This window comes from Spirosoma luteum DSM 19990, from assembly GCF_000374065.1.
Lineage (GTDB): Bacteria > Bacteroidota > Bacteroidia > Cytophagales > Spirosomataceae > Spirosoma > Spirosoma luteum.
The window spans coordinates 56,764-114,434 of sequence record NZ_KB893253.1; the positions used below are offsets into that span (position 1 = coordinate 56,764).

A 57,671-nucleotide genomic window follows, 5' to 3' on the forward strand; every position below is an offset into this window, starting at 1 on the left:
GTTTTCCCAGTCAGATTATACTGACGCAAAAAGCTTTTCATAGGCGGGGGCAACTGCATACCCCAGGTCGGGAAGCCCACAAACACAATATCATACCTTTGGATGCTATCGATTTTTGTTTTTAGTGGGGGCAGGAAACCAGTCTCGTTTTCACGCGCTACCTGTTGAACTGTCGTCTGGTAGTTGGCCGGATAGGGAGCTACTAAGTCAAGGGCCACTAATGTCCCACCCAACTTCTTGTGGATGATTTCCGCTAAAGCCCTGGTATTATTGGTTCGGGACAAATACACGATTAACACCTTGCCCGGCATGGATGTGCCGGGCGGAAGCCTAGACGTAGTTGTTGTATTAATTTCCTGCTGTTGGGTGGACGAACAAGCCCAGCTCAAGAGGAAAAATGCCCACCGCAGGTTCATCATAAAGGCAGTTAGTTTCATTCCGTTGCGTACAACTTACTCCAGTGAAGCGGTATCCGTTTATTTCTTAGGGGGTGCTTCCACATTAGAAAATGCAAGCACCATTTGCGGCAGACGCTCCCCCTTAACTTCGATTCTAGCTAATTGAGTATCGAATTGTTTGAGTTCATCAGCCGTGAACCGGACATCAGCGGCCCCAATATTTTCGACCATGTGCTCCATCTGAGTGGTACCCGGGATCGGCACAATCCATGGTTTCTGGGCCAGCAGCCAGGCCAGCGATACCTGCGCGGGTGTCGCTTTCTTCTGAGAAGCCCAGCTTTTTACCACGTCCAGGAGCGCCAGATTGTGAGGTAGATTCTCGGGGGAGAACCGGGACTCCATTCCGCGAATGTCGCCGGGAGCGAACCGGGTAGTAGCGTCGATAGCGCCGGTCAAAAAACCCACGCCCAGCGGACTCCAGGGTACGAAACCGATACCAAGCTCCTGACAGAGCGGAAGGATAACGGCCTCCGGTCCACGCCAAATAAGCGAGTATTCGTTCTGAATAGCCGTAACTGGATGAATGGCATGGGCGCGCCGTACGGTTTGTGGTCCGGGTTCGGACAATCCGTAGTGCAAAACCTTTCCTTGGTTGATCAGGTCTTTGATGGCCCCGGCAACGTCTTCAATTGGAACGGCCGGATCGACCCGGTGTTGGTACAATAAATCAATCCGGTCGGTGCGAAGACGTTTTAACATACCTTCTACGACCTCCCTGATGTGCTCGGGACGACTGTTCAAACCGGGAAGACGCTGACCGGTCTTTTGGTCGATGTTCCAGCCGAACTTGGTTTCAATAACCACTTTATTCCGAATCCCTACCAGCGCTTCACCCAGAATACGTTCCACCTCGAACGGGCCGTATGCCTCGGCGGCATCGAATAGGGTAATACCCCGGTCGAACGCCGTTCGGATAATGTTGTGCATTTGGGTGCGGGAGGGGATCGTCGTTTGATAGGTACGACTCATATTCTGCACCCCAAGCCCAATACTGGAAACGTCCAGCGTACCTAGTTTGCGACGGCCCGGTTTGGCGTGTGGTGCAATCGACGCAGACTGGCTCGATGAAACGGTGGCCGAAAGTGCTTTTGCATCTGGGGCAAACAAAGCCCCCCCTGCCAATGCCAAACCGGTTTTAAGGATGTCGCGACGGGTTGAATCCGTATTCGCATTGGGATTATTTATAGGCTGCATGATTGATCGTGGCTAAACTTTTCGGGTGCTTAATGACAGGGAGATAGAAAACGAGATACCTCGTTAATGCTTGATCACATGCATATCCCGTACACTACTAAATGTCAGGGCCAGCATTTTCCAGGAACGTCCTTGTTTTTTGTAGACCTCGGTAACGGTAAACTCTGTCTTGGCCTCTGTGCCCCGAACCATGGCCACCAGTGTAATCCGACTCCAGATAATGGCCGTGTTGTCAAACAGTTCTACTGCCACATCGTGTACATCCGCTTGCTTGTACCAAATGCTTCCGGTTTTAATGATATTGAGCTCTTCATCCTTTTTCCAGGTGCCACTCATATGTACAAATTTTGACTTCTCATCGAAGAGCTGAGCTAGTTTGTCCACATTCTTATCAGCCATCCACTGCCATTTCTGTTTCGATAGGTCAATGATTTCCTGCTCGGCTTTCGTGGGGGCAGCCAGACTGGTGCTTGCAGTTGATGTTTGCGCGAACGATGCCTGTATACCTATCAGCAGGAAACACAAACCGAGAATTGATACTTTCATGTAGTAGTTGATTGTTAGGTGTTAAAAAGATAGCTGCCCCGATCGTTGTTTACGACGATTCCTGGTGGTGCGAACGACATGAACCTTGCTAGTTTTTAACGGGCCTCATCAGCTTGGAGAACGAGAGTTGCCCCATCGTCCATTTGCCGTTTTGGTTGATATAGACCTCCGTCACCATAAATGGGTTGACCACTTCATTGCCGCCCACTACAGCCACCAGATCAAGGTCGCTCAACAGTATGGCCGTATTGCCGATCATGTTGACAGTGGTTAAATGGACCGTCGCTTTCTTGTACCAGATGTTTCCGCTCTTGATGACGTCCAGTTCCTGGCTCTTACCCCAACTGCCACCCATGTGAACAAACATCGATTTGTCATCGAATAAAGCCGTTAACTTATCGACATTCTTGTCAGACATCCACTGCCATTTATCTTTCGAGAGCGCAATGATTTCCTGCTCTGTACTGGTGTTCGCACTCGCTTTAGGCGCCTGAGCGACGGACACTTGCCCGCTTACCAGCAGGAAGCATAGGCCGATAATGGATGCTTTCAACGCGGCATTTACGCGTCCATAAGTTCTGGGTACGTTCATAGTCGATTGGGGTTTATGAATGACATTGCCTGTTTATTTGGTGGGGCCGTATTCCTCGTCGGTCACCCGTTTGAACCAGATGGTTTTTCCTTTCTGGGTTGGCGAGGTGGCCAGGTAGCCAAAGCCACTGGTGGGGGTTGCGCCATGCCAATGTTCAATTCCGGGCGGACATTTAATGACCTCTCCCTTGCGTACAGTTTGTTTTGGCTTACCCCGTTCCTGGTAATACCCAACGCCCTCGGTGACCATCAGAACCTGGCCGCCCGGATGGGAATGCCAGTCGAGCCGGGCACCGGGGGCAAAAATGGCCTGTGCAATGCTGAACGTGAAGGTGCTGTCGGGGCCGCTTACTTCGCTTAGCCAGACATCGCCCACGTGGGTTTTAGTGGTTGCTAGTTGCCCTTTGGGAAAGATGGGGTCGTTTTGGGCCATGGTCCGGGTTGAGCAGGCAACTACGGCTAAACCCATGATCAGTTTATTGATACGCATCAGTTTCATTGTTTCTTGTGTTTATGAGTTCAGTTTGCGTTCGCCCAGCCATTTAACCATGGCCGGGTCACGGTGATCAAAGAACAGACTAGCCTTCGTATCCAGCCCTTTGATCGCGGCCATATCCTCGACACTTAGCTCAAAATCGAGGCTGTTGAAATTCTCTGCCATGCGTTCCTTGCGAACCGATTTAGGAATGGCCACCACGCTCCGCTGGGTCAGCCAGCGCAGCACAACCTGAGCGATGGATTTGTTGTATTTCGCACCAATGGAACCCAGCAACTCATTTTGGAACAGGTCGTTTTTACCCTCCGCAAAGGGTCCCCATGATTCAATCTGCACCTTGTTGTCGATCATGAACTGTTGGGTGTCGATCTGCTGGTGAAACGGGTGGGTTTCCACCTGGTTGACCGCTGGCACGATTTCATTATGAACGATCAGGTCGATCAGCCGGTCGGGCTGGAAATTACTTACGCCAATGGCCCGAACGCGTCCTGCTTTGTATAGCTCCTGCATGGCCCGCCATTCGCCATACACATCGCCCATCGGCTGATGAATCAGGTACAGGTCCAGGTAATCGAGTTGCAGCTTTTTTACGGATTCCTCAAAGGCTTTCATCGTTCCTTCGTAGCCCTCGGATTGAATCCAGAGCTTAGTGGTGATAAACAGCTCGTCCCTGGGTACGCCACTTTTCTTAATGGCCTGTCCTATGGCTTCTTCATTTCCGTAGGAAGCGGCTGTGTCGATTAACCGATAACCCGTGCCGATAGCATCCAGTACGCTGCGTTCACATTCGGCTGGATCGGGAACCTGAAATACCCCAAATCCCAGGATGGGCATTGCTACCCCGTTATTCAAAATGACTTGTTGCATAGTATTCTACGTTGACAGGACAAAGGTCCCCTCATTTCTTCGCCCGAATGGTATACAGATTACAGGGATTACTACCATTATCACTGATTCAGATTTACCCATCAGGTTGCGTGGCAAGAATAGGCTATTTTTGAAATAGATAACCGACCGTGCTATGGATACCCTGCGACGATTTGAGACAATCAGTGAGTACAATGCCTTCAATAACAATGAGACCCTACACCCGTTGGTCAGCGTCGTCGACCTCTCAAAGGCCGATCCCAGGCAGGGTTCCCGGATGTATTTTGGCTTCTACACCATCTTTTTAAAAGATGTCATATGTGGTGATCTGGTGTATGGTCGGCATACGTATGATTACCAGGAAGGAACGCTGGTTTTTATGGCACCGGGCCAGATAGCCGGTATGAATAGCAATGGAGAAACCTATCAGCCTAAAGGGTACGCGCTGGTCTTCCATCCTGATCTGATTCACGGCACACCTCTGGGAAGGCATATTCAGGAATATAGCTTCTTTGGCTACCAATTCTTTGAAGCGCTGCATTTATCGAATCGGGAACGGCAAATTGTACTGGATTGCTTTTCTAAAATTGAGTATGAATTAGACCGTGCCATTGATAAGCATAGTAAAAAGCTGATTGTCGCGACGATTGAGCTGTTTCTGGGGTATTGCACCCGGTTTTATGATCGGCAATTCATCACCCGGGAAACGGCCCACAAAGGCACACTGGAACGCTTTGAGACCTTATTAAAGGACTATTTCCTGAGCGACAAACCACAAACAATCGGCTTACCATCCGTCACTTACTGCGCGGGTGAGTTGAACTTGTCGGCCAATTATTTTGGCGACCTGATCAAGAAAGAAACGGGCAAAACAGCGCAGGAATACATTCAGGCGAAGGTGATTGATCTGGCCAAAGAACGCATATTTGACCAAAGCAAATCGGTCAGTCAAATCGCTTATGATTTAGGGTTTAAATACCCTCAGCACTTTATCCGCCTGTTTAAGCAACGGGTCGGCCAATCACCCAATGAGTACCGGATGTTCCATTATAATTAATCGTCTTCCGGCTAGTTTAATACCTACTGTCTAATCAACTGGCCTTACTGAATTCCTTCATCTAAATGGACGTTGAACAAGGAAAGCGGACGTAACGAAAAACGGTCTGGTTGAGCAAAGCGATTGCTTAACCAGACCGTTTTTCGTTTGAGGGTTGCTAGCTTTCCGGCACCCTTACCGCCTATCAATTCGATACAGTCTTCCCCCGTCCGTAATGGCATACAAGGCTCCGTCCGTCCCCTGGGTTATATCCCGAAAACGCTGGCCCTCACTCGCCAGCAATCGTTCCTCACCAACTACCCGATTATTTTCAATCACCAGCCGGACAATGTGCATCCCACTCAGCGCGCCAATAAACAGATTATTCTGCCACTCCGGGATGCGATTACCGCTGTAGAAGGTCATGCCACTGGGCGACACCACCGGGTCCCAGTAATAAACGGGTTGCTCCATACCAGCCCGTTGCTGAATGCCTTCCCCCAGGCGTTGTCCACTATATTCAAGCCCATACGTAATGACCGGCCAGCCATAGTTGGCTCCGGGTTGAATGTGGTTAATCTCGTCACCTCCTCTGGGACCATGTTCGCTTTGCCAGAGATCTCCTGTTACCGGATGGAGGGCGAGTCCCTGTGGGTTTCGATGCCCATAGGTATACACCTCGGGACGGGCGCCCGCCTGCGATGCCAGGGGGTTACCAGCCGTGGGCACTCCTTCTTTGGTGATGCGGACTATTTTCCCTAGCCCGGAATTCAGTCCTTGTGCCTGAGTACGGGTAACGTTATCGGCGCGTTCTCCTGTGCTGACGAGCAGGTTGCCAGCCTGATCAATGACAACCCGACCTCCGTAATGCGCCGTGCCTCGATAAGCTGGCAAGGCGCGGTAGATCACTGCCACGCCCTCGAACCGGGTTTCATCGGGTGACAATTGCCCTTTGGCTACTGCGGTCAGATTGCCATCGGTAGTTGGTTCTGAAAACACCCAGTACACGGTTCGATTCGTCGAAAAAGCCGGATCGACCCGCACGCCCAGGAGCCCGCCCTGACCAGCTGGATTGACCGTCGGAATACCAGTAATCGGCTCCCCCAGTCGCCCCGTTGTGGTGGCTATTCTCATAGTACCTGCTTTTTCCGTAATCAATAGTCGGCCGTCTGGCAAGCTGGTAATGCCCCACGGGCTTCTCAGGGCGGTGGTCAGGACATTGCTTTGGTAACTAGTGGTTGATTGGACACCAGCCACCCGGGTTTGTCCGGCAAAAGCTGAGCTATAGGTTGCATTGGGCGGGTTCGTTTCAACCGGTGAACTACTCGTTGTTGTTCCGGAAGTAGGTGGCGTTGTTCCAGTGGGCGTGGCGGGTGAGTCGCTATTCGATTTGCAGGAAGCTGCCGCCAGGAAGCTACTGGTGGCAATGATCAGCAGTTGAGTTTTCATAGTCGTTGTGTTGAGGAGTAATGTCATTAATGGAGAAAGCCGGATTGGCTGATCCGGCTTTCTCTAGTCTTTATTCCACCTAATTAACCTTGATGGAAGTGGCCGCTTTCTCCATCACATCCAGTCTGGCTTTCCGTTCGTCGGGACCAGCCACTGCCGAGCCGTCTTGTCGAATTTCGAAGACCTCATTCTTTTTAGAATCGTACACTGGCCAGTGGGGCAGTCCCTTGCCATTGGGATTGCCTGTCTTGGCGAAGTTGGCCCAGTAGGTATTCATCAGGCTGGCGACTTCTTTATCCTTTGGTGCCACCGTAACGCCATTCCGATCTCTCAAATTGTCAAATACGTACCCAATTTCGGATGCGTGTGCTGCGCCAAAGCGCATTCGGGCTTGCAAGGCAGTAGGGACATAGGAAAACAGATACAGGTAGGCAGGCGAGCCTTTGGCGACAAAAGACCTCGCTGAAAAGCGAGCCGGTTCGGCCCAAACTTTATCGGTGTTGACCAGGGAAAGCATCCTAGCGAAATCAGTGGTACCGTCTGCATCGTAGGCTTTGATCATTTCATCCTTTAGGGGGGTGAATTGAGCTAGCAGCTCTTCCTTCGATCGGGCATTGACAAAGCCGGCGGGTACTTCAGCGCTGTTCGACCCGATAAGAAGCGGAACCTTCGCCTGCCTGCCCGCTTTAAAGGCACTCTCGGCTGTTTCCACCACGAGCTTACCATCGAGAATGGGCCCTGGATACGTTGGGGGTCCACCCGGACCAGCCGTCTCCTGGCCGCCATCCACAATCTCAGCAGCACTCAGTGCCCGGAGCTTGGCTAGTGCCGCTGCATCCGTCCCTTTAATACCATAGCGCTTAGCGAAGTTTACGCCGATGGTCTCAGCCGATACCGGGTAATGCACATCCGCATTTTCTTTATTGATTGGTCGGCCGGTCAGCACACCGTCACGGGCACCACCTGATTCGCTGATTGCCTTCTGGAAGAGGCCTTTAGCTGCTGGTATTGACAATAGGGACAGCACCGAAACGCCACCGGCAGACTCCCCGAATATGGTTACGTTTTTGGGGTCTCCACCAAAGGCAGCAATATTTTTCTGAACCCATTGGAGGGCAGCAATCTGGTCCATGTAGGCATAGTTGCCCTTAGGCTCTTGGGAATGCTCCGTACTCAGCGCAGGGAATGCGAAGAAGCCAAGTCGGCCTAACCGGTAGTTGAAGGTGACCAGTATGACGCCCTGTTTGGCAAACTGAGTCCCATTGTAGTCCGGCTGAGAACCACTGCCAAATACAAAGGCTCCTCCGTAAATCCACACCATAACCGGAAGCTTTGTTTTGGCAGTGGCATTGGCGGGTTTCCACAAATTGAGAAACAGGCAATCTTCGGAGGAGGTGGTCGACATTGCTGGAGCACCCGGCGAAAATCCTCGCTGCGGAGGATCGGCTCCAAACTGACTGGCATCACGCTCTCCGGGCCACGCAGCAACCGGTTGGGGCGGCCGCCAGCGGTTGGCTCCGATCGGAGCGGCTGCATACGGAATGCCTTTGAAGCTAGAAACATCTCCTTCGGTCACACCCCGCACGACGCCCGATGCGGTCTGAACCGTAGGACCGGTTGGTTGTGCCGGTAAGACATGGGTAATCAGCAGGGCAAATCCCAAAATTATTTTTTTCACGGTGCTGGCGTTTAGGTATTAGTAGCTTGCAGCTGATTGGGCTACCTGACAAAGGTCACGTATACACAAGAAGTGACGGGTATACAGATTACGGATGTTACTACCATTATTACTGATTTAGCGCTATGTAGAACAGTCCGTTCGCGCATCAGCCCAACGACCAAATCGTTTGACCGACTGTATGGGTACTCATTCTGGTTGATTGCCGGTAGTTCTCGGTCGTTTGGCTAAACGATTTCTCTCATCCGGAAATGGTGTATCATCTGGCCGGAGATGAGTTTTTTCCGGGCTTTTTCCAGAACTGGTTTATGTTAGGGTGAGGGCGGTAAGTCTTACTACACCGATTCAGTTTATTGAACCGCTTTGCTACATCAATCTAAACGAGAACCGGTTCAACATTCGTCAACGGTAGATTAAACCTATATTTATGAACGTCTGCCCTGGTCAAACCAGTAATAATGGTAGTAATATCCGTAATCTGTATACCAGCCGGTACGAATAGAATAGAGACATTTGTTCGGATACACATTGTGTTAAAATAGCTGACAGTGACTCGCTAAGCTCTACTTTAAAAGCGGTACTGGCTATCAGTCCAACGAAGGGAAAGGGCATGAAAGAAATTAACCGGATACTCGCCATTTATGACCAGATTAACCATGCTCAGCGCAAGGTTGCCCTGGCAACGGTCGTGTATGTAGAAGGTTCAGCCTACCGCCGTCCTGGTGCCCGGATGCTGGTCAGTGACGACGGGCGCTGGGAAGGGGCCATCAGTGGCGGTTGTCTGGAAGGCGATGCACTGCGCAAAGCCCGCCAGGTCATGCGGGAGGGTACACCCATGGTTGTGCGTTACGATACCATGGACGACGATGCCAACAGTCTGGGCGTGGGATTGGGGTGCAACGGTATCATCGACGTATTAATTGAACCCATCGACCCGGCCTCGCTGATGAATCCGGTGGCCTTATTACAGGCGTTTGTCAGGCAACGCGACCGGCGGGTTATCGCCACGGTTTTTTGTAGTATGTCGGTAACGGACCTGACTATAGGCGATCGATTTGTCCGTACCGAACGAGTATCAGCCGGTATTCCCGATTGGCTGGAGCCTGATATGAAGCTAGTGATGGCCTCGGGAAAGTCGCAGACGTTGACCTATTCGGTAAGCGGTGGCCGGGTAGACGTGCTCATTGAACGAATTGACCCTGGTATCGAGCTGGTAATTTTCGGGGCTGGCTACGATACGATTCCGCTTACCCGGCTGGCCACCGAAATCGGCTGGTCCGTTACGGTGACCGAAGATTGCATTGCCCATCTGGCACCTAAACGCTTTCCCGAAGCAACTTGTCTGCTCTACGCGAATGCGGATGACGTAACCGATACCCTTTCATTCACGGATCGGACGGCGGCCGTGCTGATGTCACACAACTACAGCTACGATCTGGCCGTATTAACCAAACTGCTGTCGACGGATGTACCCTATATTGGTATGCTCGGCCCTAGGAAACGCTACGACAAAATGCAGATCCACTGGGATCGGTCCGGTCAACGTTTCGACCCGTCCGCCCTGAAGCGCGTGCATTCACCCATTGGCCTGGATCTGGGGGCTGAAACACCCGATGAGATCGCCCTTTCCATACTAGGTGAAATAAAAGCCTTTTTTAGCCAGCGGTCGGCTGGTTTTCTGACTGATAGAGTTGGACCGATTCATGAACGGGTTTCCGTTGATCAACAACAGGTTGTCGTCTGATCTAGCTGGCTAACCGACCAATACAAGTTCAGTGTAAACCCTTTATTCCTTACTACTGTGGCAAAATACAGTTTAAAAATCAATGGCAAAATCAGGCAGCTGGATGTTGATCCAGCCACGCCGATGCTTTGGGTGTTACGGGATCATCTGGACATGCCCGGTACCAAGTACGGCTGTGGCATCGCCCAGTGCGGAGCCTGCAAGGTGCATCTCAACGGCGTTGCCGTGCCTTCCTGCCAGCTACCCGTTTCGGCTGTTGGTAATCAGGCCGTTACCACGATTGAAGGGCTATCGGCGAAAGGCGATCATCCCGTTCAGAAAGCGTGGCTGGAACACGATGTCGCGCAGTGTGGCTACTGCCAGGCTGGGCAAATTATGACGGCGGCAGCCTTATTGAAGGAGAATTCCAAGCCGACCGACGCCGACATCGATGCGGCCATGAGCGGCAACATCTGCCGGTGTGGCACCTATCTGCGTATCAAAGAGGCTATTAAATCAGCCGCTAAGGAAGTAAGTACCTCGTCCTCGTCTACTCGTAAATAACCCCTGACTATGAATACGACTAAAACGACCTATGACCGGCGTTCCTTCCTGAAGAGCTCGCTACTGGCCGGAGGGGGCATGATGCTCAGTGTGAGCTGGCTATCGAGCGCTAAAGCCGCCGACAAACTACAGGCACTGAACCTGCCCGAGCAGTGGGTTCAACTGAACGGCTATATACAGATTACACCTGACAACGTGATCAAACTCATTTGCCCCAACCCGGAGTTTGGGCAAAACGTGATGACGTCGCTGCCGATGATGGTGGCCGAAGAACTGGATGCCGATTGGAAGAATGTAGTTGTTGAAATGGGACCCCACGACAACGCCAGATTAGGCCCCCAGTTTACCGGAGGCAGTAATTCGGTGCGCATGTACTGGAAACCCCTCCGCGAAGCCGGGGCAGCCGCCCGGCAGATGCTCTGCGAAGCAGCCGCCCAAACGTGGAGTGTACCCGTCGGTGAAGTGACGACCAAAGCGGGTGTTTTACATCATGCGAGCGGGAAATCAGCGAAATATGGTGAAATGGCCAGTAAAGCCGCTACTCTGGTCGTGCCCAAAGGCATGAAGTTAAAAGCCCCGAAAGACTTCACCATTGTCCGTCATTCCAAGAAGAATGTTGAAGGGCACAAAATAGTTACCGGCAAACCCCTCTTTGGGTTGGACTACCGGGCTGATGGGATGTTGATCGCCATGATTCAGCATCCGCCAGGCTTCGGCATGAAACTCAAATCCTTCGATGCCTCGCAAATGATCAAAATGCCGGGCATTAAGGATGTGTTCACCCTAAAACTGTATCCGGATGGCTTCGAGCAGGGCGGTTTCGATACCCGTACGTTCAACGAGCTGCTGGTGGTCGTGGGCAAAACCACCTGGGAGGTGATGAATGCCCGCAAGAAGCTAAAAGTCCAATGGGAGCCCATGGGCGACGTCAAAGATACCATGACGGGGCGGAGTGGAAAACGGGAGGTCACGGTTCCGGGTGAACTGGAAACTACCAGTGCCCAACTTGACAAGATGCAGGAGTACGCCAGCAAAGCAGCTCAGCAATTACGGAAAGATGGCGACCCGGAAACGGCATTCAAAAATGCGGCCCAGGTCATCGAACGCACCTACAATGCGCCTTTCCTGGCCCACAACTGCATGGAGCCGATGAATTTCTTCGCTCATGTGACCGACGAGAAAGCGGTGGTAGCCGGGCCTTTGCAGGCACCGGGTTGGGCCGAACCCACGCTGTCAAAACTATTGAACCTGCCTGCCGACAAGATCGAGATTCAGATGACGCGCATGGGAGGAGGCTTTGGTCGTCGGGCGTACAGTCAATATATGTATGAAGCGGCACTGATCTCTAAAAAAGTAAAGGCACCCGTCAAACTCATGTACACCCGCGAAGATGACATGACCTATGGCATCTATCGCCCCATGTATACGGCTACGTATCGGGCAGCTCTGGATGCGAATAAGAACCTGATTGGGTTCCATGTGAAAGGGGGCGGCATACCGGAACATGCTATTCATGCGAACCGTTTCCCGGCCGGTGCTGTCGATAACTACCTGGCCGAAAGCTGGGAGATTCCATCCAATATTACCATCGGGGCTTTCCGGGCACCTCGCTCCAACTTTAACGCAGCCGCCGAGCAATCCTTTCTGGATGAAGTAGCCGAAGCCATGGGCAAAGACCCTATTGAGTTCAGGCTCGACCTCTTAAAAAAGGCGAAGGCGTCTCCCGTGGGCAAAAACAACGAGTATGACGCCGACCGCTACGCAAGTGTGCTCACGCTGGTACGCGATAAGTCGGGCTGGAACAAGCCCGGTAACGAGAAATACCACCGGGGTGTAGCGGCTTATTTCTGCCACAACTCGTACGCGGCCCACGTGGTCGATATAGTCACCCGGGATGGCGAACCGTATGTAGAACGCGTATTCAGTGCCATGGACTGCGGGATCGTAGTGAACCCCGATGCGGCCCGAAACATGGTGCAGGGCGCGGTGGTCGACGGAATTGGTAATGCGTTCTATGGTGCCCTGACCCATAAAAACGGAGCTGCCGAGCAAAGCAATTTTCACAATTACCGGATGATTCGACATAACGAAGCCCCGAAGAAAATTGAGGTTCACTTTGTGGAAAACGACCTGGACCCAACTGGTTTAGGTGAACCGCCCTTTCCGCCGGTGTTTGGCGCAGTGGCCAACGCTTTGTACAAAAACAAGGGGAAGCGTTATTACAATCAGCCCTTCAAGCCCGAGTTGGACAAGCGGATTTAAGATGAATTGATGTTGAAAACACAGAGCCGGAACCAAGTTGATTTGTTCCGGCTCTGTGTTTTCCAGCCAGTAATATCCACAGGGGTTGACTCGTAGTAAATGCCGATACGCAGACTCGTCCAGCCCTTTCTGACTACTTAGCCGCTGGTGGTGGAGTGGGGTGCTCCATAACCGACTCGGTATTTATTACCGTATCTGGCCTTGTCACACTGGTCGACGTATCGGTTGGTGATTTATCGGTTGATCTGTCGGTCGAGTTGCAGGCAAGTAGACAACTAACTAATAAAGTGAGCGTAAGTAATTTCAAAAAAAGCTTGGTTTCCATAGAATGTCGGGTTTAGGATGTAGACGTATATGTCAATTAGGTTCAACTGAAAACCGAATCGTATGGTTTGAAAGTATGCTTTTGCAACTAACTGTCTATTAGCCAGTCAACTTATTGTCTAGCCCACTTTCTATTAGATTGTAGCGTAGAAGTTATTTCTGTTCTAGTCCATCACCTACCTTCTTGCCAATTTCGCTATTGACCCCGATTTGGCCCAACCTAAAATGTTTTGTTCGAAATCAACTGGAGGTTTAAATGAACTAAAGTATGTTAAAACATAAATCTGGATACTTTATTTATTTTGTAACCCGGGTCAACTCCTATCGGTCGTATACACACCGAGTTGTTAAGTAATCTGCTAATTAACCATTAGTCAAGCGTTAATAAGTCTTGAGCGTGAATGCCGACTCTCTTCCCTTTGCCCAACATTGACGCTATTTATGACTACCCGTTGCATAGAGTTAGGCCTTACCTTTGTTCCATGATACTGTTGCAGCTTCTGTTGGCGCTTTATGTGGTGATGCTTTCGGCATTACCCTGTGAAGCCCTATGCCGGGATGAATCAGCACCACTTCGTGCTTACCCGTCGACGCCAGCTTCACAGGATTGCTCAGCGGAAGAAGGGTGTTCGCCCTTCTGCCAATGTGCGAGCTGCCCCGGCTTTGCCGTACCGGCCCCCTTCGAGCTGACAGAAGAGACTCTCACCACTAATTCTCTTGCAACAAAACAACTGCCCCTTTACGTGGCCCCCCACCGGCTGGACGTACTGGGCCGTATCTGGCAACCGCCCCGGTTAGCCTAACCTCTCATACACGTTGCTTTGGCATTGCCCCTGAACGGGCAAGCAAGGCTTGTTGTGTTTCTTTTATGCTAACTGATCCCCTTTATGAAGTATTTCTTAGGGCCATTGCTGGGCGCATGGCTCTCGCTTACAATGGCTTATGGGCAAACGCCCTTTGAGGCCATCCTCACTGATGCCAAAACCAACAAGCCCCTGATGGGGGCGAGTGTCGCCCTGGCGGGCACAACCCTGGGCGCTGTTTCAGACTCGACCGGCCAGGTCACACTGACCCCCGTACCGGATGGTCAGCAAGTTATTCTGTACTCGTTCGTGGGCTATGCACCCCGGCGGGACACCCTGGTGTTTCCTCTGGCTAGTGCCCAACCCTTACGAGTGACCCTGGAGGCCGAAGGCGAAGAACTGGACGAAGTCTTTGTCACCTCCACGCGCAGCACCCGCAGTATTGCCGATGAGCCTACCCGCATTGAAGTCATTGCCGCTGAAGAGTTGGAAGAAAAAACCAACATGAATGCGTCCAATATCTCGATGGTGCTCCGGGAAACGCCCGGCATTCAGGTGCAACAGACCTCAGCAACCTCGGCCAATCAGACGTTTCGCATTCAGGGACTCGATGGACGCTATACCCAATTGCTGCAAAACGGCTTACCCCTCTACAGTGGCTTTGCCTCCGGCCTGAGTATCCTGCAAATTCCGCCTTTGGACCTTAAACAGGTCGAAATCATTAAGGGTAGTCAATCCACCCTCTACGGTGGAGGAGCTATTGCGGGCATTGTCAATCTGGTGACTAAGGAACCGGGTAAGGAGCGGGAAAATCTGTTGCTGCTCAACGGCACATCCGGGGGCGGATTAGACCTCAATGGCTTCTTTAGCGGTCGGGGGGATAAACTGGGCTATACGCTTTACCTGGCCCGTAACACCCAGCGAAGCTATGATCCTAACGGGGATAACTTTTCCGATATTCCCCAATCCCGCCGGGTAACGGTGAACCCCCGGGTGTTTTGGTATATCTCCGAACGGACAACGGCTGATGTAAGGCTGAGCGCCAGCCGGGAGGACCGGACCGGCGGGGATCTGGCGGTGATTCGCGACAACGCCCAGGGCTATACCGAACGAAATCAATCGGATCGCTTTACCGCTCAACTGAACGTTCGACACCGAATCGGCAAACAAACCACCGTGTATCTTAAGAACAGTCTGACCTGGTTTGACAGGACGTTGACCACGCCCGGCTACCGCTTTAGCGGGCGACAGCGGGCTTCCTTCAGTGAGCTGGGACTTAACCGTTTTGGGGCTAAATTGGAATGGGTAGGGGGTCTGAACCTCTGGACGGATACCTTCCGCGAACTAGGTAATCAGCCCCCTCAGATGGTGCGTGACTATACCCTGAATACGGTAGGTGCTTTTGTGCAAAACGTCTATAAACCGGTTCCCCGCTGGACGCTGGAAACGGGTTTGCGGCTGGATCATCAGCCGACCTACGGCACCTTTCTCTTGCCCAGGCTTTCCCTACTGGCCCAACTCAGCGACAAACTAACGTCGCGGCTGGGGGGCGGCCTGGGTTACAAAGCACCCACGGTGTTTAGTGAGGATGCCGAACAGCGGCTCTACCAGGGGATACTACCCATTGATCCTCGCACCACGAAGGCCGAAACCTCCCAGGGCGTCAACTGGGATTTCAATTACCGCACCCAAATCCTCGAAGGGCTACAGCTCACGCTGAACCAGTTGTTTTTCTATACCCGGATTCAGCAGCCGCTGGTTTTAAACGCAGAAGCAACCAACCAATTCGCCTATAAAAATGCGAATGGACACCTGGACACGCGGGGCTTTGAAACGAATGTAACGCTGAAGTTTTCGGACTTCCGGCTGTACAATTTCTATACCTTCACCGATACCAAACGCCACTACGAGAACCTGAATCGGCCCCTACCGCTGACGGCTAAACACCGGGGTGGATTCGTGGTTATGTATGAAAGAGAAGAGAAATGGCGCGTTGGCTATGAAGCCTATTACACGGGGCGACAGGCATTAGAAGCGGGTACCCCTACCCGTCCTTACTGGACGATGGGCATCATGGCCGAACGGCGGTGGGAACACTTGAGTGTCTTTATCAACTTCGAGAATTTTACCGATGTGCGCCTGTCACGCTTTCAGTCGTTGGTAACCGGGTCGCGGTTACAACCTCAATTTGTGCGGGAGATTTGGGCACCCACCGACGGGAGAATCATCAACGGGGGTATAAAACTCCGGTTTTAAGTGGCTTATTATTGGGTAGGCCCGGTCATCGTTCGTTGATTCCGCGGCCTCTTTACGAAACATACCTCCATGAACACTATGCTGTATGGAAGCCTGACACTGAGCCTGCTACACGCCCTGATCCCCAGTCATTGGTTGCCCTTTGTAACCATTGGGCAAACGGAGGGGTGGAGTTACAGGCAACTTCTGACCGTTACGGCTATTGCGGGACTGGCCCATACGATCAGTACAACGCTGCTGGGCGTATTGGTTAGTCTGGCGGGTTTGCAATTGGCCCAGAATTACCATACGCTCTCCGAGCGGGCCATACCCCTTTTGTTGCTTGCCCTTGGTCTATGGTACCTGATGCAGCACCTGCGTGATAATCACCACGCCCACGCCCATATCGACGTGGGTACGGCCGTGCCAGGGTCAGACCGTAAAGCCCGTTCCTTCGGTGGGTTACTACTGTCGCTGGGGGTGGCCATGTTTCTCTCCCCCTGTCTGGAAATAGAAGCGTATTTTCTGAGCGCGGGTGCCAGGGGCTGGGGTGCGGTCCTGTTGGTGGCCCTGGTCTACAATGTAATCACGCTGTCGGGCATGTTGCTGATGGTGACGCTCGCACGACAGGGATTAAGCCGGATAAACCCGCACTGGTTCGAACACCACGAAAACCTGATTACCGGCCTGACACTCGTTGGGCTGGCCGTATTTAATTTTTTCTTCTAATTCTGATAAAACAAAATGGCAGACGATCAAAACGGTCCGGCGCACCGGCACGATGAAGCCGGTCACACTCATGATGATGTGGAGCTGATCGAAGCAGGGACAACACCGGTAGCCGACGCTACGGCTGCTGGGGTGGCTCCCCAAAAAGGCCCGTACCAAACGTGGCGTACCTATGCGCCTGCTGCAATCAGCCTGGTTCTGTTGTTAGCTGGTATCGCATTGGACTATTTTAAGGTGATTTGGTTCAGAGATCCCATTCGGGCAATCTGGTATGTAGTGGCCTACTTACCCGTTGGCTGGCCGGTACTGCGCCGGGCGTGGACCAGTATTTTAAAGGGCAACGTGTTCACCGAATTTTTCCTGATGGGCGTGGCCACCCTTGGTGCGTTTGCCATTCGGGAGTACCCCGAAGGCGTGGCCGTTATGCTTTTTTACACCATCGGCGAGTTGTTTCAGGATGCCGCCGTGCTCAGGGCACGTCGCAGTATCAAAGCTCTGCTCGATGTGCGTCCCGATGAAGTAACCGTGCTGAAGAATGGCCAGGCCCAAACCGTTAAAGCGGCCACCGTTGGGATTGGTGATGTGATTCAGATCAAGCCGGGCGAAAAAGTGGGTCTGGATGGAACGATGCGTTCCGATGGAGGTACGTTCGATACGGCTGCCCTGACGGGCGAAAGTGTCCCCCGCTCTATTACCAAGGGCGAAGCAGTACTGGCGGGCATGATCAACCGGCAATCGCTGGTGGAAATGGACGTAACGACCCCCTATCAGGATTCCAAGCTATCACGTATCCTCAAACTGGTGCAGCAGGCCACGGGCCGTAAAGCCCAGACCCAGGAGTTTATTGCCCGGTTTGCCAAGATATACACCCCGATCATTTGTTTGCTGGCCGTCCTGATTACGGTCGTGCCTTACTTTTTGGTGGTTGACTATCAATTTGCCGACTGGCTGTACCGGGGTTTAGTGTTTCTGGTGATCGGCTGCCCGTGCGCCCTGGTGATTTCCATTCCGCTGGGTTATTTCGGTGGTATCGGGGCTGGATCGCGGCAGGGCATTTTAGTTAAAGGCTCGGTATTTCTCGACTTGATGACCCAGCTCAAAATGGTTGTAGTGGATAAAACGGGAACGATGACCAAAGGTGTGTTCACTGTGCAGGAGGTGAAACCGGTGAGCATCGAAGCCGCAGCCTTAGCCCGGCTGACGGCCGCCCTGGAAAGTAAGTCCACCCACCCAGTGGCTACGGCAATCATAGACTATGCCCAGTCGCTCCGGCGTACCGGTGGAGTCGCCGGGGTCCACGGCGGGGGGGAAGACTACGAGTCGGTTCCGGTCGAAAACGTGGAGGAAATTGCCGGGCATGGGCTGAAAGGGACCGTTGAAGGAAAGGAAATGCTGGCGGGTAATGCCAAACTGCTCCGCAAATACAACGTACCTTTTGACGAAAGCCTGACCCAAATCCCCTATACCATCGTCATGACGGCTATTAACGGACAGTTTGCCGGTTATTTCATTATTGCCGACGAGGTAAAGCCTGACGCGGCTGACGCTGTTGGTCGGCTCCAGAAGGAAGGTATTCGTACGGTCATGCTGTCGGGCGACAAGTCGGCGGTAGTCGAGATTGTGGCCAAACAGGTCGGCATTGATGAGTACTACGGTGATTTATTGCCTGAAGACAAAGTGGCTCATGTTGAACGACTGAAAGCGGAACTGGCGGGCAACCCAAAGGCAAAGCTGGCCTTTGTCGGTGACGGGGTTAACGACGCCCCGGTAGTTGCGCTGGCCGATGTGGGTATGGCGATGGGGGGCCTGGGCTCCGACGCGACTATCGAAACCGCCGACGTGATCATTCAGAATGATGAACCCACTAAAATAGCAACTGCCGTGAAAATTGGTCGGGCCACGCGCCGAATCGTCTGGCAGAATATCACTCTCTCGTTGGTGGTCAAAGCGATCGTGCTGGTGCTCGGCGCGGGTGGTATAGCCACCATGTGGGAAGCGGTTTTTGCCGATGTCGGTGTGGCCATGCTGGCTATTCTGAACGCGGTGCGGGTGCAGAATCTCAGGTTCGACTAAGCATGAATTCATCACGGCATCGTAAACGACCAGTATACAAATGTTGGAAAACATTCTGTACTGGTCGTTTACGATGCTCTACTTTGTGTTTAGACTGACTGGATTCTGACTAAAGTTTTCAGTAGCATACATCTTGAATTTGCTCAGTAAAGAGGGGCAGTTTTTCTGAGCAATTTTTACTGGGGTCGATCTTGATATAGGTCATTCATTTATAGTAAATTGCCGGGTCCAACAAATAGAATTAAATGGCCTTTTATTGGACGAAAAATGCCGGGGAAGTAGGAGGGAAACGTACAGTAAAAACATGTAGGTTTCGTTAAAAAACGCTACGTAATACCTATCAGAAGCTTACCAGTGAGGTTCCGGGCTATTACTCTGCTGATGAGTAATGTACTGATGAAAACACTTCATTTATCCGGCACAGGTTTGATTCTTTTGCTCGTATGATTGACATGCAGAACACCAAATGGGTATTACGTTGGCTGCGTTAATACCGTACATTTACCCTAACTTTAACTTCCCCTATGCGCTACGCATTATTATTGACGCTGCAACTTTGTTACCTGTTGGCAAGTGGCCAGCCATCTGATTCCGGTCAGCAAATCGCGAAGGGTCATCTACCCGTTCTCATGACCGATGCAGGTGGAAGGCTACATATGGTATTCGGTCAGGATTCCACTATTTACTATTCAACTGCTAAAGATTCCAGGACTAAATTGGGTTTACCGATGGCCGTGGCTACGCTGCCAAACTTAGTAGCAGGGGCCAAACGGGGACCTCAACTGGCTGTTTCCGATCAATTCATTGTGATTACGGCGGTAAACCGAATGGGCGATTTGTTTGCCTACTCTCTCGACCGAAGCACGGGTAAGTGGTCCTCGGCAGAACGCATGAATGATGTCCCTGCCACTGCTAAAGAAGGGTTTCATGCGGTTTCGGGGGCGGGCCAGGGAGTCTTTCATACCGCCTGGCTTGACTTGCGTAATGATAAACGGAATAAGATAATGGGAGCAACATCGCGGGACGGTGGGCGTAGCTGGTCGGCCAACCAGGTTATCTATCAATCCCCCGATGGTACGGTTTGTGAATGCTGTAAAGTATCCATCAAGGCAAAAGACAACGACGTATATGTACAATTCAGAAACTGGCTTGGCGGTTCTCGTGATCTTTACCTTGTTCATTCATCAGATGGCGGTTCGACATATGCAACAGCCCAGAAATTAGGAACCGGGACGTGGAAATTAAACGCCTGTCCAATGGATGGGGGTTCAGTAGTGCTTTCATCGACTGGGCAGCCCTTAACCACCTGGCGACGCGAGAACACACTGTATACGTGCGTTCCCGGTCAGGCGGAAAAAGCCGTAGCTACAGGTCGCAATGTAACCGCAGCCGATGGCGTTAGCGGAGCGGTGTTGGCCTGGGATGAGGGGGGCACGGTCTGGATGAAGCCTGATGGTGAGTCACCAGTTGCTCTGGGAAAGGGGCAGATGCCCAGCCTTGCCATAGGGGGACAAACCGTCGTGTGCGTTTGGGAAGCCGATGGGCAGGTTATGATGAGGGCTATCTCCCTAACAAGTAAATAGTACGTGTTCGTGTAAAACCTCCGCCAGCATACAACCGGCGGAGGTTTTAATCTCGTCCCTATCTGGTTAAACAGCTACACTATGTGCGCCTTTGGCCATCTTGCGGCAGGCCTCGGCGCACCGGCGACAGGCTTCAGCGCAGGCTTTGCAGTGTTCATGTTCGTGCTGGCCGCATTCCTCAGCGCAGGCTTCGCAAAGGTGGGCGCAGAGTTGACACACATCGGCCGCATGCGGACTGTTACTGGCCATGAAGGATACCGCCAGATAGCAGATTTTGGCGCAGTCGCGGTCGAGGCGGATACAGTTGACCATCATCTTCACATCCTGCTCACTGAGGCAGGCTTCGGCGCAGGCATCGCAGCTTACGGCGCAATCCTGACAGGCATCAATACAATCCTGGTACTGTTGAGGGGCTAAGGTCGTTGCCATATAATAAAGAAACGTTTTGTTGATACCAAGACAACTACCAAAAAGCAAAGCAGTTTAGCAGATTCAAGCCAGTTAGTTTCAAACTAACCTGTTTCTATAAATTTTGTAAATGCTTTGCCGAATCCTGTAACAGAAATGCCCGGCAAAGGCGGTAAGTTTGCAGGACTAAAATCCGTTTGAATGAAAACTCCGCTCCATACTCGTCTGATTTGCTGCTGGCTGGCCCTCCTGGTCCTGCTTGGCAGCACAGGCTTTGGTATGGTTGACCACTGGTGTCACATGCGGGGACACACTAAATCGCTGTCCCTGGCCCAAGCGGGGTGTGCTTCATCCTGCCCGTCTGATAAAGGATCAGATCCGATTTCGGGAGAGCATTCCCTCAAAAAAATGCCCTGCTGTAAGGTTACTCTTTCGTACCAGCATCTTGATGTAAGCCGCTTCATTACAGATCAGCATTCGATTGCGACTCCGCAACCAGCTGATTTTATACCCAATCCTGAGTTTTACTCATTACTGGCGGCTATCACGCCAGCCGACCGGCTACCCGTAGCTCCGTCTATTGCCGACGACCCACTTTCCCGACCTGGTCGCTACCGGCTTACTTCCCTCTGTACCTGGCTCATTTGAGCCTGTTTGGCTAATTGGTTACTCGCTGACGGATGGTATTTGCCTATTCTGGTCAGCGGGCATCTGCTGTCTAAACCAACGCTTCCCATTTTCATTTTTCTACCTGAGCTCTTTGCCTTGCTGGAGTTGTACTGAGTTGTAATCCTAATCAGTGTAAACGTTATTTTACCATGAAAAAGTTAGTTATCCGGGCCGTTTCGCCCCTGGTTTTCCTGTCCATATTGTCAGGGTGTATGCACAACATGGACCATGGCAATAGTATGCAGCCTGAGCTTGCCATAAATTATCCGGCAGCCTACGTGGTTAATGCGGAAGGCAACAGCCTGTCGGTGATTGATCTGGCGACACAGCAGGTTAAAGAAACCGTTTCGTTCGGAGCCGCATCGGTGGCTCATTCTGGGGGGCATTCAGGCTCAACGATGACTGATATGGTCATGTGGCCGCATCACATCTATCGCTCACCCGATGGTACCAGACTCAGCATTGGCGTACCCGGCATGGATCTGAGCGCGGGTCACTCGGGAGGCATGGCCGGAATGACCGGGCGAATACTGGTCGTAAACGCAAAAACAGGGGCAACCCTAACCAGCCAGCAAACGCCGGTGATGAACCATAACGCCGTATTCTCACCCGATGGCACCGAACTCTGGACATCCCAGATGGACATGGCCGGTAAGGTACTCGTGTATGATGCTGGTTCTATGGCCCTTAAAAATACGATTACTGTAGGGATGGAACCGGCCGAGGTAACCATGTCGGATAATGGTGGTCGGCCGCTGCCGCAATATGCGTTCGTAGCCAACGGCGCGAGCAATACTGTATCGGTCATTAAAGTAGCTGACAAAACGGTTGTGAAAACGATTCCGGTGGGCGACGATCCGGTGGGCGCCTGGCCTGGTGCGGATGGAAAGATGTATGTGGATAATGAGAAAGGACAGAGTATCAGTGTCATTGATGTGGCTACGTTAGCCGTCGTTGAAACCGTTAAACTTGGCTTCACACCGGGCTACGCGGCCTATCAGCCAACGCGTAACGAACTATGGGTAAGTCAGGCTGGTACCGGTAATAAAGTAGTCATCTTTGAACGGATGAATGGCAGCTGGATGAAGATGGGCGAGGTGGTAACAGGCCTTGATGCCCATGCCATTGCGTTCACCAAAGATGGCAATACGGCCTACGTTACCAACCAGGGAGCAGCCACTGTATCGGTTATTGATGTTGTTACCCGGACTAAAAAGAAAGATATCGCGGTGGGCAAGAAACCAAATGGACTCACCCTGACTAATTAGCCGTCGATGAATCGCACCTGGCACCTTCGTATTCGTAAAACGCACCGGTATCTGGGGTTGTTTATCGGTATCCAGTTTCTACTTTGGACGCTGGGTGGATTATACTTTAGCTGGTCCAGCCTTGACGATATTCACGGCGATCACCTAAGGCGTCGGGCGGCTTATGTCCCTATCAAAAAGGTGCTGGTGTCGCCCACGGTTCCAATGCAGGAGCTTGGGCAACAAGCCGGTGTTGATTCGATAGCTGGGGTTTACCTGATTGACGTGCTGGGGAAGCCGGTTTATCAAATAGCTTATCAACACATTGGTGCGGATGGACACGCCATGCAGCATACCCGACTAGCCGATGCCCAGACGGGGAAACTGCGGCCTGAGNTAACCAAAGCAGAAGCCGTGTTACTGGCCCGGCAGCATTTTACCGGCTCATCGGCCGTTGATCAGGTGGAATACCTGACCACTACAAACGGGCACCATGAGTACAGGGGAAAGCCTCTGCCTGCCTACGCCGTGACGTTTGAGCAGCCTGCGCATGCTACCATTTATGTGGCGTCCCATGTAGGGACCGTACAATCTGTGCGCACCGACCCCTGGCGTGTTTTTGACTTCCTGTGGATGCTCCACACGATGGACTATGAAGGCCGCGACGATATGAACAACAGTCTGCTCCGGACCTTTTCGGTGTTGGGGCTCCTGACTATTTCGTCGGGTTTTGCCCTGTACTTTGTTTCGTCGCCCTGGTTCCGGCGTAAACCAAAGCGGGTATCAATCGTATCCACTATGTAGTAGAGGTTCTGTAATTGACAGTAAGTAGAGTAGCGATTATTTCTGAATCTACTCAATTAAACGCAGGTTACCACTATGCTTGCCATTACCAAAAGTGGCCAGCCATAATTCTGACCACGAAGTCGACGGTACGAGGCTAAAAATTTAGGTAACACAAACGCTCTTAAAAGCAAAGCCTTTTAGAAACGTTTTTATTTAATTAATCACAAAAAACTGACATCATGAACCATCCTGATCAACACGAATCGCACAAGCCGGTATATACCAATTTTATGCTCATGCTGGCCGGTTCCGCATTATCAATGTACATCACGATGTACTTTAATACGTACGAATTAAGTCACGTATATTTCAGCTGGACACGCCTGTATATGACGCTGATAGGTGTTTCTGGTATGGCTATCGTAATGTTCATATTTATGCGCCACATGTACACGGATAAGGCGAAAAATGCCATGATTATAGCCGGAAGTCTTCTCGTAATGGCATTGGGTACCACCCTGGTAAGGAGTCAAATACCAATAGACGATGTCAAATGGATGAAGGCTATGATTCCGCATCATTCCATTGCTATTTTGACCAGTAGCCGGGCTGATATACAAGACCCTGAGGTGAGAAAATTAGCCGATGATATTATTAAAGCACAGGAGAGAGAAATTGGGGAGATGAAAGCGATGATAAACCGACTGGAAAATAACTAATACGGGCTGTACCCGTAATCACAGCAGTATTACCTGCATACGTTGTAAAGCAAACGGAAATATGCTTCGCTGATGCCCGAAAAATGACCTCTATGAACTTACGCTCAAAAGGAGAATTTAAGCGTAAGTTCATTTCTTTCGCTGAGTTAAAAAATACACAGAACGGTAGGGGAAAAATGCCAGCGTCTGGTAGTCAACCACATCGGAATTATCGGAATAAAAATTAATCGCGGGCTAGAAATTACAGGCTGATCAAGCTCAAAAAAAGATAGCTAAGAAAATCGTCAATGTGCTTGTGAAAGCCAACCCTTGTACCTATACATTAGCCATAAAATACTAATTATCAGACTATTAATCCGGCGTATTATGAGTAGCAGGAAGCATTCTTTTACCGTAGTGTGTATTTGTTAAAAGGCAATATCGATACGATTTTTTTGATTAAACTGTGTTTAAAACATTCAACAATCAATTCATGAAATTTACACCAATGAACAGATTCTTTTTCGTGTTTCTATTTATGGGTCTGCCATTTATGGCGCTGGCTCAACACGAAAACCACAGGGTTAAAACAGATACCGCTAAAGTCAAGCCAAAAAGTCCACGACTTACGGCAATGGCTATGGTGGGTACTAATCATGTGCATATCGATTATGGTTCACCAAGTGTAAGAGGGCGTACTATCTGGAATGGCTTAGTCACCTATAATCAGGTGTGGGCTACGGGAGCACATAAAGCCACCTGGATAGAATTTGGCCAGGACATAATTATTCAAGGCGAGGTTATTCCAAAAGGCAAGTATGGCTTCTTTACAATTCCTGCTGATAAAGAATGGACCTTAATTATCAGTAAAGATTGGGATATGCACCTAGCCGACGATTATAACGAACAAAATGATGTAGTCAGACTAAAAACTGTACCCAACAAGAATGCAACGTTATCGGAGTCATTGACCTATCAGGTTAAGGAAACCGGTAACAACAAAGGCAGGGTAAGTATGAGCTGGGAAAACCTGACTGTCTCTTTTGATTTCAAAAATAAATAGACACAATAACTAAATTTAATTTCCCCGAATTCGTATGATTCCTGGCTTAATGGATCTGATTTCAGGGAGTTTAATTTTACTTTTTGGCTTTTAGGTAGTCTGTATTGTAGTTACCTTAAGTACATAAACTTTAATGTAAGTTTTACCAATTTAATTTAATAAATCTATGAAAACCATTCGTTTCACACTGGCCGTACTGGCATTCACTACGCTATCGGTTCTCTCCTACGCCCAAACGCTAACTCCGGCCCTGACGGCCTATTACGGCGTAAAAGATGCCTTGGTAGCCACTAATGCTGCCAAGGCTAAAACGCAGGCTGCGGCCTTGGTTGCCTTGCTGAATAAGATGGATAATGCTAAACTGCCAGCTGCTGATAAAAAGGCACTGGCCACGGCTAAAACCAGCGCCACTGCCATCAGCAAATCTGTCAATGTAACCGCGCAGCGCAAACAATTCGAAGCTTTGTCGACCAGTATGATTACGCTGGCAAAAGCTACAAAACCCGCCAAAGCCTATGTGCAGTACTGCCCAATGGTCAACGCAACATGGCTCAGCGACAGTAAGGACGTTAAGAATCCCTATTACGGCGATAAAATGCTCACCTGCGGCACTGTAAAGGAAACCATTTAAGTGTCACCCTTCCCCAACTAACTCGCAAGAGTTGGTTGGGGCGCTATGCGTTAACGATGGCTCTACAGGAACTCTTTATCAAGAACATGGTATGCGACCGTTGCATCTGGGTTGTCCGCCGTGAATTGGAGCAGTCAGGCTATCGGGTGGCACAAATCGAACTGGGCCGGGCTGTTCTTGATAGTCCATCGGTGGACCTGGCACAAATTGAATCTACGCTCGAACGGCATGGTTTTTCGCTACTCACCGATAAGACCGCTCAGGTGGTCAATCAGGTAAAAACGCTCATTATAGACCTGATACAGAGCGGACGGATTGCCGACCTGCACATCACCCTATCGCATTATTTATCGGAGCAGATTGGACTGGATTACGCCCATCTGAGCCATTTGTTTTCGAGCACCGAAAGCCTGACCATCGAGAAGTTCTGGATCATGCAGCGGGTTGAGCGGGCCAAAGAGTTGTTAACTTACAAAGAACTGGCCATCAGCGTAATTGCTATGCAGTTAGGCTACAGTAGTGTGGCTTATCTGACCAATCAATTTAAGCAAGTAACAGGCCTGACACCAGCTGCTTACCGGAATCAGAACCTGACTGATCGGAACCCGTTAGACTGGATATAAAACGGCAAAAATATTGACAGTCCGGGCGGGAATTACGTAATGAAACCGGACCGTTTTCAGGCGACATTTGTTCTACTACCAGATAAAGAACAAACGCTATGGAAACAATCAAACTGAAGACCAATATCAAGTGTGGAGGTTGCATATCGGCGGTTACGCCTTATTTGAACCAGTCAGTAGGCGAAGGCAACTGGCAGGTCGATACGCAGAATCCCGATAAAGTGCTGACGGTAAAAACGGAAGGCGTGAGTGCCGATGCCGTTCAAAAAGCCGTTCAGCAGGCGGGCTACAAAGCCGAAATACTGTCGTAACACGCACGTACTTCGCCGTTGAAAAGCCGCCTGACACAGGCGGCTTTTTTTGTGGGTCGCTCCGTCAATAACCAATGCCGTAAACCAGGGTAACTATGATTGAGGGCCTGATAAAAATTTCGCTTCGCAACCGTTTCATCGTGCTGCTACTAGCCGCCGGGCTGTTCGGCTGGGGGGTGTATTCGGTGAAAACCAGTAAAATCGACGCCATTCCCGACCTCTCGGAGAATCAGGTCATTGTCTTTACCGAATGGATGGGTCGCGCTCCACAACTCATCGAAGACCAGATTACCTACCCGCTCGTCACCAATCTGCAGGGACTACCCCAAGTCAAGTACGTGCGCGGCACCTCCATGTTTGGGATGAGTTTCGTCTATATAATTTTCGACGATAACACCGATGTCTATTGGGCGCGGGAGCGGGTGCTGGAGCGGCTCAACTACGCGGCCCGGCTATTACCCGACGGGGCCGTACCGACCCTAGGTCCTGACGGTACCGGCGTAGGCCACATTCTCTGGTACACGCTCAACGCGCCCGGCATGGACCTCGGCGAGCAGCGGGCGGTGCAGGACTGGTACGTCAAATTTGGCCTGCAAACTGTACCGGGCGTGGCCGAAATCGCGTCGTTTGGCGGCTTCCAGAAGCAGTATCAGGTAACGGTAGATCCGAACAAACTGACATATTACGGATTATCGGTACCACAGGTAATCGGGGCTGTCCGGGCCAACAACAACGAAGCGGGCGGGCGTAAGTTCGAGTTGAGCGGCATCGGCTACATCATTAAAACGTCGGGCTACCTTCAGTCGGTTGAAGAGATTCAGAACATACCGCTTAAAACGGTGGGCAGCGTCCCCGTACGGGTAGCCGATGTGGCCACCGTTCAGATGACGGGCGAAACGCGGCTCGGCATCTTTGACCTCAATGGGCAGGGCGAAGCCGTGGGTGGCATCGTGGTGATGCGCTACGGCGAAAACGCCGATGAGGTAATCACCAACGTTAAGACCAAAATGTCGGAGGTGGCCAAAGGTTTACCCAAAGGGGTCAGTTTCAATATTGTCTATGACCGCAGCGGACTGATTCAGGAGTCGGTGAACTCCATTACGCACACACTCATCGAAGAAATGGTGGTGGTCTCCCTGGTGGTGTTTCTGTTTTTACTGCACTGGCGGTCAGCCATTAGCATCATCATTCAGATTCCCATTACCATTGCCACAAGTTTCATTCTACTAAACGCTTTCGACATTTCCTCGAACATCATGTCACTGACGGGTATTGCGCTGGCTATCGGGGTCATTGTGGATAACGGCATCATCATGGCCGAAAACGCCTACCGGAACCTGGCTATCCGGCAGGCCGAACTAACGGCGGAACGGGATAAAAACGAATCGGCCAACGAAATACGAAACGGCGGGAATGCATCCGGCAATGGGAATGGGAAAGCAGAAAAAGCTGTCGGATTACCCCGATCACAATCCACCCCACAAAACTACGATTGATTATGGAAAAGAAACGCAAAGGCTGGTTTGGGCGCGGCCCGAAAAAATATGCGAAGCGTCGCCCGGTTGAAGTGCCCGAAGAGGAGCGCATCGCCATCATAGAACGGTCAAGCATTCAGGTGTCGCGGGGCGTGTTCTACTCCACGATTATTATCATTACGTCGTTTCTGCCGGTGTTTCTGCTCAGCGGGCAGGAAGGCAAACTATTTCATCCGCTGGCCTGGACCAAGACGTTCATTCTGCTGGTCGATGCGCTTCTGGTCATCACGCTGGCCCCGGTCATGTTGTCCATTTTTATGAAAGGCCGCTTCAAAGATGATAGTGCTAACCCCATCAACCGCTTTCTTGAGCGGGTATACGAGCCGGTTATCCGCGGGGTGATGCGCTGGCGCAAAACGACCATTGGTATCAATCTGCTGGCCCTCGCCATTAGCGTACCGATGCTGCTGAGCCTGGGGTCGGAGTTTATGCCCCCGCTGGACGAGCAAAGCATTTTATTCATGCCCGTCACGCTGCCCGATATTTCCAATGCCGAAGTAAAGCGCATTTTGCAGGTGCAGGACAAAATCATCAAGTCGGTGCCGGAAGTGCAGCAGGTGCTGGGTAAAGCGGGCCGGGCTTCGACGGCGACCGACAATTCCCCCATCAGTATGATCGAGACGATAATCCAACTCAAGCCCAAATCGGAGTGGCGCGAAGGGCTGACCAAGCGCGACCTCATCAACGAACTCGATGCCAAACTCCAGATTCCGGGGGTGGTCAACGGCTGGACGCAGCCCATCATCAACCGCATCAACATGCTGTCTACTGGCATCCGCACCGACGTGGGCATCAAGGTTCACGGTCAATCGCTGGACAGTATTTATGCCGTTTCGGAGCAGGTAAAGGCCGCTTTGCAGGGAACACCGGGCGTAAACGACCTCTACGTCGAACCCGTTACGGGCGGCAAATACCTGACCGTCGACGTGAACCGCGAAGCCCTAGGCCGCTACGGCCTGAGCGTGGACGACGTGAACGGGGTGGTCGAATCGGCCATTGGCGGGGCTTCCATCGGGCAAACCATCGAAGGTCGTCGGCGTTTCGCCATCAACGTACGGCTAGCGCAGGATTACCGAAATAGTGTGGAGCGCATCCGGCGGATTCCCATTGCTACGGCCGCTTTAGGGACCATCCCGCTGTCGGCGGTGGCCACAATCAAATTTGAGAATGGACCACCCATGATTAGTTCCGATAATGCGCTGCTGCGGGGGGCTGTTATGTTCAACGTCCGCGACCGTGACCTGGGCACTACCGTGCAGGAAGCCATCGCCAAAGTAAACCAGAACCTGAAACTGCCCAACGGCTACTATCTGGAGTGGAGCGGGCAGTATGAGAATCTGATTCGGGGCCAACGGACCCTGCTCATTATTGCGCCGGTGGTTTTGGTCGTTATTTTTCTGTCGCTCTACTTAGCCTTTGGCTCGGCCCGGGAAGCGTTTCTGAGCCTGATTACCATTCCGTTCGCCCTCATCGGCGGGGCGTACATGGTATATTTCTACGGGGTGAACCTGTCGGTAGCGGTGGCCGTGGGCTTTATCGCGCTCTTCGGCATCGCCGTGGAAACGGGCGTGGTGATGGTTATCTACCTCAATGATGCCATGAAGCAACTCGTGGCCCGGCAGGGCAATTCGCGCGACACTATCAGCCGCGACGACCTGCGCGAAGCGGTGATTAACGGGGCGGCTAAACGGCTCCGGCCCAAAATAATGACCGTGTCGGTAGCTCTGTTCGGGCTGGTGCCGGTGCTGTGGGCATCTGGCGTGGGCAGCGATGTGATGCTGCCGATTGTACTGCCTATGATTGGGGGCGTGTTGACCTCCTCCACGCACATTTTGCTGGTAACACCACTGATTTTCTTACTGACGAAAGAATATGAACTCAAGAAATTTGGTAAACTCGACGTACTGGCAGGCTCGCATTAATTGGCTGGTCGTACCGACATTGCTGCTGGCCACGGGCCGGTTAGCCGCCCAAACCGAAGCAACGCCCGTACTGTCGCTAGACAGCATTCTGGTTCGTATTGACCAGGACAATCTCATGCTCAAACCTTATGGAAGCCGGGCTGCAGCGGCTCGTGCCTACGCCGAGGGGGCGCGTAGCTGGATGGCCCCAATGGTGGGTTTGGGCACATTTATGATGCCCTATCCGGGGCAGAGGGTGGAGATGCAGGATCGGGGCAGTATTATGGTTGCCGCCGAACAAAGTATTCCCAACAGGGCTAAACAACGGGCGACGCAGAGGTATCAGCAGTCCAAAGCGGCCATTGAAGAAGCCGAGCGGGGAGTTACCCTTAATCAGCTTCGGGGCGATGCCCGACAGCTGTATTACGACTGGCTCGTGCTGGAAAAACAGCGGGCTATCCTGCGCGAAGACCAGCGGATTCTGACCCTTGCCAAAAAACTCGCCGACATTCGCTATCCGTACCAGCAGGGCAGCCTGGGAAGCGTCTATAAAGCCGAAGGTCGCCTACAGGAATTGGATAATATGCTGACGATGAACGCGGCCACGATGACTCTTAAACAAATTGGCCTGAACACGCTGATGAACCGGCCAAAAATGGAACCGTTTCGCATCGATACCACCGCCCGACCAGCGGCCCCCGGACTGACGCTGCCCACCACCGACGAACTAGGTGAAGTCCGCTCCGACATCCGGCGCATTGACCGGCAAATCGGGAGTATGCAGGCAGGTATCGACGCCCAGCGGGCGCAGGTAAAACCCGATTTCCAGGTCAGTTTTAACCATATGTCGCCCCTGAGTGGCATGATGCCGCAGATGTTTACGGCGATGGGCATGATTTCAATTCCGATAGTTCCCTGGGCTGCACGGGGCTACAAAGCCGAAATTAAGGGGATGCAATACGACATCGAGGCCATGCGGGCCGAACGCGTCGGAGTGCTCAACGACGCGCAGGGTATGGTGGCCCGGATGCTGACCGACATTCGGAGTCTGAAAACCCAGCTGAGCAACTACGAGACCCGGATTATCCCCACCCTGCGCCGAAATTATGATACGCAGCTTATTTCCTACGAACAGAACAAGGGTGACTTACCCGTTGTGATTGATGCCTGGGAAACCCTGAACATGACGCAGATGGATTACCTGACCCGATTGCAGGATTACTACCGAATGATTGTGAGCTATGAAAAAGAACTGGAGAAATAAACCCGAATTACAACGCTTCGGCTGGGCCTTTGGTCTGCCGTTGCTGCTGATGGCTGGTTGCCAGTCGGGTACCGGAAATAAGGAAAGTCAGGCCCCGGCCAACCCCATCACCAGCGACCGTCCGGCACATAATCACGCCAAAGAAGCCGCCGATTACACCTGTCCCATGCACCCGCAAATTGTCCAGGAAAAACCGGGTTCATGTCCGATTTGCGGTATGGATTTGGTCAGGAAGAATCCCGGACCAGGGGGGGATACCCTCTCCGTCAATGCCGACCTTAAGGCGTTGTTAAATCCTACCAACCAGGTCGTTGTGGCCAACATCGCTACCGTCAAACCCGAACGGCGCAGTGAACCGGTTGCCGTAACCGCCAATGGCATCGTTACCTACGACACCCGCCGACTGTATACCATTCCGGCCCGCTTTGGCGGACGTATCGAGAAACTGTACGTGCGCTATAATTTTCAGCCGATTCGCAAGGGGCAAAAGCTACTCGAACTCTACAGTCCCGACATCGTAACGGCCCAGCGCGAGTTAGTTTACCTACTTGAATCCGACGCCACCAACACCCACCTGATTGGTCTGGCCAAGCAAAAACTCCGGCTGCTGGGCGTATCGGATGGGCAGGTTTCTACCCTCGTCAAGACCCACAAGCCAAGTTATTCACTAGCCGTATTTAGTCCCTACGATGGCTACGTGGTGGAGACAACAACGCCGGCACCGGCCGCATCGGCCCAACCTGGCGTGGGTACGCCGGCGGGTGGTGGCATGAGCGGGGGCAGCATGGGGAGTGGACAGACCACGGCCGGCACCGACGAAATCACGTTTGGGCAACCCGCACCCGCGTCGGGTGGTACAGTGGGCGCATCATCCCTGCTACTGCGCCAGGGACAGTACGTACAAACCGGGCAAACGCTGTTTCGAGTGGTCAATGCCAGCCGGTTGTGGGCCGAGTTTCGGCTCTACGCCCGCGATGCCGTCGGTATCAACGTGGGCGACCCGCTGACCATCCGCTTCGATCAGACCGGCCAGTCATCACAACCGGCGCGGGTGAGTTTAGTTGTCCCATTCCTGGAAAACGGTACGCCGTTCATCACTATCCGGGCCAATCTGCCGGGAGGAGGCAACGTGCGGGTGGGTCAACTGGCCCACGCCAGGATTCCGAAATCCGCCACCGATGCGCTCTGGTTACCGATGGAAGCAGTGCTGGATTTAGGCAATGGCCAGGTCGCTTTTTTGCAAACGGACAAGGGCGTTTTTCAGCCTGTGCGGGTGCAGACCGGCCCGCAGGCAGGTGACCAGGTTGCCATCCTGAGTGGCCTGACTGCGGGCCAAGCCGTAGCCCAAAATGCTCAGTTTTTAATCGACAGTGAGAGTTTTGTCAACGTAGCTACTAAATAATGACTCGTATCATCAACCTGTTTTTCGGACTGCTGCTGACGCTTGCCGCCTGTACAGGCGGGAGCGACAGTGGGAAAACCGACGACTCAACCGCCGTAGCCAGCCGGGCTGCCGAAGAACACCAGCATCCCGCCGGTACACAGTACACCTGCCCTATGCACCCTCAGGTTGTGCGGGATGCACCCGGTTCGTGCCCTATCTGCAACATGGATTTGGTGCCGATAAATAAAACGGGCGCATCGAACACCTCGCTCGTGCTGAGCGAAAGCCAGATGCAGTTGGCCAACGTGAGCGTACAGCCGGTGTCGCAGAAAAACATCAGCAACGTTACCGTGCTGAACGCCCGCTTAGCCGCCGATCAGGAGCAAACCGAAGTTATCAGTAGCCGGGTAGCAGGCCGCATCGAACGGCTGTTCGTCAAAGAAACGGGTCAGGCCGTCCGTAAAGGGCAGGTGCTGTACGAAATTTACAGCGAACCGCTACTCATCGACCAGCAGGAATACCTGATTGCGGTAGCGCAGGAACAGGCGTTTCCGGTAGAGAATAGATACGTCCAGTTTCGGAAGGCAGCAGAGCAGAAACTCCGGCTTTATGGCATGACTCCGGACCAGATTACTCAGTTGGCCCGCACCAAAACCGTGCAGCCACGCATCCCGTTCGTGGCCCCGTCGGGCGGTACGGTCACGGAAATTGCCGCGAGCGAAGGGCAGTACGTAACCGAAGGGGCGTTACTATACCGGCTTGTCAACCTCGGCCAGCTCTGGGTCGAAGCTGAGTTATACCCCGGCGAAGCGGGCTTTGTCAAGGTAGGCGACCGGGTACCGGTAGAAGTAACAGGCAGTGAAAACGGGCAAAACCTGACCGCACGAGTGGTCTTCATCAACCCCGAATACCGGGAAGGGAGTCAGGTGCTGACGATGCGGGCGGTGCTGCCTAATCCGGGCGGACGGTTACAGCCGGGGCAGCAGGCGCGGGTAATCATCCGGCACGAGGGTGGATCGGCGGCCCGGGCCAGCCAGAAAGTGCCTTCGCTGACGCTGCCCACCCAGGCGGTTGTCCGGGCGGGCGAGGGATCGGTGGTGTTTGTGCAGACTGCGACCAACACCTTCCAGCCGCGCCGGGTGCAGACGGGTACCGAGACGGATGAGCGCGTAGCCATAACTAGCGGACTAACCGGCGACGAAGCGGTGGTTATGTCAGGAGCGTATCTGCTGTACAGTGAGATGATCCTAAAAAAGGGCGTCAACCCGTTCACGAAGCAAGCGGACACCGAAGGCGTAAAGACCACGCCCACCATCGAATCCAATCCAGTGCCGGTAGTCCCTACGGCTGAACCAATCGCTAAAAAATCAGCGGCTTCTACCGGTACCAATACGACACCGGATGGTTTCAAAAAACAACTGACAGGCGTGTACGATGCGTCGCTTCCACTGACCGAAGCCTTCATCAGTACGGATGTCAAACAGGCCAAAACAGCCGCAGTCAGGGTCGAAAAAGCTCTGTCGGGTGTGGACATGACCTTGCTTTCCGGTAAGTCGCACAATGACTGGATGAACCAGCTAAACGCGATGAATACCGCCCTGAAAACGATTCGTTCATCGGATGCCATCGAAACGCAACGGCTGGCTTACGGCCGCTTCGGGGACGCGCTGTACACCAGCCTGAAAGCGTTTGGGATCAACAATAAACCGGTATACCGGCAGTTTTGCCCGATGGCTCAAAGCGGCAAGGGGGCCTATTGGCTCAGCGATAAAAAGCCCATCCGTAACCCCTACTTCGGTGAGCAAATGTTAACCTGCGGAGAGACTAAGGAAGTACTCCAGTAATTGATACCTGAGGGATGGACGTAGTCCGGCTACCTTAAATGGGATCGATCAGGCTTCGGTTTGAAAAATAAGTTTTAATCTGCTTATCAATGAACACCTCAACTTCTCAACCAGTAAGGAAAATTTTTAATAGTTAAATTATTGATTATCAATTTATTGAATCAAAACACCCCTTCCTTTAATGGTAAACGATCGAATAAATAAGCTAAAGGCAGGCTTGTGGAGCGTCCGTAATCAGGGTAAGATATGGCTGAAATGGTTTGCTACTCAACTAGCCACTTCGTGCGGTTACGTATTTTTGACTAAAGAACAAACGAGACGGTACCTTGAACCTTACCTGAAGGCTATGTATCCGGCGGATTGTGTACAAATTCCCGACGTGTACACCGTGAATGATCCAACCCGACTGGCCTTTTCACAGACTGCTATCAAATGTGCTCCCTCGCACGTATGGCAGTTTAATGCAAACCACAAACGAACGAAATTACTGCGATGTGGCCTGTTATTGACCGAGAAGAAAATTCTGAATACAGATTACTGGACAGAGGATACGCTGCTGGACAGTTTTAGACTGAAAAAACGAATTAAGCAAGAAAGTAACGTCCTGTTGGCACCTTGGGGTCATTATTTTGATGGGAACTTTTTTGTGGGGTACTATGACTTTATGTTTTTAGTGGCGGCTAAACTATGCCGGATGAAGGAGGCCATTGGCGATACCGAATTCAGTCAGGCGGTTGTATCTTACCCATTGGTGGGCACGGATTATGAACGTGAATTTCTGGGTCTGATGGGCTTTAGCTCTGACCGGGTGGTTGATAGCCGACAGGTTTGTGTCCTGAGTGAGGTATGTTATCTGGGCAACCATGATAACTGGACCCATCAGAATCCATCGGATATTTTAGTATTAAAAAAACACCTGGAACCCTTGATTCAAAAGCCCCGTACCGCCCACAATCGGATTTATATCAGCCGGGCCTGTCGTCGACGGGTTCTAAACGAAGAAGCTCTAATTGCTCTGTTGGTTACTTACGATTTTGTTATCGTGGATGACCGGCCACGGTCGCTGTCCGAGCAGTACGAAATTTATCACAATGCCTCGTTCATACTGGGCCCTCACGGGGCCTCGTTTACCAATCTGCTCTGGTGTGAGCCGGGGACCCATCTCCTCGAGTTATTTGCGGGAGCCTACGCGCCCACCCACTTTCTATATTTGTGCCAGGTACTCGGCCTTCAGTACTCGGCCTATAGTAAAGATGGTATTGGCCCTGTCGATTATACCGCAATCAGTCAGGATATAACCGTATCTATCGTAGCGGTTGAAAAATTCCTAAGTACCCTTTTCGGTAGTGTCTAGCCCAGCCCTTGACTGCTCAAGTACTACTTTCACCCAGTAAGTAGGGGTATTGATAAGTGCTGTCAGCCAGCAAGACTAAAGTTCAGGGCTAGCCTAAGTAACTACCCAAACACCGATACAGCCCTTCCTCCTATGTTATTACGTTTTTTCATTCAGCCCCGTTTCCAAAAGTCATAAGTTAGCAGGGTAGGGCATTTCGAAACCCAGATTACGGTATACTTTTAAGGTGAATGCTTCATCACTAGGGTTACCAGGCCTTCGATTTACCAGTAGCAAATTGGTAATTTTTGACAGGGTTGCTACGGCATTCATGATAAAAGGTGGTAAGTCTTGTTCACTCAGCCTTTATACTACGCTTTAATAACTGCGCGTTTAGAGCCACAATCACAGTGCTCGCACTCATCAGTACCGCGCCAATGGCCGGGCTAAGTACAAAGTGCGGATACAGTACACCGGCTGCCAGCGGAATGGCAATGACATTATAGCCCGTGGCCCAGAGCAGGTTCTGAATCATTTTCCGGTAGGTGGCCCTGCCAAACTCCACTAGATTCGTAATGTCGGTCGGTTTACTGTTGACTAAGATAATATCGGCGGTTTCGGCAGCTACATCAGTGCCGGAGCCAACGGCAATGCCCACGTTGGCCTGCGCAAGCGCTGGAGCATCGTTCACTCCGTCGCCAGTCATGGCTACAAACTGGCCGCTAGCCTGTAACTCCTTTATGATACTTACTTTCTGGTCGGGCAGCACTTCCGAAAACACCCCATCCAGGCCCAATTCCTTCGCTACTGAATCGGCCACCAGTTTATTGTCGCCGGTGGCCATGTATACCTTGATACCCGATTCCTGCAATCGCCGGACGGCTTCTTTCGAATCGTCCCGGATGCGGTCGGCTAAGGCTAAATAACCGGCTAGATGGTCATCAATCAGGACAAATACGACCGTTTCGGCTCCGTTGCCAAAGGCATCTTTTGGTTGTTCGATGTTTTTCTCTTTCAAGTAGCCGGGACTAACTACCAGCCAGGACTTGCCATCGGCCGTAGCTGACACACCCCTGCCGGTGATAGACTGGAAATCTGTGATGGCAGGCAGTTTCAGTTCCCGCTTTTTGGCTTCCCGTACAATGCCCTGCGCGATTGGATGCTGCGACTGCTGCTCCAGAGCCGCCACCGTTCCCAGCAGCGTTTTTTCATCCATATCCGGTGCCAGTAACTTTACCCGCGTTACGCCAAATTCACCCTCGGTGAGGGTCCCGGTTTTATCAAAAACCATGGCCGTAATCTTGCGGGACTCTTCAAAGGCGGTGCGGTTCCGAATCAACAGCCCTTTCTGGGCCGAAATAGCCGTTGAAATAGCAACGACCAGTGGAATGGCCACACCCAGCGCGTGGGGGCAGGTAGTAACCATTACCGTTACCATACGTTCGACAGCAAAGGCCGTTTCTTTACCCGCCAATAACCAGACAATCAGCGTAGTAAGGCCAACTGACAGGGACAGCAGCGTGAGCCAGCCAGCCGCGCGGTCGGCCAGGTTCTGGGTTTTCGATTTGGCGGTTTGGGCCTCTTCCACCATCTTCACTACTTTGTTTAGGTAGCTGTCTTCGCCCCGGTGCGTAACCCGGATTTTAAGTGACCCCTCCCCGTTGACGGCCCCGGCAATGACGCTGTCGCCCTGCCCTTTCTGCGCCGGTACGCTCTCGCCGGTCAGCATACTTTCGTTAACGGCACTGCTGCCCTCAACTACCTCCCCATCAGTCGGAATGCGTTCGCCGGGGCGTACCAGCACCGTGTCACCTTTGCTCAGCGTATCCACCTGAACATCCGTAATGGTCTCCCCAGCGACCTTGTGGGCTTCGGAGGGCAGCATCTGCACAATCAGTTCGAGAGAGCGCGAAGCCCCCGCTACCGACTTCATCTCGATATAATGGCCCAGTAGCATGATGTCGATCAGGGTGGCCAGTTCCCAGAAGAAATCTATACCCCGCAGCCAGCCTGCCGATACCACCACGCTGTACACATAAGCAGTGGTGATGGCGATGGCGACGAGAGTCATCATGCCCGGCCTGGATTGGCCCAGTTGCCGGTTGCGTAACTCCCCAATCATACCCGTCAGAAAAGGCCACCCGCCATACACATAAATGATGCTGGCCAGCCCAATGACGATCCACCCGCGCCCGGCGAAATCGAGCTGGTAGCCCATCAGATTCTGGAACATCATAGACAACGCGATGACTGGCACCGACAGCCCGATACACACCCAGAACCGGCGCAGGAAATCGGCAATCATGGCGCCGTGATCGTGCCCTCCGTGTCCCATCTTGCTATGGTTCGTCTTGCTATGATCCATAGTGGCATGATCCATTTTTCCATGATCCATCCCGGTGCCTCCTTCGTGTTGTTCAGCCGTGGTCGGGCTGCTGTGTCCGTCATGGCCGATGTGCTGCTGGGCCTGTTTCCCGGCGGGTGGCTCAACCTGCTGCTGGGGCGGGGTTTTGGGCGCGTTTTTCCCATTTGGCTGCGCTGGGTCGGTATTGACTGATTCGTCCGGGTGCTGATGTTTCATTGTAATGGGGAAGTGAAAACGGATTGATTTTCTAATGAGAAGCCCGTTAATAGGTGCCATTCAGTATAACAAGAAATTATATCAAAAAGAGAAACCACTATGAATCTTGCAACGCACCGGTTGAATTCTGTAACTGTTTGCATGGGATTACCCACCGTATTTATGCGTTATTTATAGGTCCACCACTAACACTATCTCAGATTTTCTCACTGGGGTGATAAAATATGGGCACAACAGGTTAACAGAGTGGAAGAAACAATTATGACAACAACAACAACCGAAGGAACAACCCTGAAGGTTCGGGGCATGGTGTGCGATCGGTGCATCGATGTTGTGCGGGCGGAGTTAAACCGCTTAGGTTTGGAGGTGGCGGCTGTTTCTTTAGGACAGGTTACGATTAACGGCTCACTGAATGAGGACGATTTGAACCGGATTGACCAGGCATTAGATAGCCAGGGATTCGGTTTACTTCAGGACCAGAAACCAACCACGCATCAACGCGCCAAAGCCTTCCTAGATGCTCATTTTAAGCAGGCTGATTTAAGTGAGTCAAAAATCGGAACGCCGAACCGCCGATTGTCGGCTCAGCTTCAGCGGGCCCTGGGCCTTGATTATGATACCATCAGTAGCCAGTTTGCCAAAACGGAGGGCATGACGGTCGAGAAATACGTCATCAATCAGCGTATTGACAAAGTGAAAGAATGGTTGGCGTATTCCGACAACACCCTTACCGACATTGCCTACCGGACTGGTTACAGCAGTGTACAACATCTGTCGAACCAGTTTCGCCAGGTAACGGGTCTCACTCCCTCTTACTTTCGGCAGGTTAGGGACCGCAAGCTGGTCGTTCAACATCAGGTGGATTCGCAAAAGCCATCCTAACTGAAATCTCACAAGCCGCCGGGGTAATTTCATAACCTATCCAACTGCCGGTTTGCCGACCTTTGCATTATAAATTCCGAAAGACATGATACCCAGCGATATAGAACACCCAGCCCCTTCAGAAAAGAAGATAAAACCGGGCGGTAAGTTACTCCACCAGACCTTCCCCGTGCTGGAAATGACCTGCGCGTCCTGCGCCGTCAGTGTCGAGTCGATGCTGGGTAACACGCCGGGGGTACAGAAAGCAACGGTCAACTACGCCAACCAGTCGACAACGGTGGACTATGACCCAACGCTCATTTCGCCCGCAGGTATGCAGCAGGTTTTACAAGGAATTGGCTACGATTTGGTCGTGGATGTGGAAGACCCCGGTCAGGTGCAGCAGGAAGCCCGGCAGCGCTTCTACGAAGCCTTAAAGACCCGCACCATCTGGGCGATTATACTCTCGCTGCCGGTGGTGCTGGTTGGGATGTTCTTCATGCAGATTCCGTACGCCAATTACCTGATGATGATCTTATCGGCGCCGGTGGTATTCTGGCTGGGCCGCTCTTATTTTGTGAATGCGTCGAAGCAAGCCCGGCACGGCAAAGCCAATATGGATACGCTGGTGGCCCTTTCTACCGGCATTGCCTTTTTGTTCAGCGCGTTTACTACGGTATACCCACAATTCTGGACGAGCCGGGGACTGGAACCGCACGTTTACTTTGAAGCCGCAGCAGTGGTGGTTGCCTTTATTTCACTTGGTAAACTGCTGGAAGAACGGGCCAAATCGAACACCTCGTCAGCCATGCAAAAACTAATTGGCTTACAACCCAAAACGGTACATATTATTGAAAACGGCACAGAATCCGAACTGCCGATTGCTCAGGTACAGGTAGGGCAGGTAATTGTGGTGCGACCCGGCGAAAAAATCCCGGTGGACGGACAGGTTGAATCCGGCGAGTCTTACGTGGACGAAAGCATGATTTCGGGCGAACCGGTGCCGGTAATGAAGAAGCCGGGCGAGACCGTATTCGCCGGAACCATTAACCAAAAGGGGGCTTTCCGCTTCACGGCGCAGAAAGTGGGATCTCACACGCTTTTGGCCCAGATTATCCGGCTGGTGCAGGAAGCACAGGGCAGTAAGGCTCCGGTACAGAAACTGGTGGATAAAATTGCCGGGATTTTCGTGCCGGTGGTTATAGGCATAGCCCTGCTGACGTTTGCCGTCTGGATGCTGGTTGGGGGTGAAAATGCGTTTACCCACGCGTTGCTAACCTCGGTTACGGTATTGGTTATTGCCTGCCCCTGCGCACTGGGGCTGGCCACGCCCACGGCCATTATGGTGGGAATTGGCAAAGGAGCCGAAAACAACATCCTCATCAAAGATGCCGAAAGCCTCGAATTAGGCTACAAGGTGAATGCGGTGGTGCTGGATAAAACCGGTACAATTACCGAAGGCAAACCCACCGTTACGGACCTTAGCTGGCTGGCAGCGGATGCCGACGTACCCGCCTTAAAGCCCGTGCTGTATGCCCTGGAAGCCCAATCGGAGCATCCACTGGCCGATGCGGTCGTGGAGCGGTTGAAAGCCGACGGTGTGGAGGGTACCACGCTGACCGGATTCGAGAGCCTGACGGGCCGGGGGGTAGCGGGTCGTTTTGGCGATAAAACGTACCGGATTGGCAACGACCGGCTGCTTACCGAGCACGGCATTTCGGTGCCAACCGATGGGCAGGCAAAGGCCACTCGCTGGCGTGAAGAAGCCAAAACGGTGGTGTATTTCTCTGACGAGACGAAGGTGCTGGCCATCCTGGCTATTGCCGACCCGGTGAAGCAAACCTCCCGCGAAGCGATAAACACCCTGCAACAGCGCGGCATTGCGGTGTATATGATGACCGGCGATAATCCGCAAACCGCCCGGGCCGTAGCTAATGCCGTAGGATTAACCGACTACCGGGCCGAAGCCCTGCCCGCCGACAAAGCCGATTTTGTGAAGCAGTTACAGGCGCAGGGTAAGGTTGTAGCCATGATTGGCGATGGCATCAATGACTCGCAGGCCCTGGCGCAGGCCGATGTAAGTATTGCGATGGGCCGGGGTTCGGACATTGCCATGGACGTGGCTAAAATGACGCTCATTACTTCCGATTTAACCAGCGTTCCCAAGGCGTTACAACTCTCGAAACGGACAGTGCAAACCATCCGGCAAAACCTGTTCTGGGCCTTTATTTATAACCTCATCGGCATACCCATTGCCGCCGGACTGTTGTACCCAATCAATGGTTTTTTGCTCAGTCCAATGATTGCCGGAGCGGCTATGGCCCTGAGCTCGGTATCGGTCGTAAGTAACAGTTTACGGTTGAAAGCCGCCCGGCTATAATCCGTTTATCGACTACTTTTAGGTCTGTAAACCCATTCTACTTGTACGCACTGCCCGGCGGTGGTGTGCTAAATGGTCTGTCAGTAAATCTGGCAATTTTACGAAAACGAACATGTCTCTCTGAAATTATTATTTGAGAGTCAGCTCAGCATTTGACTCTATACATCTGATGCAAAAAAAGACACAAGTACAACCACTTCTAAAATTTAATGAGACGGCAATACTGCCTACGCTAACCTTATCGCTACTATTAAGTTTACTGGCCATGCCGGCCTTTGTCCAGCCTGCTGACAGTGCAACTACACATACTTATACCCTGATGTTACGCTGACCCCATTTCAGGATGTTGGCTGAGTTGATTCTTCAAAACGGTTAGTTCAGTAAAAGCTACTTGCATGGCTTTCAGATACAACCGGCTTTTCAAGGCAAAATGATTGGTATGTTGGTTTGGGCGCAGACGCTCTAACTTAACATAAGCGCAGATGATGGCAAATAAATGGTTACTTTATCTAAACCTAACCAACAGATAAGGGACTGCCAAAGCGGGTGGGTAAAGATGTCTCCACTTCCCAGGTTCGTCAACCTCTTCAGCTCTAGCTTAGCGAATCAGGACTGATTCGTACCTGACCAAATCTTTGATGAACTCCCCCGTACCTTTAACCACGGCGCGAAGGGGGTCGTCGGCAACTTGAACCGGCAATTGGGTTTTAACTGCCAAGCGCTCACCCAACCCATGTAACAGCGCTCCGCCACCCGTCAGATGGATACCATTCGTGTAAATATCGGCCGATAATTCGGGGGGCGCCATTTCCAGCACTTTCAGGGTAGCTTCCTCAATCTTGGCAATCGATCGGTCGAGGCAGTAGGCGATTTCCCCGTACGTTACTTTAATTTCTTTGGGGATACCCGTCATCAGATCACGACCCCGAATCTCATAATCCGCCGGAGGACGAACCAGCTCAGGTAAAGCCGAACCGATGTGCATTTTTATTTCCTCTCCCGACCGCTCGCCAATCAGCAGATTGTGTTCCCGACGCATATAATCGACGATGTCACGGGTAAAGACATCCCCCGCAATGCGGATGGATTGTTCACAGACGATGCCCGACAGGGCAATCACCGCAATTTCGGTAGTGCCCCCACCAATGTCAATGATCATCGTGCCATTGGGCTGAGTGATGTCAATGCCGATACCCACGGCGGCAGCCAGGGGTTCATAGACCATATAGACCTCTTTGGCCCCGGCGTGTTCACAGGAATCCTTGACCGCTCGTTTCTCCACCTCGGTGATTCCCGATGGAACGCAGACCACCATCCGGTGAGAGGCCGCGAATAATTTGCGTTCTGTGGCGATCAACTTTACGAATCCCCGGATCATTAATTCGGCGGCTGTAAAGTCGGCGATGACGCCATCTTTAAGTGGGCGGATGGTTTTGATGTTCTCGTTAGTCTTCCCATGCATTTGCATGGCCTGATGGCCAATGGCCAGTACTTTACCTGTGCTTTTGTCAATGGCGATAATGGATGGCTGATCAACCACGATGTGGTCGTTATGCATGATCAATGTATTGGCGGTACCCAGGTCAATAGCAATGTCACTGGTTAAAAAACTAAAGAGTCCCATATAATTGTAACGCCTAATGGAGCAGAAGCCATACTGGTAGAGCGAAAGGTTTTAAGTAAATCGACCAGGAGGGATAGGTAGGCACGTTTTAATGAATGACTTGTGAGCATGTCTTGTCCGGAAATCATTCGGACATTTTATTGAACGATTTTCAGTGATAGCCGGTGCTAACACAACCCATTCATCGATAGTTACATAGCTAGTTCATTAAATAGTATTCATTATCCATTTATTGATCGGAAACAGCCGGTTGAGTAGGAGAGGAACCTGTACCGATATAAACACGTAAGTGGCGTAAAGAAAACGCGACAAAACCTCTACCAGAAGTCTACTAAGTACAATCAAGAAAGACCTGTCGGGTTGCTCCGATGATTGATAGCACTTTTTCAGGTGCTTGATTATAGCGGGCAAAGAAGTTATTGGTCGCTTCAATCAGCTTTTTGATGGATTCGAATAACTCACAATGCGTCACCTCGCGTCGCCAGTGTCGCCACAACATCTCAATGGGATTGAGCCAGGGACTGTAAGTGGGCAGATACAGCAAGACTAACCGGCCAGCGGCTCCTCGTACTACGGCATCTATTTCTCCGCCACTATGGGTATCGGCGTTGTCCCAAGCCACGTAAATGGTTTGCACTGGGTGCCTCAGCAGAAGCTGCTCAAGAAGCTCCGTAATCTGTTCGCGTCGTTTTCGTTTACGAACAATAACCACCGTTTCGCCTGTATGATAGTTGACCGCCCCGATGCCGAATCGTTTGTTGGTTTGTCCCGGCGTGGGAATCATTACCTGCCGACCTACGGGGCTCCACATCGCTCTAAGGGTCGGTTGCCAACTCAGATTAAACTCGTCAGCATAGTAAAAAACCGCATTAGCTTCTAACTGATCTCTTTTGATCTCAATCTCCTTTTTTTAAGTAGGTACTCTGGATCAGGGCTGCTGATTTTATGTTGGGGCCGGGATAAGACAATCTCCATGGCTTTTAGTTGAAGACGCACACCCTCTTCCGATAGGCGCACACCCGTTTGCTCGGCTAAATAATCGGCCAGCCGAGCCAGCGTCCACAGCGAAAATTCCAGGCCTAAACTGCGGGGACGTTGGCGTACACTGCTGAGTAGTTGTTGACGATAAGCCTGACTAACTTTGGAAGGCTTCCCACTTTTGGGTGCATCATGCAGGCCAGTAATCCCTTCGGCTTGATAGCGTTTGAGCCAACGTTGAACCGTGCGTTCACTTTCGCGAACAATCAGGGCGATCTGGGGAGCTTTTAAGGCTTGCTCGGCTGAAAGCAAAATCATTTGGGCACGAGTACGGATACGTGGGAGCTTAGTGGTTTGATACAAATCCACTAGCTCCTGATGAGCCGACGGGGGTAGGTTATCGATTTGGAGTGCTCGCATATCCAAAGATAAGCCAATCTGGTGTCCGACAAGTCTTTTTTGAATATACTTAGGGGGGTATTGAACTGTCTACCGCCTAAAGAAAACTGAGCACCGCTGTACAGCTATAATCACTTCATTTACCGCCCGGCTTCCTTATACCACTTCGGCGCATCGAGTGGCAGTCTCCGCCCATCGAAGGGCGTTTTGATAGGGCCGTAATATTTGGTCAGGTACGTCAATACGGCGGGTTCAGTGTCGCCAAGGTCCCAGAGTTTCTGCGTCCGCTGCATCCAGCGAATCCGCTCGACCCACTTCTCCCGGTCGAAGTGGCTTTGCAGAATCAGCTTGCTGGAGTGGCAAACAGTGCATTGGCCTTTCACCAGCATCAGGTTCTTATCCAGGGCCAGCCCCGTTTCGGAGTCAACCTGTACGCCATCGGGGTGAACAGACACAGCACCATCTTTGGCTACAGCCGACGACTTAGCTTTTACTGCCTTCCCGGCTGGCGAACGGTGGACTGGCACCGTTGTGGCTGTCGGTTTTGACGGCCCTTTTTTAGCGGGCATGGGCTGCTGCGTTATCCACGCACAGAGCAGCCAGATGCATAGGCTGCCTATCAGCCACTGGTATTTTTTTTGTCTCGTAGTCATGATTTCTGTGTTCGATTTATCCCACTCTTCCCACTCCTCCTTTATTCCCGTTCTTACACTACTTTGAGTGCAATCCGATGACAGGCATTATTAATGTAACCTTCGGGATTCCACTGCGGCATCACCATCGGCTGCGCCACGCCCGCGTCGTCGGTAGCCCGCGCCCAGACCTCATAATACCCCTGAATGGGCATTTTTACCTCAGCGGTCCAGTGTTGCCAGGCCAGCCGGTTTTTTGGGGCTTTCAAGGCCGCTTTCTGCCAGGTCTGGCCAAAATCAATTGACACGTGTAGTTCTTTCACCGTTCGGTCGCCCGCCCAGGCATGACCGCGCAACGCCAGCGGTTGGCCCATCGGCAGTTCCAGCCCCGTTTTGGGCGAGGTAATTACCGACTTCACCGGCATCGACTCGATGATTTTGAAGTCGCTATCGGGTGGATCAACGCCGGGCACGACCGGGTGAATGGGGATGCGGTAACTTTTACCCGTCATTTTAGCCCCGTCGTGGACTTTATCGCGAATGGCAATCGTGTGCAGCCACTTCCCCGATACCGACGCGGGCCAGCCGCCAATGACCAGCCTTAGCGGGTAGCCGTGCACCAGTGGAATATCCTGCCCGTTCATAGCCCAAGCAATCATCGTTTCCTCTTCGAGGGCTTTGGCGATGGGAACACCCCGCGAGATGACCGGCTGTTTCGGGTCGCGGCTCAGGTGCAGGTCCTGCCCGTAGTAGCCGATATAAACCGCATTATCTTTCAAACCCACATCGGCCAGCAAATCTTTAAGCCGGATACCAGTCCACTCGGCGCAACTGACTCCGCCTTCGGTCCACTGGTTACCCGCTGTTTTGGGGAAGTACCCCGCCCGGCCGTTTCCTCCGCACTCGACCACCAGTTGGTAGGTGTAGGGCTTGAATTTGGTTTTAAGGTCGTTGAGGGTGTAGGTTTTGGGCGCGTTCACCGATTCGCCGTTGATGGTCAGTGTCCAGTTGGCCACGTCGATGGTTTCGGGGATCAGGCCATTGTTGCGGATAAACATCTTGTCGGCGGGTGTCACGGCATCGTCGAGCAGATAAGCCGGGGTCTCCACGTTCCAGGGTTTGTCATTCAGCACGACTAAGTTCTTGTTTTTAGTCGCCATTGGGTCGAGCGGGTCGAAGGCCAGCGGCAGGTACTGTTTGGGGAGCCGGTCGGCAAAGGCGATGTTGGTACCCAGCAGGGCGGTCAGGGTCGTGAGCGAACCGGCTTTTAGGAAACCCCGCCGGTCGAAAAGATTGGCTGCGTCGTTTTTCATGGGATCAAAAGCGTCAGTAAAAGTGATTTTGTTTAGTTGATTGAACTATACATGCAGGATAGCATAGAGTGATACAGTGGAGATCAGTATCCACAAAACGACGCCCTGCACCATTGGTTTCCAGCCCACCGCGCGGATAACTTTACCCGATAGCCCGGCCCCAATCAGAAACAGCGTCAGCGTCAGGCCAACGTGGGCCAGGTGCACCAGCACCCCGGCGACCGGCTCAATAGCGGGCAGGTAGGTATGGGCGATCATGGCCAGAATAAACAGACCGATGAAGTACGGAATGCTGATGTTACGGTTGCCCGTTCTGAACATAGCTGCCGTGCCAAGAGCGACCGGAATGATCCAGAGGGCGCGGGCCAGTTTCACGGTTGTAGCCAACTGCAAGGCGTCCGGGCCAAATTTAGCGGCTGCGCCCACCACCGAACTCGTATCGTGAATGGCCAGCGCGCACCACAGTCCGAACTGAGCGGGCGTCAGGTGCAACCATTGGCCAATGAGCGGAAAGACGATCAGTGCGACGGAGTTCAGGATAAAAATGGTACCGAGGGAGACGGACAGTTGCTTTTCTTCGGCCCGCATCACGGGCGATAAGGCCGCAATAGCGCTCCCTCCGCAGATGGCCGTACCGGCTGCAATCAGGTGAGCCGTAACCCGGTCGATCTTCAGCCATTTGCCCAGCAGAATACCCACCGTCAGCGTCCCGGCAATGGACACGACCGTAAACAGTACGCCTTCTTTCCCCGCCTGCACCGCACTGTGTATGTTCATACCGAAGCCCAGCCCGACCACCGACGCCTGTAACAGCCAGTGCGTGGCTTTATGATTGAGGTGCAGGAATGGATGGCCGACAAACTGCGCCATCAGCAGCCCCAGCAACAAGGCCAGCGGGGGCGACACAATCGGGGTCAGGCAAAGCACCAGCGCGGCCCCGAAAATTAGCTCGCGGGTGGTGAAGGTGTGCGTGCGCAGGGTGTCGATATACTTGAGGAAAGGGGGTCGGGGCGTTGTTGTCGGATTCATAACCGGTTGCTTTAATGATAGACTAAAGGTACCCTACCGACGGGCACGGGGCCAATCATCCCTGCTCATGGGTTATTACGTCCGGTTATAGTGATGGCGTGTAAAGCGCATGAATGTATCGGCCAGCCCCTCGCTTACCCCCTGCAACTGAATGGCGTAAAAATCGCGCTGTATCGCCAGACCGGCCACATCCAGCACTCGCAATGTACCCGATTTGAGTTCATTCTGCACCGCAAAAATGGACACAAAGGCCATGCTCTTTGAACTGCCCAGATACGATTTGATTCCTTCGGTGCTGCCCAGCTGCATACCGACGGTGAGGTCGGTCAGGCGCAGCCCCGCCTTGCGCAGGGCGTGTTCGACTACTTCGAGTGAGCCAGAACCGCGTTCGCGCAGCACCAGCGGAATGGTTTTCAACTCATCCAGCGTCAGCTCATCCCGCCCGGCCAACGGGTGGTCGTCCCGGCAAACCAGTACCAGTTCGTCTTTGACAAAGGGCGTATAGCGAACATCGCTGTGGTGGGTGCGGCCTTCCACTAAGCCCAGATCGATGTCGTTGCCCAGCAGGGCCTGTTCGATCTGTTCGGTGTTGCCGCTGAGCAGGGATAGCTTCACCTCGGGCGTGTGCTCCTGAAAGCGGGCCAGTACCGCCGGAATGACGTACTGGGCAATGGTCGAACTGGCCCCCAGCCGCAGCTGTCCGCCTACCCGGCCCTTGAGTGTATTCATGTCGAATTCGGCCTGCTGGTAAATCGCAATGATTCCTTCAGCGTGGCGAAACAGCACCTGACCGGCCCTAGTAAGACTAACCTGGTTACCCCGCCGGTCGAAAAGGGCCGTGCCAAACTGGCTTTCGAGTTCCTGAATGTGTTTGGTAATGGCGGGCTGGGTCACGAATAGGTCGGCGGCTGCTTTGGTGAAACTGAGCCGTTTGGCCACCGTGTAAAAGACATTCAGGCGAAAATCGAGCATAGAACGATAGGAGTGAACGGCTAAAAATGAATTGGTCAAACCGGGAAGAAGGTGTTTTACAGTGTCGGGGTTAACTCACCTTTTCAATAACCATCAGGGCGTACTCAGAACCACGGCACCGGCCGGATTTTTATCGCCCTGCAGCACCACCAAGAACCGCCCCGCCAGCCGCAGTTTAATCTGGTAGTACGCATTGATTTCCACCGCGCCTTTGTCATCCGTTTTAAACGCTACCACCGCTTCGGGGTTGACCGCCATGCTTTTCTGGTCGGACAGGTAGAGCGTGTATGCTGTGTCGGGCGTCAGCTTTTTGAGGGCCAGAACCAGCTCGTCGATCCCCCCGATGGTGCGCACGGTAGCCCCGCCCCCGACGCCCGGAACGGGTGGCGTCCCGTTGGGCGTCAGCCGCACGTTTACCGGTGTGGTTGGTACGAAAGCCTCCAGATTGGCTAGCCCGGTCGATCCGTCGGGTATCGCCCGGACGGCATACACCAGTGCCTGCGGGGCCTGCCCGCCCGGTATCTGCCGAATTTTGGTGTTGGTCTTCGTATCAATGACATCAACCGCGTCGCCGTTCTCCAGCCCTACGTACAGTTTACTGCCGTCGCCCGAGGGCCATATCCCGTGGGGATTCGGGCCGACCGGAATCGTGGCCACCAACTGACGGCTGCGGCTGTAGACTTTCACCACGTTTTCCCCGCCCACCGTCACGTAGGCAAACGCCCCGGCGGCACTGCCGCTGTAGCGCGAGCCGCCCTCCGCCCCCGCGAAGTTGACGTGGTTGGTGCCCGGTCCGGTGTCGATGACGCCTTCGGTTTCGTAGGTCTGGGCATTCACCACGCTTACTTTGCCCTCATCCTTGTGGGTGAACCAAACCTGCTGCCCGTCGAAGGTGGCCGCGATATTGGGCGAAAAGGGCGTTACGGTTGGAATACGTTTGATAACCTGGTAAGTTTTGGTGTCGACTACGTCCAGTTCGGCGGTGAACGAGTGGTTGACGAAAGCCACCTTACCGTCGGGCCGGAACACGACCATGCCCGGCCCTTTGGCCGTCTCGATGCGTCGAACCTCCTGCAACTTCTCCACGTCGATAACGGACACGTAGTCCTCCCCCCGCACCGTTAGCCAGAACTGCTTACCGTCGGGCGTGAAAAAACCCTCGTGCGGGTTGCGGCCCACGTACACTTTCCCCTTGATTTTGTTGGTCGTCAAATCCACAAAACTGACCGAGTTCGTCAGCGTAGAAACGACGCCTAAGGTGCGGTTATCCGGAGAGATGCCCAGGCCGTGCACGTTGGCCTCCCGGTCGTAGAGTGGGCTAAAGTCGTTGGGGCGGGCGATGCCAAAGCGAATGACCCCCAGGAGTTTGTCAGTCGAGGGATCAAACACCGATACTGTGTTGGAACTCTGGTCGGCGGTGTAGACCCGGTCCTGGCCCGTCACGCCCACCGGACCCGCATCCGGCGTGGTGACCGGTGTCAGCATGTGATCCTGGCAGGCGGTCAATACGCTCAGGCCAACCGCCATTAGTAGTACTGGAATTTTCATGATCTGTTTTCGTTGAGTGTGATTGCTGTATATGGCTGATTCAGCGCGGTTAATCCATCACAACACCGAACGCCTTGGGTTGGTAACCCATGTGGTGCTGTGATGGATCAATCAGTTCATTATGAATTAGGGGTCAGGGCCTGCCCGTTCACCACCGGGCTGATCTGCACCACGCGGGTAGCACTCCCCGTCTTCCCCGCATTGTCGGTCACGCGGGCCGTAATGGTCACCGATGTTTTGCCCACGGGCATCAGCAGCGAGCCGCCCACCACCCAGCCGAAGGTCGTCCGCACGTAGCCCGTGGGGTCGAGTTCGCTGCCCGCAATGTTGAACACAGGGGCTAAGTTACCCCCGGCCACGATGATGTTGCCGTTGGGTTGCAGCAGGGGCACGTCGAAGGTCACGTTCAGCCCCGTTACGTAGCGGTTGGGCCCTTTGGATGACTGGGTAGGGTCGACGATCGTACCCCGGGTGGCGTCGTCGCGGCCCTCCCCATTTTCATTGACCCCAATACCCGCTCGGCTGATGTCGAGTGCGGACACCTGAATGAAAAACAGCGAGGCATTGGTGGGTGGCGTGGGCGAGGTTTTGGGGCCAGTGGACACACTAGACGGATCGCGGGGAGCCAGCAGGGTGACAACCGGACCCGCCGGGTCAACCGGACCCGTGGTGTTGAGGGTCGCCGAGGGCGGGGGCGTCAGGGCCTGCCCGCTGGTGGCTATTCCATTGCCTTCGGCAACGGAGAGGGTGATTTTGTCGGTGCCCGTTTTGCCCGCTTTGTCCCGGACCGAGACGGTAATGGTAAACTGACCGACGCCCACCGGAATGGATTCGAGCACGTGCCAGCCGGTCCAGATGGTGACCCCCGGGCCGGGCGTGTCGTCGGTGCCGGCGATGTTGAAGAGGGCCGCCAGGTTGGTATTTTTTGGGATGATACCACCGTCGGGTTTAACCAGGTCGGTGTCGAAGAGAACCGTCAGGCCCGGCATGTTGGGGTTGACATTACCCAGCAGGGCGGTGTTGCGAATGTTGAGGCTTTCGTTGGTAATGACGTTGACCGAATCGCGGGTGACCACTTCCACATTAATCTCAAAGCCGCTGCCGTTGAAGCTGCCGGCTCCGGGTCGGCCGTCCCCGCGCGTGACGCGGGCATTAGCCACGGGTGAAACAATGCGCACGGTAGGGGCAAAATTTTCCGGTTCGCGGTGGTCGGCGCAGGCGGTGGCCAGCAGGGCCAGTATTCCAATCAGCAGTAGTCTATTGAACATCCTATTGGTTTTACTTAACGGGTTAATTGTGAGCTAACTTAGCTACTACGGAATAGTTTGGAAAAAGGTTGCGTGGGATAGATCGTCTGCCCGATTCGTCTATCCTCGGGAAGCGGATTTAAAAGGGGCAGGTGCCGTCTCGTTGCGGTATCGGGCTAACTACCAACCGGCGAAATGAGCTCCTTCGGGCGCTGTTGTTTTTCGTAGAGGATACCCAGGACGGCCCCGAAAAGCCAGTTAGCCACCGCAAAGTAGGCTATACCGGATGGGGGGAGTACGCGCCAGCCGATTACTCCCTGGCCGAGTGCGGGTAAGACCAGCAGGCCGTTGATGAGCCAGGGGAGCAACGAAAACAAACTGCCCTTTACCAGCCCGCTACCGGGCAGCCGGGCGTGTAGGACCGCGACGAAGAGCCACACCATACCAAAACCGGTCGCGTAGTGAAACGCCAGCCAGAACGGAAGCGTAGCCGGGCCGGGTAATCCGGCCTTCGCCCAGGCGTAAGTGATGCCCAGCCCATTGGCTATCGGTCCGGCGTAGCGACTACCGAGCCGGAGCAAACCGCCACTTTCCGCCACAATACCCAGGGGTTGCGCCAGTTTCAGGGCCAGTGTATTGACCGTAATCGCTACAGTTCCGGCCAGTAGTCCCGCTCTTAGTGGTGTTGGGGTCATGTTTGGATGATAAGTCGACTTGGTGAACGGATGATGGGTGGCAGGCAGGTAAATTAGGCCGGGTTGAAGGCCCGGTCAGGGGGCAATGGGCGGTTGAAAGCCATATTTTTTGTAGATGGCCTGCGCGGTTGGCCCGGTCAGGAAGGTCATAAAGTCGGTGGCAGCCTGGGGATGCGGGGCCGTTTTGACTGCGCCCCCCTGGTATTCGGCCACCACGTTTTCAATATCGGGAATGGCAATCAGCTCGACGGGGTTCTTCAGCTTCTGCTGATAAAACGCTTCGGTAAACCAGACTGGCCCCGCGTCCGACTCGTCGTAGAGCACCCGCATGGGTGTTTGGCGATGGTGAATCTGGGTCAGAAATGTGCTGTGGTCGGCTACTTTCGTTTGCATGATGGCCGATTTGAGCGCGTCGCCCCCGGCCTTTATGTAGGCCTCCTCGATGCGTCCGCCGATGCCTTCCCAGGCGGGGTTAGGCATGCTTATCCTCACGTCGGCCCGACTCAGGTCTTTCAGTCCGGTGATCTTTTTGGGATTGCCTTTTCGCACCATAATCGCCAATTTATTCCGGGCGTAGGTCTGAATGCTCACCAGCCGGTCGCGGTTTTCCTGCACCCGCTTTTTGCCGCCCAGGTACACATCGGGCTGGTGGTCGATCCGCATATTGCCGATGACGATCGAGCCGGTGGCCATCTGTTTGGCCAGAATACCCGGCGGCAGCGTCTCCACAAAGATCCGGGTGTAGGTGGGATAGTCTTTTTTGAAAGCGGCCAGCAGATCGTCCAGTACCATAAACTGATTGCCGCCCATAAACACCACCAACTGCGGGTTGACGATGTCGCCGTAGAGGTCGGGCACATTATCGACGCCCGGTACGGTGAAGGATACCCCACCGGTGGGGGGCGTATTCCAGGGTGGGTCGAAACGGTTCGGAGTAGGGGCTGGCTGCGCCTGACTGTCGGTAAGGAGGCTGGCCATGAGCACTATCGTAGCGAGAATTGGGTTGATTTTCATGAGCGAATATGGATGAAATTCCGGTGGAAAGTCTTGTTGATTGGATTATGGGTGAATGATCGTCCAGCCTTCCTGCCCCCGGATAATCAACTCGCCATTGCCGCTCGGCACGTAGGACAGGAACGGAAACAGTTCGTCTTTGCTGATTTTACGCTCGCGCATGGTATTCTCGCACATGGACAGGGTTACGCCCCGGTCCTGGAGTTTTTTGACCATCTCCTCATAACCGCTGTCTTTTCTGAACGCGGCTACGCCGGGGCCGTGAACGACCAGTTCGAGGTCGAGTTTACCCTTGAGCCGGGGATCGTCGAGGGCGTTCTGGATGTTGCGGAGGGTGCCTTTAATTTTATCGGGTTCTTCGCTGTCGAGCTGGTAGGCCGCTTTATAATGGGCTTTGGTGGCTTCAGCTCCATGGAAAACTGACGGGTCTTTGGTCTGCGCCAGGGCGGGTACGGTTGCGCCCAGCAGGGCGGTGACAAACAGCATAGTGATTGTTTTGAGCGTTTTCATACGAACTGGGTTGAGATTGAATTTAGTCATTTTGCTTGCGGGTCAGCCGCTTTCTTTGCGTCGGCAATGGGTTGATATGGCCCGAATTTGTGCTGTTTTTCGCTGAATGCGTCTGCATAGGGCGCAAAGGGGAAATCGACGGGTTTGGCTTCGATCTTCGGCCAGTCTCTGTGTTGATCTTTGTGGGGCCGGGGCATCGAGTTGACAAAGGCCGCCAGGTCCCAGGCTTCAGCATCGGTCAGCATCGGGCTTTCGTAACTGGCTCCAAACGGCATGTTGTTTTTAACGTATCCCGCAAAACTGGATAGCCGGAACAGGCCCGCTCCGTCGTTGTAACTGTGCGGCCCCCACAGGGGTGGGTAGGTGTACTGCGCGTCACCCGCCACCTTAATGCCTTCCCCTTTCGCCCCGTGGCAACTCTGGCATTTGGCCGCATACAGCAACTTACCTTTGGTCGGATCGGCTGCGCGGTCCAGAAAATCCAGTTTCGCCAGGCCCGCCCCTTTTGGCTTATCGCCTTTGGGAACACCCGTGCCGATCCATTTCATGTAGGCTACCATCGCTTTCATTTCACGGCTGCTGCTGTCGGGTCCTTTGCCGCTCAAGCTCCGCTCGAAACAGTCCGTGATGCGTTTCACCACCGTCTCGATACCCCCCGACCGTTCCCGAAATTTGGGATAGGTCGAAAAAACGGCCGCGTAGTTGTTGCCCATGATTTTGGTGCCCGCATCCAAGTGGCAGTTCTGGCAGTTCATGCCGTTAGACAGGTGTAATACCGATCCGTTCGGGCCGAGGTATTTGGCGGTGTGGGCCACTAATTCCCGCCCGTAGCGGATCTCTTTGCCAGCCGCCCCGGCGGGCAACTGGGCATCGCCGGGCGGGTGCCAGTAGTTGGGTTTGGGCTGCCCGTCGGGTTGCGATGAAACAACCGGAGTTACGGAGGCCGTCTGCACCGCCGGGCCAGTGGTCCAGGCAACCGATTGGGCCGGCGCGGTCGTGTCGCCGAGTCCGACCATAACGACAACGATCAGCAGGCCGACGATAGCCACAGCGATCAGGCCAATCAGCGCGTTGAGCCAAGTAATCAGTTGCCAAACCGGCGCATCGGCCGATGAGTCAGTTTGGCGGGGTGCGGGCAGATCAGGTTGCGTTTCCATTTTTATCGTTGTGCGTTTACTTATTTCGTGAACCACAGTTTTATGGCAATACCAACCAGCAGGACCGCAAAACCTTTGGTCATTAGCTTGACGGGTATCATGGTGGCGAGTTTGGCTCCGAAAAAGCCGCCGATCAGAAATCCGGCGGCAATCCAGACGGCGGCCCAAATGTCGATAGCCCCCTCTTTGTAGTAGGCAAACGCGGCCAGCAGCCCCACCGGGGGAATCAAGGTGGCCAGGGCCGTTCCCTGCGCCGTTGTCTGCGAGAAGCCGAAGAGCAGCACCAGGGCCGGTACGATGATGATACCCCCGCCGATGCCAATCAGCCCGCTCAGGGCACCGGCCAGCAGACCAAGCAGGAGTAATAGCAGGACATGAGTCATGGTAATTCAGGGGATAAATGACGAATAAGCACCAAACAGATTTACGGATGGTCCGGTTAGCGGAGACTGGCTTTTTGTAACCGATCGGTCAGCAGACCCTGTAAGCCACCCAGCACCAGCAGAAACAGTCCTACGAAACCCAGGGACGTTTGCAGCCCGTCGGGACGCATCACTAAGGAGAAGGCAAAGCCACCGGCTACCAGCACGCAGATGGCATGAATGATCTCGACGCCGTAATCTTCTTTCTCGTCGGAACGGGTGCCCAGGAAGTAGAAAATGGCTTCGATGGCTTGCAAAAAAGCGTAAACGATGCCCCACAGCCCCAGAATATTGACTATCATCGCCAGTGGCTGACCAGCTTCGACCAGCAGGGCAACCCCGAAGATACTGTCCCGAATACCGGAAATGATAAACCAGCTATCGACCTGTTCGTGGCGTTTCCGGCGGAAGCCCAGAATCATCGTGCAAACCCCGGCGGCCAGCAGCAGGCCACCTAGCAGCAGGGCGTGGAGTAACGATGCCGTTGTTGGATGAATCAGCAGGACCAGGCCCATTCCGGCATAAAAGCCACCATGAAGGCCCATCAGCCACCAGGGCTGGGTTGCGGTTTTAATCGTGTTCGTTTTCATGAGTATAAGGGGTTTAGCCCGTTTTGTTGTTTCAAAGGTCAGGCCTTTTCAGAACCTCCGCCAATCACCAATAGTTATGGTCGATCCCCGATGGACGAGGGAGTACCCACCAACACCCCCTCGCTCGTTTCGATCCGTACCTGTTCCTGCTCGTGGGGCAGATTCGATTCGGGCGTGGCCGCCAGGGGTACCGTCTGCGGAATAAAATCATCGATAGCACCGGGTTTACTGTAGTCGTAGGGCCAGCGGTAGACCAGCGGCAGCTCACCCGGCCAGTTGCCGTGGAGCGGTACAATGGGCGTGGTCCATTCCAGGGTGTTCGATTTCCAGGGATTTTGCGGAGCGTACTTCCCCCGGAACATACTCCAGAAAAAGTTGAACAGGAAAATAAACTGCGCCCCAAACGTCACGAAAGCCGCGACGCTGATAAACTGATTCAGGTCGGTAAACGAATGGGTAAAATCGTAGGTGCTGAACGAATAATACCGGCGCGGAAACCCGGCGATACCGAGGTAGTGCATGGGGAAGAAAACTAGGTAGACACCCACGAATGTCAGCCAGAAATGCACGGCTCCCCAGGTGGCGTTCATCAGCCGGCCAAACATCTTGGGGTACCAGTGATAAATGCCGGCCATTGTACCAAAGAACGAGGCCGACCCCATAATGAGGTGAAAGTGGGCCACCACAAAATACGTGTCATGCAGTTGAATATCGAGTACGCTGTTGCCCAGAACGATGCCCGTGACGCCCCCGGTAAACAGAAACGAGACCACCCCGATGGCAAACAGCATGGCCGGACTGAAGATGATGTTACCCCGCCACAGCGTGGTGATGTAATTGAAGCCCTTGATGGCCGAGGGGACGGCAATAATCAGCGTCAGCAGCATGAAAATCGACCCCAGAAACGGGTTCATACCCGACACGAACATGTGGTGTGCCCAAACGACGAATGATAAAAAGACGATGGCAGCCATCGAGATGATCATAGCCAGGTAGCCAAAAATGGGCTTGCGCGACATGGTGGCAATCACTTCGGAGGTGATGCCCAGCGCGGGCAGAAAAATAATGTATACTTCTGGATGGCCCAGAAACCAGAACAGGTGCTGATAAAGAATAGCGGCTCCACCCGTTTCGGGCAATGCCTGACCGCCGATGTATATCTCGCTCAGGAAAAAACTGGTCCCCAGCGAATGATCGAAAAACAACAGCAAAAACGCCGAGAGCAGCACCGGAAAGGCAATGGTAGCAATGATGGCCGTGAAGAGAAAGGCCCAGACCGTTAGCGGGAGCCGTAGCATCGACATGCCCCGTGTGCGGTAGTTGATCACCGTAGCGATGTAGTTGATACCCCCCAGCAGAGTAGAAATCACAAACAGGGCAAACGCCAGCAAATAGAACGTCATGCCCAGGC

52 protein-coding genes and 1 pseudogene (2 of these 53 only partly in view) are annotated in these 57,671 nt (G+C 53.1%); 25 read left to right on the forward strand and 28 right to left on the reverse strand.

The genetic code is table 11. The features are described from left to right. The 6 genes from B156_RS0111165 to B156_RS0111190 form a co-directional block, all read right to left on the reverse strand. On the reverse strand, positions 1-437 hold the 5' portion of the coding sequence (locus tag B156_RS0111165; RefSeq protein WP_026260763.1) for a flavodoxin family protein. The gene continues 214 nt to the left of window position 1, outside the view; only the first 437 of its 651 coding nucleotides appear in the window; its start codon is at positions 435-437; the stop codon falls past the left edge of the window. Positions 438-476: 39 nt separating this feature from the next. Next, on the reverse strand, positions 477-1,652 hold the full coding sequence (locus B156_RS0111170) for an aldo/keto reductase (RefSeq protein WP_018619789.1): 1,176 nt from the start codon (positions 1,650-1,652) through the stop codon (positions 477-479). A 63-nt stretch (positions 1,653-1,715) separates the two neighbouring features. Beyond that, a complete protein-coding gene (locus B156_RS0111175) occupies positions 1,716-2,198 on the reverse strand; it encodes a nuclear transport factor 2 family protein (protein WP_018619790.1) in 483 nt (160 codons plus the stop codon). An 88-nt stretch (positions 2,199-2,286) separates the two neighbouring features. Further along, positions 2,287-2,790 carry a nuclear transport factor 2 family protein gene (locus B156_RS0111180; protein ID WP_018619791.1) on the reverse strand — a complete coding sequence of 168 codons (504 nt, stop codon included), beginning with the start codon at positions 2,788-2,790 and terminating at the stop codon, positions 2,287-2,289. Between the two features lie 33 nt (positions 2,791-2,823). Further along, positions 2,824-3,288: a cupin domain-containing protein gene (locus tag B156_RS0111185; RefSeq protein ID WP_018619792.1), complete on the reverse strand. Its 465-nt coding sequence runs from the start codon at positions 3,286-3,288 to the stop codon at positions 2,824-2,826. Positions 3,289-3,300: 12 nt separating this feature from the next. Continuing rightward, positions 3,301-4,152: an aldo/keto reductase gene (locus B156_RS0111190; protein WP_018619793.1), complete on the reverse strand. Its 852-nt coding sequence runs from the start codon at positions 4,150-4,152 to the stop codon at positions 3,301-3,303. 154 nt (positions 4,153-4,306) lie between these two features. On the opposite strand from B156_RS0111190, the gene B156_RS0111195 reads away from it, so the two are divergent. Further along, on the forward strand, positions 4,307-5,209 hold the full coding sequence (locus B156_RS0111195) for a helix-turn-helix domain-containing protein (RefSeq protein WP_018619794.1): 903 nt from the start codon (positions 4,307-4,309) through the stop codon (positions 5,207-5,209). A gap of 174 nt (positions 5,210-5,383) precedes the next feature. On the opposite strand, the gene B156_RS0111200 is transcribed toward B156_RS0111195, so the two are convergent. Together B156_RS0111200 and B156_RS0111205 are read right to left on the reverse strand one after the other, a co-directional pair. Then, on the reverse strand, positions 5,384-6,637 hold the full coding sequence (locus B156_RS0111200) for a PQQ-dependent sugar dehydrogenase (RefSeq protein ID WP_018619795.1): 1,254 nt from the start codon (positions 6,635-6,637) through the stop codon (positions 5,384-5,386). Between the two features lie 79 nt (positions 6,638-6,716). Next, positions 6,717-8,315: a carboxylesterase/lipase family protein gene (locus B156_RS0111205; RefSeq protein ID WP_018619796.1), complete on the reverse strand. Its 1,599-nt coding sequence runs from the start codon at positions 8,313-8,315 to the stop codon at positions 6,717-6,719. 610 nt (positions 8,316-8,925) lie between these two features. Here B156_RS0111205 and B156_RS0111210 point away from each other — a divergent pair. From B156_RS0111210 to B156_RS0111220, 3 genes are read left to right on the forward strand one after another with little or no spacing between them, the layout of a single operon-like run. Further along, positions 8,926-10,059: an XdhC family protein gene (locus B156_RS0111210; protein ID WP_018619797.1), complete on the forward strand. Its 1,134-nt coding sequence runs from the start codon at positions 8,926-8,928 to the stop codon at positions 10,057-10,059. Between the two features lie 57 nt (positions 10,060-10,116). After that, positions 10,117-10,602: a (2Fe-2S)-binding protein gene (locus tag B156_RS0111215; RefSeq protein WP_018619798.1), complete on the forward strand. Its 486-nt coding sequence runs from the start codon at positions 10,117-10,119 to the stop codon at positions 10,600-10,602. 9 nt (positions 10,603-10,611) lie between these two features. Continuing rightward, the gene (locus tag B156_RS0111220; RefSeq protein WP_018619799.1) at positions 10,612-12,864 is read left to right on the forward strand and encodes a xanthine dehydrogenase family protein molybdopterin-binding subunit; all 2,253 of its coding nucleotides are present in this window, start codon (positions 10,612-10,614) and stop codon (positions 12,862-12,864) included. A gap of 133 nt (positions 12,865-12,997) precedes the next feature. Here the strand turns inward: B156_RS0111220 and B156_RS31355 are convergent, their stop codons facing one another. Next, the gene (locus B156_RS31355) at positions 12,998-13,189 is read right to left on the reverse strand and encodes a hypothetical protein (RefSeq protein WP_157627008.1); all 192 of its coding nucleotides are present in this window, start codon (positions 13,187-13,189) and stop codon (positions 12,998-13,000) included. Between the two features lie 481 nt (positions 13,190-13,670). On the opposite strand from B156_RS31355, the gene B156_RS31360 reads away from it, so the two are divergent. The 5 genes from B156_RS31360 (at position 13,671) to B156_RS0111240 (ending at position 20,611) form a co-directional block, all read left to right on the forward strand. Further along, positions 13,671-13,991: a hypothetical protein gene (locus tag B156_RS31360; RefSeq protein ID WP_157627009.1), complete on the forward strand. Its 321-nt coding sequence runs from the start codon at positions 13,671-13,673 to the stop codon at positions 13,989-13,991. 84 nt (positions 13,992-14,075) lie between these two features. Beyond that, positions 14,076-16,247: a TonB-dependent receptor gene (locus B156_RS0111225; RefSeq protein WP_018619800.1), complete on the forward strand. Its 2,172-nt coding sequence runs from the start codon at positions 14,076-14,078 to the stop codon at positions 16,245-16,247. Positions 16,248-16,316: 69 nt separating this feature from the next. Then, on the forward strand, positions 16,317-16,955 hold the full coding sequence (locus B156_RS0111230) for a hypothetical protein (RefSeq protein ID WP_018619801.1): 639 nt from the start codon (positions 16,317-16,319) through the stop codon (positions 16,953-16,955). Positions 16,956-16,970: 15 nt separating this feature from the next. After that, positions 16,971-19,028 carry a heavy metal translocating P-type ATPase gene (locus tag B156_RS0111235; protein WP_018619802.1) on the forward strand — a complete coding sequence of 686 codons (2,058 nt, stop codon included), beginning with the start codon at positions 16,971-16,973 and terminating at the stop codon, positions 19,026-19,028. Positions 19,029-19,552: 524 nt separating this feature from the next. Beyond that, the gene (locus B156_RS0111240; RefSeq protein ID WP_026260766.1) at positions 19,553-20,611 is read left to right on the forward strand and encodes a hypothetical protein; all 1,059 of its coding nucleotides are present in this window, start codon (positions 19,553-19,555) and stop codon (positions 20,609-20,611) included. A gap of 66 nt (positions 20,612-20,677) precedes the next feature. Here B156_RS0111240 and B156_RS30800 read toward each other — a convergent pair whose 3' ends face one another. Then, on the reverse strand, positions 20,678-21,040 hold the full coding sequence (locus tag B156_RS30800) for a four-helix bundle copper-binding protein (RefSeq protein ID WP_084757709.1): 363 nt from the start codon (positions 21,038-21,040) through the stop codon (positions 20,678-20,680). A gap of 180 nt (positions 21,041-21,220) precedes the next feature. On the opposite strand from B156_RS30800, the gene B156_RS30805 reads away from it, so the two are divergent. From B156_RS30805 to B156_RS0111310, 14 genes are all read left to right on the forward strand, one after another. Next, positions 21,221-21,667 carry a hypothetical protein gene (locus B156_RS30805; RefSeq protein ID WP_084757711.1) on the forward strand — a complete coding sequence of 149 codons (447 nt, stop codon included), beginning with the start codon at positions 21,221-21,223 and terminating at the stop codon, positions 21,665-21,667. 170 nt (positions 21,668-21,837) lie between these two features. Continuing rightward, positions 21,838-22,956 carry a YncE family protein gene (locus B156_RS0111250; protein WP_018619805.1) on the forward strand — a complete coding sequence of 373 codons (1,119 nt, stop codon included), beginning with the start codon at positions 21,838-21,840 and terminating at the stop codon, positions 22,954-22,956. 6 nt (positions 22,957-22,962) lie between these two features. After that, complete coding sequence (locus B156_RS0111255; RefSeq protein ID WP_018619806.1) at positions 22,963-23,739, forward strand: hypothetical protein; 777 nt, start codon at positions 22,963-22,965, stop codon at positions 23,737-23,739. Between the two features lie 221 nt (positions 23,740-23,960). Beyond that, positions 23,961-24,440 carry a DUF305 domain-containing protein gene (locus B156_RS0111260; protein WP_018619807.1) on the forward strand — a complete coding sequence of 160 codons (480 nt, stop codon included), beginning with the start codon at positions 23,961-23,963 and terminating at the stop codon, positions 24,438-24,440. Between the two features lie 472 nt (positions 24,441-24,912). After that, positions 24,913-25,482: a DUF2911 domain-containing protein gene (locus B156_RS0111265; RefSeq protein ID WP_018619808.1), complete on the forward strand. Its 570-nt coding sequence runs from the start codon at positions 24,913-24,915 to the stop codon at positions 25,480-25,482. A 166-nt stretch (positions 25,483-25,648) separates the two neighbouring features. Continuing rightward, complete coding sequence (locus B156_RS0111270) at positions 25,649-26,113, forward strand: DUF3347 domain-containing protein (RefSeq protein ID WP_018619809.1); 465 nt, start codon at positions 25,649-25,651, stop codon at positions 26,111-26,113. Positions 26,114-26,169: 56 nt separating this feature from the next. Beyond that, positions 26,170-26,736: a helix-turn-helix domain-containing protein gene (locus B156_RS0111275; RefSeq protein ID WP_018619810.1), complete on the forward strand. Its 567-nt coding sequence runs from the start codon at positions 26,170-26,172 to the stop codon at positions 26,734-26,736. A 98-nt stretch (positions 26,737-26,834) separates the two neighbouring features. Next, on the forward strand, positions 26,835-27,047 hold the full coding sequence (locus B156_RS0111280) for a heavy-metal-associated domain-containing protein (RefSeq protein ID WP_018619811.1): 213 nt from the start codon (positions 26,835-26,837) through the stop codon (positions 27,045-27,047). A gap of 95 nt (positions 27,048-27,142) precedes the next feature. Continuing rightward, entirely contained in the window at positions 27,143-28,543 is a 1,401-nt protein-coding gene (locus B156_RS0111285) for an efflux RND transporter permease subunit (RefSeq protein ID WP_018619812.1), read from the forward strand. A 2-nt stretch (positions 28,544-28,545) separates the two neighbouring features. Next, positions 28,546-30,504 (forward strand): efflux RND transporter permease subunit, encoded by a 1,959-nt coding sequence (locus tag B156_RS0111290; RefSeq protein WP_018619813.1) that lies wholly within the window; start codon positions 28,546-28,548, stop codon positions 30,502-30,504. Further along, positions 30,455-31,747 carry a TolC family protein gene (locus B156_RS0111295; RefSeq protein WP_026260767.1) on the forward strand — a complete coding sequence of 431 codons (1,293 nt, stop codon included), beginning with the start codon at positions 30,455-30,457 and terminating at the stop codon, positions 31,745-31,747. Before B156_RS0111290 ends, B156_RS0111295 begins: the two co-directional genes overlap by 50 nt. After that, on the forward strand, positions 31,725-33,149 hold the full coding sequence (locus tag B156_RS0111300; protein ID WP_018619815.1) for a heavy metal-binding domain-containing protein: 1,425 nt from the start codon (positions 31,725-31,727) through the stop codon (positions 33,147-33,149). The genes B156_RS0111295 and B156_RS0111300 overlap by 23 nt, the downstream gene beginning before the upstream one ends. Continuing rightward, positions 33,149-34,975 (forward strand): efflux RND transporter periplasmic adaptor subunit, encoded by a 1,827-nt coding sequence (locus B156_RS0111305; RefSeq protein WP_018619816.1) that lies wholly within the window; start codon positions 33,149-33,151, stop codon positions 34,973-34,975. The genes B156_RS0111300 and B156_RS0111305 overlap by 1 nt, the downstream gene beginning before the upstream one ends. 181 nt (positions 34,976-35,156) lie before the next feature. After that, positions 35,157-36,329, forward strand: coding sequence for a glycosyltransferase family 61 protein (locus B156_RS0111310; protein ID WP_018619817.1), 1,173 nt, complete (start codon positions 35,157-35,159; stop codon positions 36,327-36,329). Between the two features lie 334 nt (positions 36,330-36,663). Here B156_RS0111310 and B156_RS0111320 read toward each other — a convergent pair whose 3' ends face one another. Next, positions 36,664-38,889 carry a heavy metal translocating P-type ATPase gene (locus B156_RS0111320; protein WP_018619819.1) on the reverse strand — a complete coding sequence of 742 codons (2,226 nt, stop codon included), beginning with the start codon at positions 38,887-38,889 and terminating at the stop codon, positions 36,664-36,666. Positions 38,890-39,150: 261 nt separating this feature from the next. Between B156_RS0111320 and B156_RS0111325 the strand changes: the two genes are divergently transcribed. Next, positions 39,151-39,771 carry an AraC family transcriptional regulator gene (locus B156_RS0111325; protein WP_018619820.1) on the forward strand — a complete coding sequence of 207 codons (621 nt, stop codon included), beginning with the start codon at positions 39,151-39,153 and terminating at the stop codon, positions 39,769-39,771. 85 nt (positions 39,772-39,856) lie between these two features. Further along, positions 39,857-42,130 carry a heavy metal translocating P-type ATPase gene (locus B156_RS0111330; RefSeq protein ID WP_026260769.1) on the forward strand — a complete coding sequence of 758 codons (2,274 nt, stop codon included), beginning with the start codon at positions 39,857-39,859 and terminating at the stop codon, positions 42,128-42,130. A gap of 322 nt (positions 42,131-42,452) precedes the next feature. On the opposite strand, the pseudogene B156_RS32600 reads toward B156_RS0111330, so the two are convergent. The 17 genes and pseudogenes from B156_RS32600 to B156_RS0111410 form a co-directional block, all read right to left on the reverse strand. Further along, positions 42,453-42,635: pseudogene (locus tag B156_RS32600) on the reverse strand (IS701 family transposase); the annotation flags it as partial. Between the two features lie 93 nt (positions 42,636-42,728). Continuing rightward, positions 42,729-43,754: a rod shape-determining protein gene (locus tag B156_RS0111335; protein WP_018619822.1), complete on the reverse strand. Its 1,026-nt coding sequence runs from the start codon at positions 43,752-43,754 to the stop codon at positions 42,729-42,731. Positions 43,755-44,085: 331 nt separating this feature from the next. Next, entirely contained in the window at positions 44,086-44,655 is a 570-nt protein-coding gene (locus B156_RS0111340) for an IS630 family transposase (protein ID WP_211211226.1), read from the reverse strand. Then, on the reverse strand, positions 44,631-45,152 hold the full coding sequence (locus tag B156_RS0111345) for a helix-turn-helix domain-containing protein (RefSeq protein WP_040585487.1): 522 nt from the start codon (positions 45,150-45,152) through the stop codon (positions 44,631-44,633). The genes B156_RS0111340 and B156_RS0111345 overlap by 25 nt, the downstream gene beginning before the upstream one ends. A 119-nt stretch (positions 45,153-45,271) precedes the next feature. Beyond that, a complete protein-coding gene (locus B156_RS0111350; protein ID WP_018619825.1) occupies positions 45,272-45,784 on the reverse strand; it encodes a hypothetical protein in 513 nt (170 codons plus the stop codon). A gap of 53 nt (positions 45,785-45,837) precedes the next feature. Then, positions 45,838-47,076, reverse strand: a complete 1,239-nt coding sequence (locus B156_RS0111355; protein ID WP_018619826.1) for a sulfite oxidase — start codon at positions 47,074-47,076, stop codon at positions 45,838-45,840. A 45-nt stretch (positions 47,077-47,121) separates the two neighbouring features. Then, positions 47,122-48,105, reverse strand: coding sequence for a YeiH family protein (locus B156_RS0111360; protein ID WP_018619827.1), 984 nt, complete (start codon positions 48,103-48,105; stop codon positions 47,122-47,124). Between the two features lie 75 nt (positions 48,106-48,180). Then, the gene (locus tag B156_RS0111365; RefSeq protein WP_018619828.1) at positions 48,181-49,077 is read right to left on the reverse strand and encodes a LysR family transcriptional regulator; all 897 of its coding nucleotides are present in this window, start codon (positions 49,075-49,077) and stop codon (positions 48,181-48,183) included. 93 nt (positions 49,078-49,170) lie between these two features. Beyond that, complete coding sequence (locus B156_RS0111370; protein ID WP_018619829.1) at positions 49,171-50,625, reverse strand: YncE family protein; 1,455 nt, start codon at positions 50,623-50,625, stop codon at positions 49,171-49,173. A gap of 119 nt (positions 50,626-50,744) precedes the next feature. Then, positions 50,745-51,893: a hypothetical protein gene (locus B156_RS0111375; RefSeq protein WP_018619830.1), complete on the reverse strand. Its 1,149-nt coding sequence runs from the start codon at positions 51,891-51,893 to the stop codon at positions 50,745-50,747. Between the two features lie 155 nt (positions 51,894-52,048). Then, positions 52,049-52,567, reverse strand: coding sequence for a hypothetical protein (locus B156_RS30285; RefSeq protein ID WP_018619831.1), 519 nt, complete (start codon positions 52,565-52,567; stop codon positions 52,049-52,051). Between the two features lie 75 nt (positions 52,568-52,642). Next, a complete protein-coding gene (locus tag B156_RS0111385) occupies positions 52,643-53,581 on the reverse strand; it encodes a molybdate ABC transporter substrate-binding protein (protein WP_018619832.1) in 939 nt (312 codons plus the stop codon). Between the two features lie 45 nt (positions 53,582-53,626). Then, positions 53,627-54,091, reverse strand: a complete 465-nt coding sequence (locus B156_RS0111390) for a DsrE family protein (RefSeq protein ID WP_026260770.1) — start codon at positions 54,089-54,091, stop codon at positions 53,627-53,629. 26 nt (positions 54,092-54,117) lie between these two features. Next, positions 54,118-55,248, reverse strand: a complete 1,131-nt coding sequence (locus B156_RS0111395; RefSeq protein ID WP_018619834.1) for a c-type cytochrome — start codon at positions 55,246-55,248, stop codon at positions 54,118-54,120. A 20-nt stretch (positions 55,249-55,268) separates the two neighbouring features. After that, on the reverse strand, positions 55,269-55,631 hold the full coding sequence (locus tag B156_RS0111400; protein ID WP_018619835.1) for a sulfite exporter TauE/SafE family protein: 363 nt from the start codon (positions 55,629-55,631) through the stop codon (positions 55,269-55,271). Positions 55,632-55,687: 56 nt separating this feature from the next. Then, complete coding sequence (locus tag B156_RS0111405) at positions 55,688-56,260, reverse strand: DUF308 domain-containing protein (RefSeq protein WP_018619836.1); 573 nt, start codon at positions 56,258-56,260, stop codon at positions 55,688-55,690. Between the two features lie 74 nt (positions 56,261-56,334). Then, on the reverse strand, positions 56,335-57,671 hold the 3' portion of the coding sequence (locus B156_RS0111410) for a cytochrome c oxidase subunit I (RefSeq protein WP_018619837.1). The gene runs 535 nt beyond the window's last position; the window shows 1,337 of its 1,872 coding nt (coding positions 536-1,872); its start codon lies beyond the right edge, outside the window; its stop codon occupies positions 56,335-56,337.

What these genes read in the sequence shown, in the direction of transcription:
- B156_RS31360 (WP_157627009.1), top strand. Translation starts at nt 13,671, where the DNA reads ATGATACTGTTGCAGCTTCTGTTGGCGCTTTATGTGGTGATGCTTTCG.
- B156_RS0111195 (WP_018619794.1), top strand. Translation starts at nt 4,307, where the DNA reads ATGGATACCCTGCGACGATTTGAGACAATCAGTGAGTACAATGCCTTC.
- B156_RS0111270 (WP_018619809.1), top strand. Translation starts at nt 25,649, where the DNA reads ATGAAAACCATTCGTTTCACACTGGCCGTACTGGCATTCACTACGCTA.
- B156_RS0111200 (WP_018619795.1), bottom strand. Translation starts at nt 6,637, where the DNA reads ATGAAAACTCAACTGCTGATCATTGCCACCAGTAGCTTCCTGGCGGCA.
- B156_RS0111325 (WP_018619820.1), top strand. Translation starts at nt 39,151, where the DNA reads ATGACAACAACAACAACCGAAGGAACAACCCTGAAGGTTCGGGGCATG.
- B156_RS0111180 (WP_018619791.1), bottom strand. Translation starts at nt 2,790, where the DNA reads ATGAACGTACCCAGAACTTATGGACGCGTAAATGCCGCGTTGAAAGCA.
- B156_RS0111220 (WP_018619799.1), top strand. Translation starts at nt 10,612, where the DNA reads ATGAATACGACTAAAACGACCTATGACCGGCGTTCCTTCCTGAAGAGC.
- B156_RS0111240 (WP_026260766.1), top strand. Translation starts at nt 19,553, where the DNA reads ATGCGCTACGCATTATTATTGACGCTGCAACTTTGTTACCTGTTGGCA.
- B156_RS0111395 (WP_018619834.1), bottom strand. Translation starts at nt 55,248, where the DNA reads ATGGAAACGCAACCTGATCTGCCCGCACCCCGCCAAACTGACTCATCG.
- B156_RS0111330 (WP_026260769.1), top strand. Translation starts at nt 39,857, where the DNA reads ATGATACCCAGCGATATAGAACACCCAGCCCCTTCAGAAAAGAAGATA.
- B156_RS0111250 (WP_018619805.1), top strand. Translation starts at nt 21,838, where the DNA reads ATGAAAAAGTTAGTTATCCGGGCCGTTTCGCCCCTGGTTTTCCTGTCC.
- B156_RS0111210 (WP_018619797.1), top strand. Translation starts at nt 8,926, where the DNA reads ATGAAAGAAATTAACCGGATACTCGCCATTTATGACCAGATTAACCAT.
- B156_RS30800 (WP_084757709.1), bottom strand. Translation starts at nt 21,040, where the DNA reads ATGGCAACGACCTTAGCCCCTCAACAGTACCAGGATTGTATTGATGCC.
- B156_RS0111175 (WP_018619790.1), bottom strand. Translation starts at nt 2,198, where the DNA reads ATGAAAGTATCAATTCTCGGTTTGTGTTTCCTGCTGATAGGTATACAG.
- B156_RS0111360 (WP_018619827.1), bottom strand. Translation starts at nt 48,105, where the DNA reads ATGAATCCGACAACAACGCCCCGACCCCCTTTCCTCAAGTATATCGAC.
- B156_RS0111345 (WP_040585487.1), bottom strand. Translation starts at nt 45,152, where the DNA reads ATGCGAGCACTCCAAATCGATAACCTACCCCCGTCGGCTCATCAGGAG.
- B156_RS0111365 (WP_018619828.1), bottom strand. Translation starts at nt 49,077, where the DNA reads ATGCTCGATTTTCGCCTGAATGTCTTTTACACGGTGGCCAAACGGCTC.
- B156_RS30285 (WP_018619831.1), bottom strand. Translation starts at nt 52,567, where the DNA reads ATGACCCCAACACCACTAAGAGCGGGACTACTGGCCGGAACTGTAGCG.
- B156_RS0111225 (WP_018619800.1), top strand. Translation starts at nt 14,076, where the DNA reads ATGAAGTATTTCTTAGGGCCATTGCTGGGCGCATGGCTCTCGCTTACA.
- B156_RS0111390 (WP_026260770.1), bottom strand. Translation starts at nt 54,091, where the DNA reads ATGAAAACGCTCAAAACAATCACTATGCTGTTTGTCACCGCCCTGCTG.
- B156_RS0111280 (WP_018619811.1), top strand. Translation starts at nt 26,835, where the DNA reads ATGGAAACAATCAAACTGAAGACCAATATCAAGTGTGGAGGTTGCATA.
- B156_RS30805 (WP_084757711.1), top strand. Translation starts at nt 21,221, where the DNA reads ATGAAAACTCCGCTCCATACTCGTCTGATTTGCTGCTGGCTGGCCCTC.
- B156_RS0111190 (WP_018619793.1), bottom strand. Translation starts at nt 4,152, where the DNA reads ATGCAACAAGTCATTTTGAATAACGGGGTAGCAATGCCCATCCTGGGA.
- B156_RS0111405 (WP_018619836.1), bottom strand. Translation starts at nt 56,260, where the DNA reads ATGAAAACGAACACGATTAAAACCGCAACCCAGCCCTGGTGGCTGATG.
- B156_RS0111305 (WP_018619816.1), top strand. Translation starts at nt 33,149, where the DNA reads ATGACTCGTATCATCAACCTGTTTTTCGGACTGCTGCTGACGCTTGCC.
- B156_RS0111235 (WP_018619802.1), top strand. Translation starts at nt 16,971, where the DNA reads ATGGCAGACGATCAAAACGGTCCGGCGCACCGGCACGATGAAGCCGGT.
- B156_RS0111230 (WP_018619801.1), top strand. Translation starts at nt 16,317, where the DNA reads ATGAACACTATGCTGTATGGAAGCCTGACACTGAGCCTGCTACACGCC.
- B156_RS0111350 (WP_018619825.1), bottom strand. Translation starts at nt 45,784, where the DNA reads ATGACTACGAGACAAAAAAAATACCAGTGGCTGATAGGCAGCCTATGC.
- B156_RS0111400 (WP_018619835.1), bottom strand. Translation starts at nt 55,631, where the DNA reads ATGACTCATGTCCTGCTATTACTCCTGCTTGGTCTGCTGGCCGGTGCC.
- B156_RS0111300 (WP_018619815.1), top strand. Translation starts at nt 31,725, where the DNA reads ATGAAAAAGAACTGGAGAAATAAACCCGAATTACAACGCTTCGGCTGG.
- B156_RS0111285 (WP_018619812.1), top strand. Translation starts at nt 27,143, where the DNA reads ATGATTGAGGGCCTGATAAAAATTTCGCTTCGCAACCGTTTCATCGTG.
- B156_RS0111290 (WP_018619813.1), top strand. Translation starts at nt 28,546, where the DNA reads ATGGAAAAGAAACGCAAAGGCTGGTTTGGGCGCGGCCCGAAAAAATAT.
- B156_RS0111335 (WP_018619822.1), bottom strand. Translation starts at nt 43,754, where the DNA reads ATGGGACTCTTTAGTTTTTTAACCAGTGACATTGCTATTGACCTGGGT.
- B156_RS0111295 (WP_026260767.1), top strand. Translation starts at nt 30,455, where the DNA reads ATGAACTCAAGAAATTTGGTAAACTCGACGTACTGGCAGGCTCGCATT.
- B156_RS0111265 (WP_018619808.1), top strand. Translation starts at nt 24,913, where the DNA reads ATGAAATTTACACCAATGAACAGATTCTTTTTCGTGTTTCTATTTATG.
- B156_RS0111260 (WP_018619807.1), top strand. Translation starts at nt 23,961, where the DNA reads ATGAACCATCCTGATCAACACGAATCGCACAAGCCGGTATATACCAAT.
- B156_RS0111170 (WP_018619789.1), bottom strand. Translation starts at nt 1,652, where the DNA reads ATGCAGCCTATAAATAATCCCAATGCGAATACGGATTCAACCCGTCGC.
- B156_RS0111355 (WP_018619826.1), bottom strand. Translation starts at nt 47,076, where the DNA reads ATGAAAAACGACGCAGCCAATCTTTTCGACCGGCGGGGTTTCCTAAAA.
- B156_RS0111185 (WP_018619792.1), bottom strand. Translation starts at nt 3,288, where the DNA reads ATGAAACTGATGCGTATCAATAAACTGATCATGGGTTTAGCCGTAGTT.
- B156_RS0111385 (WP_018619832.1), bottom strand. Translation starts at nt 53,581, where the DNA reads ATGAAAATCAACCCAATTCTCGCTACGATAGTGCTCATGGCCAGCCTC.
- B156_RS0111310 (WP_018619817.1), top strand. Translation starts at nt 35,157, where the DNA reads ATGGTAAACGATCGAATAAATAAGCTAAAGGCAGGCTTGTGGAGCGTC.
- B156_RS0111375 (WP_018619830.1), bottom strand. Translation starts at nt 51,893, where the DNA reads ATGTTCAATAGACTACTGCTGATTGGAATACTGGCCCTGCTGGCCACC.
- B156_RS0111320 (WP_018619819.1), bottom strand. Translation starts at nt 38,889, where the DNA reads ATGAAACATCAGCACCCGGACGAATCAGTCAATACCGACCCAGCGCAG.
- B156_RS31355 (WP_157627008.1), bottom strand. Translation starts at nt 13,189, where the DNA reads ATGGAAACCAAGCTTTTTTTGAAATTACTTACGCTCACTTTATTAGTT.
- B156_RS0111275 (WP_018619810.1), top strand. Translation starts at nt 26,170, where the DNA reads ATGGCTCTACAGGAACTCTTTATCAAGAACATGGTATGCGACCGTTGC.
- B156_RS0111370 (WP_018619829.1), bottom strand. Translation starts at nt 50,625, where the DNA reads ATGAAAATTCCAGTACTACTAATGGCGGTTGGCCTGAGCGTATTGACC.